The sequence below is a fragment of the Streptomyces sp. 2A115 genome, from assembly GCF_052245575.1.
Classification (GTDB): domain Bacteria; phylum Actinomycetota; class Actinomycetes; order Streptomycetales; family Streptomycetaceae; genus Streptomyces.
This window is the reverse complement of sequence record NZ_JBQQCG010000077.1, coordinates 1-57,003: the sequence shown is the minus strand read 5'-3', so window position 1 is coordinate 57,003 and position 57,003 is coordinate 1. Positions and strand designations below refer to the sequence as shown.

Annotated in this window: 40 protein-coding genes, 2 tRNA genes and 1 pseudogene; 35 read left to right on the top strand and 8 right to left on the bottom strand. The window is 70.7% G+C overall.

Annotation, left to right across the window (positions count from 1 at the left end):
* The first annotated feature begins 610 nt into the window (after positions 1–610).
* Positions 611–683, top strand: a tRNA-Ala gene (locus ACTWQR_RS43130).
* 35 nt (positions 684–718) lie between these two features.
* On the opposite strand, the gene ACTWQR_RS43125 is transcribed toward ACTWQR_RS43130, so the two are convergent.
* A complete protein-coding gene (locus tag ACTWQR_RS43125; protein ID WP_443232748.1) occupies positions 719–1,636 on the bottom strand; it encodes a helix-turn-helix transcriptional regulator in 918 nt (305 codons plus the stop codon).
* Between the two features lie 112 nt (positions 1,637–1,748).
* Here ACTWQR_RS43125 and ACTWQR_RS43120 point away from each other — a divergent pair, with 112 nt between their 5' ends.
* From ACTWQR_RS43120 to ACTWQR_RS43100, 5 genes and pseudogenes are all read left to right on the top strand, one after another.
* Positions 1,749–3,218 carry an MFS transporter gene (locus ACTWQR_RS43120; protein WP_443232747.1) on the top strand — a complete coding sequence of 490 codons (1,470 nt, stop codon included), beginning with the start codon at positions 1,749–1,751 and terminating at the stop codon, positions 3,216–3,218.
* A 69-nt stretch (positions 3,219–3,287) separates the two neighbouring features.
* On the top strand, positions 3,288–3,461 hold the full coding sequence (locus tag ACTWQR_RS43115) for a hypothetical protein (RefSeq protein ID WP_443232746.1): 174 nt from the start codon (positions 3,288–3,290) through the stop codon (positions 3,459–3,461).
* A gap of 3 nt (positions 3,462–3,464) precedes the next feature.
* Positions 3,465–3,698: a hypothetical protein gene (locus ACTWQR_RS43110; RefSeq protein ID WP_010986886.1), complete on the top strand. Its 234-nt coding sequence runs from the start codon at positions 3,465–3,467 to the stop codon at positions 3,696–3,698.
* Positions 3,699–4,101: 403 nt separating this feature from the next.
* Positions 4,102–4,174 (top strand) — tRNA-Ala (locus ACTWQR_RS43105).
* Positions 4,175–4,301: 127 nt separating this feature from the next.
* Positions 4,302–4,700, top strand: a pseudogene (locus tag ACTWQR_RS43100) (class I SAM-dependent methyltransferase); the annotation flags it as partial.
* Positions 4,701–4,746: 46 nt separating this feature from the next.
* Here the strand turns inward: ACTWQR_RS43100 and ACTWQR_RS43095 are convergent.
* On the bottom strand, positions 4,747–6,363 hold the full coding sequence (locus ACTWQR_RS43095) for an NADH-ubiquinone oxidoreductase-F iron-sulfur binding region domain-containing protein (RefSeq protein WP_443232745.1): 1,617 nt from the start codon (positions 6,361–6,363) through the stop codon (positions 4,747–4,749).
* Positions 6,363–7,703: a cytochrome b/b6 domain-containing protein gene (locus ACTWQR_RS43090; RefSeq protein ID WP_443232744.1), complete on the bottom strand. Its 1,341-nt coding sequence runs from the start codon at positions 7,701–7,703 to the stop codon at positions 6,363–6,365. The genes ACTWQR_RS43095 and ACTWQR_RS43090 overlap by 1 nt, the downstream gene beginning before the upstream one ends.
* Before the next feature lie 417 nt (positions 7,704–8,120).
* Here ACTWQR_RS43090 and leuS point away from each other — a divergent pair, with 417 nt between their 5' ends.
* The 9 genes from leuS (at position 8,121) to holA (ending at position 20,484) form a co-directional block, all read left to right on the top strand.
* Positions 8,121–11,018 (top strand): leucine--tRNA ligase, encoded by a 2,898-nt coding sequence (gene leuS, locus ACTWQR_RS43085; RefSeq protein WP_443232743.1) that lies wholly within the window; start codon positions 8,121–8,123, stop codon positions 11,016–11,018.
* A 210-nt stretch (positions 11,019–11,228) separates the two neighbouring features.
* Complete coding sequence (locus ACTWQR_RS43080; protein ID WP_443232742.1) at positions 11,229–12,011, top strand: hypothetical protein; 783 nt, start codon at positions 11,229–11,231, stop codon at positions 12,009–12,011.
* 108 nt (positions 12,012–12,119) lie between these two features.
* Positions 12,120–12,965: a DegV family protein gene (locus ACTWQR_RS43075; RefSeq protein ID WP_443232741.1), complete on the top strand. Its 846-nt coding sequence runs from the start codon at positions 12,120–12,122 to the stop codon at positions 12,963–12,965.
* Positions 12,966–13,160: 195 nt separating this feature from the next.
* A complete protein-coding gene (locus tag ACTWQR_RS43070; RefSeq protein WP_443232740.1) occupies positions 13,161–14,333 on the top strand; it encodes a helix-hairpin-helix domain-containing protein in 1,173 nt (390 codons plus the stop codon).
* Positions 14,334–14,479: 146 nt separating this feature from the next.
* Complete coding sequence (locus ACTWQR_RS43065) at positions 14,480–17,137, top strand: ComEC/Rec2 family competence protein (RefSeq protein WP_443232750.1); 2,658 nt, start codon at positions 14,480–14,482, stop codon at positions 17,135–17,137.
* A gap of 4 nt (positions 17,138–17,141) precedes the next feature.
* Complete coding sequence (locus tag ACTWQR_RS43060; protein WP_443232739.1) at positions 17,142–17,969, top strand: arylamine N-acetyltransferase family protein; 828 nt, start codon at positions 17,142–17,144, stop codon at positions 17,967–17,969.
* Positions 17,970–18,142: 173 nt separating this feature from the next.
* Positions 18,143–19,024, top strand: a complete 882-nt coding sequence (locus ACTWQR_RS43055; RefSeq protein ID WP_443232738.1) for a YceI family protein — start codon at positions 18,143–18,145, stop codon at positions 19,022–19,024.
* 74 nt (positions 19,025–19,098) lie between these two features.
* Positions 19,099–19,344 carry a hypothetical protein gene (locus ACTWQR_RS43050; RefSeq protein ID WP_443232737.1) on the top strand — a complete coding sequence of 82 codons (246 nt, stop codon included), beginning with the start codon at positions 19,099–19,101 and terminating at the stop codon, positions 19,342–19,344.
* Between the two features lie 144 nt (positions 19,345–19,488).
* A complete protein-coding gene (gene holA / locus ACTWQR_RS43045; protein WP_443232736.1) occupies positions 19,489–20,484 on the top strand; it encodes a DNA polymerase III subunit delta in 996 nt (331 codons plus the stop codon).
* 378 nt (positions 20,485–20,862) lie between these two features.
* Here the strand turns inward: holA and rpsT are convergent, their stop codons facing one another.
* The gene (gene rpsT / locus ACTWQR_RS43040) at positions 20,863–21,129 is read right to left on the bottom strand and encodes a 30S ribosomal protein S20 (RefSeq protein WP_443232735.1); all 267 of its coding nucleotides are present in this window, start codon (positions 21,127–21,129) and stop codon (positions 20,863–20,865) included.
* A 385-nt stretch (positions 21,130–21,514) separates the two neighbouring features.
* Here rpsT and lepA point away from each other — a divergent pair, with 385 nt between their 5' ends.
* Together lepA and ACTWQR_RS43030 are read left to right on the top strand one after the other, a co-directional pair.
* The gene (gene lepA / locus ACTWQR_RS43035) at positions 21,515–23,383 is read left to right on the top strand and encodes a translation elongation factor 4 (protein ID WP_443232734.1); all 1,869 of its coding nucleotides are present in this window, start codon (positions 21,515–21,517) and stop codon (positions 23,381–23,383) included.
* 318 nt (positions 23,384–23,701) lie between these two features.
* Complete coding sequence (locus ACTWQR_RS43030; protein ID WP_443232733.1) at positions 23,702–25,588, top strand: AMP-dependent synthetase/ligase; 1,887 nt, start codon at positions 23,702–23,704, stop codon at positions 25,586–25,588.
* A gap of 104 nt (positions 25,589–25,692) precedes the next feature.
* On the opposite strand, the gene ACTWQR_RS43025 is transcribed toward ACTWQR_RS43030, so the two are convergent.
* On the bottom strand, positions 25,693–26,265 hold the full coding sequence (locus tag ACTWQR_RS43025; protein WP_443232732.1) for a response regulator: 573 nt from the start codon (positions 26,263–26,265) through the stop codon (positions 25,693–25,695).
* A gap of 14 nt (positions 26,266–26,279) precedes the next feature.
* Entirely contained in the window at positions 26,280–30,425 is a 4,146-nt protein-coding gene (locus tag ACTWQR_RS43020; protein ID WP_443232731.1) for a HAMP domain-containing protein, read from the bottom strand.
* Between the two features lie 133 nt (positions 30,426–30,558).
* Here ACTWQR_RS43020 and ACTWQR_RS43015 point away from each other — a divergent pair, with 133 nt between their 5' ends.
* Positions 30,559–32,670 carry a SpoIIE family protein phosphatase gene (locus tag ACTWQR_RS43015; protein ID WP_443232730.1) on the top strand — a complete coding sequence of 704 codons (2,112 nt, stop codon included), beginning with the start codon at positions 30,559–30,561 and terminating at the stop codon, positions 32,668–32,670.
* Between the two features lie 131 nt (positions 32,671–32,801).
* A complete protein-coding gene (gene hemW / locus ACTWQR_RS43010) occupies positions 32,802–34,034 on the top strand; it encodes a radical SAM family heme chaperone HemW (RefSeq protein WP_443232729.1) in 1,233 nt (410 codons plus the stop codon).
* A 268-nt stretch (positions 34,035–34,302) separates the two neighbouring features.
* Here the strand turns inward: hemW and ACTWQR_RS43005 are convergent, their stop codons facing one another.
* Together ACTWQR_RS43005 and ACTWQR_RS43000 are read right to left on the bottom strand one after the other, a co-directional pair.
* Entirely contained in the window at positions 34,303–35,106 is an 804-nt protein-coding gene (locus tag ACTWQR_RS43005; protein WP_443232728.1) for a DUF3097 domain-containing protein, read from the bottom strand.
* Between the two features lie 34 nt (positions 35,107–35,140).
* Positions 35,141–35,947 carry an MBL fold metallo-hydrolase gene (locus tag ACTWQR_RS43000; RefSeq protein WP_443232749.1) on the bottom strand — a complete coding sequence of 269 codons (807 nt, stop codon included), beginning with the start codon at positions 35,945–35,947 and terminating at the stop codon, positions 35,141–35,143.
* Positions 35,948–36,184: 237 nt separating this feature from the next.
* Between ACTWQR_RS43000 and hrcA the strand changes: the two genes are divergently transcribed.
* The 16 genes from hrcA (at position 36,185) to ACTWQR_RS42920 (ending at position 56,970) form a co-directional block, all read left to right on the top strand.
* Complete coding sequence (gene hrcA / locus ACTWQR_RS42995; protein WP_443232727.1) at positions 36,185–37,201, top strand: heat-inducible transcriptional repressor HrcA; 1,017 nt, start codon at positions 36,185–36,187, stop codon at positions 37,199–37,201.
* Positions 37,202–38,338 carry a molecular chaperone DnaJ gene (dnaJ, locus tag ACTWQR_RS42990; protein WP_443232726.1) on the top strand — a complete coding sequence of 379 codons (1,137 nt, stop codon included), beginning with the start codon at positions 37,202–37,204 and terminating at the stop codon, positions 38,336–38,338.
* A gap of 177 nt (positions 38,339–38,515) precedes the next feature.
* Positions 38,516–39,601: a nitronate monooxygenase gene (locus ACTWQR_RS42985; RefSeq protein ID WP_443232725.1), complete on the top strand. Its 1,086-nt coding sequence runs from the start codon at positions 38,516–38,518 to the stop codon at positions 39,599–39,601.
* Positions 39,598–40,344 (top strand): 16S rRNA (uracil(1498)-N(3))-methyltransferase, encoded by a 747-nt coding sequence (locus tag ACTWQR_RS42980; protein WP_443232724.1) that lies wholly within the window; start codon positions 39,598–39,600, stop codon positions 40,342–40,344. Before ACTWQR_RS42985 ends, ACTWQR_RS42980 begins: the two co-directional genes overlap by 4 nt.
* Before the next feature lie 84 nt (positions 40,345–40,428).
* The gene (locus ACTWQR_RS42975) at positions 40,429–41,037 is read left to right on the top strand and encodes a hypothetical protein (RefSeq protein WP_443232723.1); all 609 of its coding nucleotides are present in this window, start codon (positions 40,429–40,431) and stop codon (positions 41,035–41,037) included.
* Between the two features lie 45 nt (positions 41,038–41,082).
* Positions 41,083–44,328: a S41 family peptidase gene (locus ACTWQR_RS42970; RefSeq protein ID WP_443232722.1), complete on the top strand. Its 3,246-nt coding sequence runs from the start codon at positions 41,083–41,085 to the stop codon at positions 44,326–44,328.
* Between the two features lie 240 nt (positions 44,329–44,568).
* Entirely contained in the window at positions 44,569–44,922 is a 354-nt protein-coding gene (locus ACTWQR_RS42965; protein WP_443232721.1) for a histidine triad nucleotide-binding protein, read from the top strand.
* A gap of 6 nt (positions 44,923–44,928) precedes the next feature.
* Positions 44,929–45,834: a ribonuclease Z gene (locus ACTWQR_RS42960; protein WP_443232720.1), complete on the top strand. Its 906-nt coding sequence runs from the start codon at positions 44,929–44,931 to the stop codon at positions 45,832–45,834.
* 20 nt (positions 45,835–45,854) lie between these two features.
* The gene (locus tag ACTWQR_RS42955; protein ID WP_443232719.1) at positions 45,855–46,847 is read left to right on the top strand and encodes an adenosine deaminase; all 993 of its coding nucleotides are present in this window, start codon (positions 45,855–45,857) and stop codon (positions 46,845–46,847) included.
* Between the two features lie 331 nt (positions 46,848–47,178).
* Positions 47,179–48,288, top strand: coding sequence for a carbohydrate kinase family protein (locus ACTWQR_RS42950; protein WP_443232718.1), 1,110 nt, complete (start codon positions 47,179–47,181; stop codon positions 48,286–48,288).
* A gap of 117 nt (positions 48,289–48,405) precedes the next feature.
* Positions 48,406–49,458 (top strand): PhoH family protein, encoded by a 1,053-nt coding sequence (locus tag ACTWQR_RS42945; protein ID WP_443232717.1) that lies wholly within the window; start codon positions 48,406–48,408, stop codon positions 49,456–49,458.
* Positions 49,459–49,470: 12 nt separating this feature from the next.
* Positions 49,471–49,968, top strand: a complete 498-nt coding sequence (ybeY, locus tag ACTWQR_RS42940) for an rRNA maturation RNase YbeY (protein ID WP_443232716.1) — start codon at positions 49,471–49,473, stop codon at positions 49,966–49,968.
* Positions 49,965–51,272: a hemolysin family protein gene (locus tag ACTWQR_RS42935; protein ID WP_443232715.1), complete on the top strand. Its 1,308-nt coding sequence runs from the start codon at positions 49,965–49,967 to the stop codon at positions 51,270–51,272. Before ybeY ends, ACTWQR_RS42935 begins: the two co-directional genes overlap by 4 nt.
* The gene (locus ACTWQR_RS42930; RefSeq protein WP_443232714.1) at positions 51,269–51,628 is read left to right on the top strand and encodes an MmcQ/YjbR family DNA-binding protein; all 360 of its coding nucleotides are present in this window, start codon (positions 51,269–51,271) and stop codon (positions 51,626–51,628) included. Before ACTWQR_RS42935 ends, ACTWQR_RS42930 begins: the two co-directional genes overlap by 4 nt.
* Positions 51,629–51,769: 141 nt before the next feature.
* Positions 51,770–52,351, top strand: a complete 582-nt coding sequence (locus ACTWQR_RS42925) for a hypothetical protein (protein ID WP_443232713.1) — start codon at positions 51,770–51,772, stop codon at positions 52,349–52,351.
* A gap of 8 nt (positions 52,352–52,359) precedes the next feature.
* Complete coding sequence (locus tag ACTWQR_RS42920) at positions 52,360–56,970, top strand: cation-translocating P-type ATPase (protein WP_443232712.1); 4,611 nt, start codon at positions 52,360–52,362, stop codon at positions 56,968–56,970.
* Positions 56,971–57,003: the final 33 nt, after the last annotated feature.

The window sequence follows — 57,003 nt, the reverse complement described above, 5'->3', positions numbered from 1 at the left end:
CCGCCGTCGTGGACACTCCTTCGAGGGGCGTGCAGGCAGAAGCCGTCCGTGACAGCGTCTTGCCCGCTACACTCCCACCGCTCCACGTTTTCCCAGGTCAAGCCACGAAGTACTGCTGGAGTACTAGGGCCTCCGGCGGGCGCGGGGTTCGGCGCGCCGTCGAACGGGGATCTCAGGTCCGCCGGAGGCGGTGGAGAGCGAACCTCGCCCGGGGCGCCGGGGGAGCACGGCTCTGCTGCCGCGTGTGGCAGTCCCGGGGATCGTCGGCGAGGCTGTCGGCGAGGCTCAGTCCGTCGCCGCGTTCAGGCGCGCCTTGTCGTGCACGACACGGGCCACCCACATGGCCCGTCGGTGACTCACCGTGCTGCTCGCGGAGGCCCTTCGTCCAGCTCCGAGCCGAGCTCTGGGGCGGCCCACCAGTTCGGCCGCAGAAGCCCTTCACCGAGGCGTCGGACGCTCTTCACCGAGGCTGTCAGCGCCCTTCGCCGGGCCCCGGAAGCGCTTCCAGGTCGACCCCCGATGCCTGCCGGGGCCGGATTTCACTTTCCGGCTGGTCGCAGGCTAAAGTTCTTCTAGTTCCGCCGCCGGGAAACCGGGCGGGATACCGCGAGGGGCTATAGCTCAGTTGGTAGAGCGCCTGCATGGCATGCAGGAGGTCAGGAGTTCAATTCTCCTTAGCTCCACAGATCACCTCCAGAGACCGATGATCCCGTTCCCATCAGGGGACGGGATTTTTCGTTGCTCCTGGGATCTCTGAGGCCCATGAGATCCCAGGGGTCCCCTGTTGCCGCCGTTGCCCTCGAAGGTCCCGCAGCAGGGTCACCCGCGCACATGTCTCCGCGTCGTCCGACCGGTACACCACGATCCGGCACTCCGGCGTCCCGTTGACCGACAGCGACACCGACGTCATCCGCAACTCGCCCACCGCCATGTGCCGGAACGTCTTCACTCGCGGTCCCAGCGGCGCCACATCACCGTTCCGCCACAGCCGGTCGAAGTACCCGCTGGCCTCCGACAGCCTGCGTATGAAGTCCTCCCAGACGGGCTCGCCGACATGCCTCCCGTACGAGGCCCGCAGCGTCGCCACCATCACCGGCAACTCGCTCTCCCGGAAAACCAGCGGACAGTCCGGCTCAGGCACCGTGAACAGCGTCCACAGCGCGTTGCGGACGGAGCCGTCGGCAGAGCGCGTCTCCGGCACGAAGAACACGTCCCGGTAGGCGGGGTTCGTCGCGAGGATGTCGTACCGCGCGTTGTAGACCACCGCCGGCTGCGGATCGAGGGCATCGATGATCTCCTGGATCTCCGGGCCCACGGCCAGCGTGGTGGACTCGGGACCGTGCGTGTAGGGCACTTCCGCCAGGTCGTACAGGTGCTCGCGCTCCGGCTGGTCCAGCCGGAGCGTCCGCGCCACGGCGTCCAGGACCTGCGGTGACGCATTGATCGGCCGACCCTGCTCCAGCCACGTGTACCAGGTGACACCGACTCCGGACAGCTGTGCGACCTCCTCGCGCCGCAGCCCGGGCGTGCGGCGGCGCAAACCCGGCGGCATCCCCACGTCCGCCGGTGTCACCCGCGCCCGCCTGCTGCGCAGGAAGGCCGCCAGCTCCGGTCGACGGCGCTGTGTTGTGGCCATCGTCGTCACACCCCCCATCGTCGACCCCGGGCCCGATCCCTGCCAGGTGCTGTCAGTACCAGCATCAGCGGGCTCTCGTCACCCGTACCCGCCCGCCGCCACGCTCGGTGCCATGACGACCACAACCCCGCCGGGCCCAGGCCCCGCACCGGGCCCAAGTCCTGCCACAAGTAAAGCCTCCGCCACTGACAATCGCTCCGGACGACTGCTCGCGATCGTCCTCGCCGCTCAGTTCATGGCCTTGCTCGACGTCTTCATCGTCAATGTCGCCCTACCCTCCATCGGCGCCGAACTCGACGCCTCCGGCGCCGGGTTGCAGCTGGTCGTCGCCGGATACGCCATCACGTACTCCGTGTTGCTGATCACCGGCGCGCGCCTGGGCGACCTGCTTGGACACCGCCGCGTCTATCTCGCCGGCCTCGCGCTGTTCACGTCGGCCTCACTGGCGTGCGGACTCGCCCAGGGCACCGGCGAGTTGATCGCCTTCCGGCTGGCCCAGGGCGCCGGCTCGGCGCTGATGATCCCGCAGGTACTCAGCCTGATCCAGCGGAACTTCACCGGCGAGTCACGAGCCAAGGCCCTCGGCCTGTACTCGGCTGTCCTGGCGACCGGTGCCGCGGCCGGACAGGTGGTGGGCGGCGTCCTGGTCAGCGCGGACCTGTTCGGCGCGGGCTGGCGCCCGGTGTTCCTGGTGAACGTGCCCGTGGGCGTCGTACTCCTGGCGCTCGGCACGCGCGTGCTGCCACGTGACGACGCGCAGGCCGCGGAGCGCTCGCACCGCCTTGACCTGCCCGGCCTGGTGCTCCTGGGCGCGGCTGTCTCGCTGTTCACGGTGCCGCTGGTGCTCGGCCAGGAGGAGGACTGGCCCCTGTGGTCCTGGCTGTCGCTCGCCGCGGCCGCGGTCATCTTCGCCCTGTTCCGCGTGTACGAGTCATGGCTCGCCCGGCGCGGCGGCACCCCGCTGATCGCTCCCCGGGTGCTGCGCCACCCCGGAATCGGCCTCGCGATCTTCCGGATCACGGTCGTGATGGCGGTCAACGGCGGCTTCCTGTTCGCCCTCACCCTGCACGTCCAGGGAGGCCTCGGCTACAGCGCGCTGCGCGCGGGGCTCACCTTCGCGCCGACCGCGGTGGTCTTCGGAGTGGTCGGGCTGACCTGGCGCACCTGGCCCGCTTCCTGGCAACGCGCCCTGATCCCCGCCGGATTCGCGCTCGCCGCGGTCTCGGCCGCCGGCGTGGGACTGGCGCTGCGGGACGGCCACGGGGCCGGCTTCTGGCTGTACGTCGCCTTTGCCGGCGTCGGCATCGGGCTCGCGCTCGGCTTCAGCCCGACGCTCACGCGGGCGCTCGCCACCGTGCGGCCCGAGGACGCGGCGGACGCCGGCGGACTGCTCGCCACGGTCACGCAGCTCGGCCAGCTGATCGGCGTCGCGGCGTTCGGCACAATCTTCTTGAACCGGCTTGAGTCACTTGGGGGCCCGGGGGCGTATACCTCTTCGGACGCGCTTCTCGTCTGCATGTTCGCGCTGGCCGCGACCGCTGCGACGGGCGCCGTGTCCGGACTGGTACGAAGGCGTCGCTGACCGTATTGGCCCGGCCGTGGCAGAATCAAACGGCCGGAAGGGGGCGCGGCCCGACGGGAGGGAGTGACGATGCCTGCGAGCATCCTCGGGGAGGTCGTCGACCTCTCCGAATCCGAGGTGCTACGGGACCGGATCACCCGCCTCGGCTGCCCTTCCTGCGGTTCGGCCCACGTCGCCCAAGTCCTCGGCGACAATGGCGGAATTTCCTACGTGTGCACGGCCTGCGGCCACAGCTGGAGCTGATCGATGGGTGCACACAGGCGGAAGTGCGATTGGTGCGGCAGTGGTACGCCGATCGTCCGCGACATGGAGCCGGTCAACCACGACTACCAGTACTGGTGCGAGGAATGCGCGCGGGCGCTGATCATAAAAGGCGACCCGATCGAGACGTACCGAGAACTGGAGGGTGAGCCGATCTACGGCCGGCTCCTCGACGAGCACTGCACGCTCAAAAGGTTCTATTCGTTCGCCACGGCCTGAATCCGGCCGGGGTTTCGCCACAGGGCGACCCCGGCGACGGCCAGAAACACGAAAGCGGCTCCTCCGTAGAGGGCCTGCAACGTCAACTCCATGCCACTCTGCCGTAGTTCGAGACGCCCGGGTCCGTGCGGTGCCCACCACAGCGCCTACGAGCAGAAGACCAGCTCCGTGCCCGCAGCGGTCGTTCTCGTGCTCCCCAGGAACGTCGTCGTACCGGCGAACGAGGCGGCCGCTCCGGAGCGCGAGCGGGCGAACGGCGGGTACCTGGTGGGCGGTTGGAGCCCCAGTCGTGCGTGGCGCGTACGGGGCGCCGCCCGCGCGTACCGGAAACGATTTGGTGGTGCACCGGGAGGACCGTGTAATGTTGGCGTCGCCGCCAGGGGGACCCGGTGGAACACCGCAAGGGGCTATAGCTCAGTTGGTAGAGCGCCTGCATGGCATGCAGGAGGTCAGGAGTTCAATTCTCCTTAGCTCCACATCACAACCGTTTTTGAGTTGGCTCAGGAGCGGTTCACGAGATCCCGTCTGATCGAGTCGATCAGGCGGGATCTTGCTGTTGTCGGAACTCTCACAAGAGCAGGCGATCACCGAGGAACTGCCGGGATGACCGAGCCCTCCGATCTCGCCGCGGTCCGGGAGTCGTACGACACCGTCGCAGTCGAGTACGCCAAACGGATCAAGACCCCGGCGGAGCTGGATCCGTTGTCACCCGCCATGCTGACCGCGTTCACCGAGGTCGTGCGGGAGGCTGATCGCGGGCCGGTCGCAGCTGTGGGCCGCGGCCCCGGCCGAGTGACGGCGAACCTGGCCGCACTGGGGGCGTCCGGATTCGGTGTCGACCTGTCGCCGAGGATGATCGAGCTGGCCCGGCAGGCCTGTCCGGGTCTGAGCTTCACCGCGGAGTCGACCACCGCGCCGGGAATCGGGGACGACGCACTCGGCGGCATCCTGGCCTGCTGCTCCACCCATCACACACCGCCGGAAATGTTGCCGGTCGTGTTCGACGCAACCTGCGGCGAACGGCGGCCCGGTCTCCGGGCCGCCGGCGTCAGCGTCCGCTGCCCAGTGCGCGGCGGCCTCGGCCCTCGCGTACGGCGGGGAGGTTCTGACGGGGGGCGGCTCCCCGCGTGTCCTCCTCGATGCGCAGGGCGAGCGCCGGGCAGCGGCGTACGGCGCGCAAAGCCTTCGCCTCCGCGTACCGGGGCACATTCGCCTGCGCGACGGTCGGGAAGCCGTCGGCGCCCAGCTCGAAGACCTCCGGGAGGATGTCCGCGCACAGACCGTGCCCGCGGCACAGCGTCCAGTCGACGTAGATCTTCTGGCGGCTGGGGCCCGACTCCTGCTCCGGCTGGCCACCCGGGATCCCCGTGGGCAGCTGGCCGCCCTCGAAGAGCGGCAGAACGCCTTCTACGGGCCTGCCGCAGCCGTTGCCGAGGACGTGCGCGGCCAGGTCGTCCGTGAACGCCTTGATGGTCGACTCCAGGAACATCGCGGAGCCGTCCGGGTGCGAGCACGCGCCGCGCCGCTTCACGGCGTTGGCGACCTGCTTCAGCGCCTCCAGGGCGGCCGGGCCGCCGCCGTTGAGGATGTCCTCCATGCCGCGCGCCGCGGCGGGCAGCCCGAGGTAACAGGGACCGCACTGTCCCGCGCTCTCCTCGGCCAGCCACTGGGCCACCCGCAGAGACTCGCCCAGCGGGCAGGTCGCCGTGCTGATCGGCAGGATCGCGCCCGCGCCGAGCGCTCCGCCCACCGCGTCCAGGGAGTTGCGCGAGACGATCGCCTCGTTGACCGTCGCCGCGTCCAGCCACTTGCCGTGGTACCCGCCGGTCAGCACGCCCTGCGGCATCGGCGGGGCGCCGGCGAGCTGCAGGATGTAGCGCAGCGGTACACCGGTGGGCGCCTCGATCACCATGGGGCGGGCGACCGCTCCGGAGACCGTGAGCATGACGGTGCCGGGCTCGTCGTACAGGCCGGTGTTGCCGTAGCGCTCGGCGCCGATGCGTGCGGCGATCGCCAGCTGCGCGAACGTCTCGGCGTTGGACAGCAGTGTGGGCGCGCCGCCGACACCGTTCTGCGACGCGCTGGTCTTGCGGCCAGGGGGGATCGCCGGACCGCCGTCGATGGAGCGGACCAGCGAGGCCGCCGCTCCGGTCACCATCCGGACCGGATTGCGCTGCACGCGCGCGCGGATGGTCGCCCCGCGCCGGTTGGTCAGGCCACGCTCGGAAAGCGCTGCCTCCATCGACCGCTGCGTGGATTCACGTGTCACTCCGACGACCAGGGTGCGGGCACCGAGGGCCTCGGCGACCAGCAGGGCGCCGTCCAGGATCAGATGCGGGGCACGGTTGATCATCACCGTGTCCTTGCGGCAGGCCGGCTCGTCCTCGCTGCCGTTGACGACGACCACGGGCCGTACGCCGCGACGGATGGCCGCCTCGGCGACCGAGCGCAGCTTCTTGTGGAACGGGAAACCCGCGCCGCCGCGGCCCTTCAGGTTGATCCGCTCGGAGAGCTGCGCGAGCTGCTCTCCGCCCATGGGCTCGAGCGGCCCGTGCACCTTCAGGTGCATGGGCAGGTCGAGTCTCTCGACGAGGTCGAAACCGGAGGTGAGTTGGGGAAGACCCACCACTCGGACTTCGGGGACGTCGGGAAGGGCCTCGTTCACTAAAAGCCTCCGGAAGGCGCGTTCCAGGGTTCGCCGTTGCTGGGTGCCTCGAAGGAACCGGGCAGCGTTTCAGTGGCGGGACCGCTGTCGTACGTGTCATTCGGGTTGTACGTACCGAGGGGGTCGTTCGTCTCACCGGTGTCGTACACATCACTTGTGCCGTACATCGGGACGGCACCGGTGTCGTACGCACCCGCGCCGTACGTGCCGTACGTGGGGATGGACCCGGTGTCGTACGTCGGGGTATCGGCGGGGCGCGGCGGGGCCTCGTACAGCGGCGGGGACGGGGTGGGCCAGCGGGCCCCGCTGTTGCCGTCCATCCGCGGAATGGCCTCCGTGGCCTGCATGTCCATCGGGAGGTCCATGCGCTGGGTCGGGTCGGGCAGGGGGTCCTGCGCGCGCGGGGTGCTGGAAACGGCCCGGTAGGCGGCCGCGAAGCCGCCGGTGTCGGTGAGGGAACCGGTGTCCGTGAAGGACGCGGAGTCCTGGAGGGCCGAGCGCTGCGGGGACTCGTACAGCGGCGCCGACGGGGACGACGTCCGCTGCTGGGGCACCAGCGGGTCGGGGAAGCCGGGCCGGCCGCCGCCACTGCCCTGCCGCGGGGCGTCCGCGGTGGCACGGCGTGCCTCGGGATCCTCGCGCGGCGGCCTGTTACCGGCATCGAGCAGGCCCAGGACCCGCTTGGCGACCTTCCGCTTGAACGGCAGCGGTGCAGCCCGCAGGCCCAGCGCGCCGATGACGGCGACCAGGCCCAGGCTGTAGAGAATCACGAAGATCGGGGCCGCCTCGCGGCCCGCGAAGAGGCCGTGGACCAGGGCGGAGCACCAGGCGGGGTAGGCCAGCATGTGCACCGCGCGCCAGCGGGCGGCGACCTGTACCGGGGACGCGAACGCGCTGCGCAGTGCGCCGGTGAGGGCCGTGAAGACCATCAGAAGGGCGGCCAGGGAGCCGAAGCCGATGAGCCCGTTGGAGCCGGTGACGCCGAGGCCGAAGGGGATCACGGCCCCGATCAGCGTCGTGTGGTCGAGCGCCAGCTTGACCGTGATGTGCAGCATCAGGAAGCCGACCGAGCTCACCGCTGTCGCCCTGTGCACGGCCTGGGCGATCAGCCGCTGGCGCGCGTTGAGGAAGATCTGGTCGGAGGCGATGAGGCCCCAGAGCACCGAGCAGGTGAGGGAGACGAGCGACAGCACGCCCGCACCGAAGTTGAGGAACTCGCGGAATCCGTCACCTCCTACCAGGACGACCAGGGGTATGAGCAGCAAAGCGGCAGCCGTCACTCCACCCCGGACCGAGCGGCCCGGTTGGGGGAGTGAGCTGTTGTTGCGGCGAGAGTTCATGGGGGCAACTCCGAACAGTTCGGGAAAGCGGTCCCGCTGCCGCACTCTAGGTCGAGCCATACCGATGGGTACGAGGTTTGAGTTATTGCGTTGTTATCAAGGGGCGACGAGGGAGTTGTGATGTCCCTTAGTGGCCCTTACGCGAAGTAACTTTTGACTTTTGTTCAGCTTTTGCCGACCTGGCGCGGGCGTGACACTCAGTGCCGGAGCGTAGCCCAAAGCGCGTCGCGGCCCGCTCGGTCGCTGCGGTACCCTGACGCCATGCGTGCCGTACGCCTTCTGCTTAGCGAGCCGCGCTGATCAGTCCCGATCACTGACGAATCGTGGTTGGAATCGGCGCGGCGTCCCCTCCTGTGCGAGGGGATTTTTCATTTCCGAACCCGCTGGCAGATGACGATCTATGGAGCTTTGAGGATCATGAGCGAGACGACTACCGCTGCCGCCTTCGAGGTGGCCGCGCCGCACCGCTACACGGCCGCGATGGCCGCCGAGATCGAGGCACGCTGGCAGGACTTCTGGGACGCCGAGGGTACGTACGAGGCGCCGAACCCGCGCGGTGACCTGGCGGGCGATCCCGCGCTGGTCGCCAAGCCCAAGAAGTTCATCATGGACATGTTCCCGTACCCCTCCGGCGCGGGCCTGCACGTCGGCCATCCCCTGGGCTACATCGCCACCGATGTGTTCGCCCGGTACCAGCGCATGACCGGCCACAACGTCCTGCACACCCTGGGGTTCGACGCCTTCGGCCTGCCCGCCGAGCAGTACGCCGTGCAGACCGGCACGCACCCGCGTGCGTCCACCGAGGCCAACATGGAGAACATGAAGGTCCAGCTGCGCCGGCTGGGCCTGGGCCACGACAACCGCCGGTCGTTCGCGACGATCGACCCGGGGTACTACAAGTGGACCCAGTGGATCTTCCTGCGGATCTTCAACTCCTGGTACGACGACGAGGCGAAGAAGGCCCGCCCGATCGCCGAGCTGGTCGCCCAGTTCGAGAGCGGCGAGCGAGCCGTACCGGGCGCTGTCGGCCACGCGCGCGTGTGGGGTGCCCTGACCGCCGCCGAGCGCGCCGACGTCCTGAGTGAGTTCCGGCTGGCCTACGCCTCCGACGCGCCCGTCAACTGGTGCCCCGGGCTGGGCACCGTCCTGGCGAACGAGGAAGTGACCGCGGACGGCCGCTCCGAGCGCGGCAACTTCCCCGTCTTCAAGGCCAAGCTGCGTCAGTGGAACATGCGCATCACCGCGTACGCCGACCGGCTGCTGGACGACCTGGACGCGCTGGACTGGCCCGAGGCCATCAAACTGCAGCAGCGCAACTGGATCGGCCGCTCCGAAGGCGCCCGCGTCGACTTCCCCGTGGACGGCGAGGCCATCACGGTCTTCACCACCCGCCAGGACACCCTGTTCGGCGCGACCTACATGGTGCTGGCGCCCGAGCACCCGCTGGTCGAGAAGTTCACCCCGGCCGCCTGGCCCGAGGGCACGCACGACGTGTGGACCGGCGGCCACGCCACCCCCGGCGAGGCTGTCGCCGCTTACCGCGCCCAGGCCGCCTCGAAGTCCGACGTCGAGCGGCAGGCCGAGGCCAAGGACAAGACCGGCGTCTTCACCGGTGTGTACGCGACCAACCCCGTCTCCGGCGAGCGGATCCCCGTCTTCATCGCCGACTATGTACTGATGGGCTACGGCACCGGCGCGATCATGGCCGTTCCGGCGCACGACACACGCGACTTCGCGTTCGCGCGCGCCTTCGAGCTGCCGATGCGCTGCGTCGTCGAGCCCTCCGACGACCGGGGAACGGACCCCACTACGTGGGAGGACGCGTTCGCCTCGTACGACGCGAAGCTGGTCAACTCCTCGGGTGACGAGGTCTCGCTGGACGGCCTGGGTGTCGTCGAGGCCAAGGCGCGCATCACCGAGTGGCTGGAGCGCGAGGGCGTCGGCGCGGGCACCGTCAACTTCCGGCTGCGCGACTGGCTGTTCAGCCGCCAGCGCTACTGGGGCGAGCCCTTCCCGATCGTCTACGACGAGGACGGCGTCGCCCACGCGCTGCCCGAGTCGATGCTGCCCCTGGAGCTGCCGGAGGTCGAGGACTACTCGCCGCGCACCTTCGACCCGAACGACGCGAACACGTCCCCGGAGACCCCGCTGTCCCGCAACGCGGACTGGGTCAACGTCACCCTGGACCTGGGCGACGGCCGTGGTCCGCAGAAGTACCGCCGCGAGACCAACACCATGCCCAACTGGGCCGGTTCCTGCTGGTACGAGCTGCGCTACCTGGACCCGCACAACTCCGAGAAGCTGGTCGACCCGGAGGTCGAGCAGTACTGGATGGGCCCGCGCGAGGGGCAGCCGCACGGTGGCGTCGACCTGTACGTGGGCGGCGCCGAGCACGCCGTGCTGCACCTGCTGTACGCGCGCTTCTGGTCGAAGGTCCTGTTCGACCTGGGCCACGTCTCCTCGGCCGAGCCGTTCCACAAGCTGTACAACCAGGGCATGATCCAGGCCTACGTGTACCGCGACAGCCGCGGCATCGCCGTACCGGCCGCCGAGGTGGAGGAGCGCGAGGGCGCGTACTACTACCAGGGCGAGAAGGTCTCCCGGCTGCTGGGCAAGATGGGCAAGTCCCTGAAGAACGCGGTCACTCCGGACGAGATCAGTGCCGAATACGGGGCGGACACGCTGCGCCTGTACGAGATGGCGATGGGTCCCCTGGATGTGTCACGGCCGTGGGACACGCGCGCGGTGGTGGGCCAGTTCCGGCTGCTGCAGCGGCTGTGGCGCAACGTCGTCGACGAGGCGACCGGTTCCCTGACGGTGGTCGACGCCGAGGACGCCGACACCGACGTGGACACGCTGCGCGCCCTGCACAAGGCGATCGACGGCGTACGCCAGGACCTGGACGGCCTGCGCTTCAACACCGCCATCGCCAAGGTCACCGAGCTGAACAACTACCTGACAAAGACGGGAGGCCCGGTCCCGCGCACGGTCGCCGAGTCCCTGGTGCTGCTGATCGCGCCGCTGGCCCCGCACATCGCCGAAGAGCTGTGGCGCAAGCTGGGTCACACCGACTCGGTCGTCCACCAGGACTTCCCGGTCGCCGACCCCGCGTACGTCGTGGACGAGACCGTGACCTGCGTCGTCCAGGTCAAGGGCAAGGTCAAGGCGCGACTGGAGGTCTCCCCGTCGATCTCGGACGAGGAACTGGAGAAGGTGGCGCTGGGCGACGAGAAGGTGGTCGCCGCGCTGGACGGGGCGGGGATCCGCAAGGTGATCGTGCGGGCGCCGAAGCTGGTGAACATCGTTCCGGCGTAGGCGCTCTACGGGCCGGCCGATGCGTTGGCCGGCCCGGGCGGATCGGTGCGAGGGGTCGGCTCGGACGGGTTGGTGCGGGGTCGGCCTCGGGCGGCTCGGGGTAGTCCCCTACGGGCAGGTTGGGGGTTCCGCTGGAACCCTCGGCCTGCCTTGTCCGTTTACCGTGGAGGAGCCGGCAGGCCCTGTACGCAGCAGCACGAGAGGATCGTCATGGAAGCCGTGGGCGCAATCGTGGCGTTGATCTTCGTGCTGTTCGTGGTTCTGGGCGCGTATGCCACGGTGAAGGTGGTCGGCGCCGCCAAGCGCGGAGTGGACCGCACCGTCGAACAGGCCCGCCGCTCGGTGGAGGACTCCACACTCAGGGCGAAGAGCATGGCCCAGCCGGGGCCGCAGGGACAGCTCGCCCAACTGCGGCTCTCCCTGCGTACGTCGATGCGGGCCACCCAGGACGCACTGCACGCGGGCGTGGCCGAGGACGAGTCGTTGAAGGAGTCCCTGGCACTCTTCGAGCGGCTCAGCGCGCACGGCCACGAACTGGACGGCGAGCTGAAGCGGCTGGAGCGCGAGCCGGACCGTGCCCGCCTCACCGAACGACTGCCGGCACTGCGGGAGCGCACGGAGCAGATTACGAAATCGGCCGACGCACTGCGCTGGGCGGCCCGCGACCGCGCCCAGCGTTTCGTGGACGATGATCTGGAATCACTGAGCACACAGATCGACATGGAAGCGGGCGCACTGCGGCACTGGACGACGGAGCCGTCTCCCGCGCAGACGTCAGGGTCAGCTCCCACACGCACGTCGGAGCCGTCTTCTCCCGCACAGACCCCACCGCCGTGGCCGGAGGCCCCGACCCCCGCCGCCGACCAACAGACCTGGCCGGAGAGCTCGGAGGCACGCACCGCCGAGGAGCCCACCCGCCCTGCGATCAACCCGCCGGGACCGCGGCCCACCTACCCGTGGGAGAAGAAGCCCCGCCCCGAGAGCACGACTTGATCCCGCCGACCCCGCCGATCCGGCCGACCCTGCGAATCCGGCCGGTCCGGTTGCAGGTGGGAGGGGCCGGGCTGCCGTCCACGTCCCCCGACAGGTAACCTCCAGCTCATGTCCCGCCATGTCGCGATCGTCACCGATTCAACGGCCTACCTGCCGCCGCGGACGATGGAGCGCCACGGCATCACCGCGGTGCCCCTCACCGTCGTCCTTGGTGACCGCGCGTTCGAAGAGGGCACCGAGATCTCGGCCCGTTCGCTGGCCCAGGCGCTGCAGAAGCGACGGCCCGTCACCACCTCCCGGCCCAGCCCCGAGGTCTTCGCCGAGACCTACCGAAGGGTCGCCGAGTCCGGTGCCACCGGCATCGTCTCGCTGCATCTGTCCGCCGAGTTCTCGGGCACGTACGACGCGGCGGTCCTCGCCGCGCGTGAGGCTCCCCTGCCCGTGCGGGTGGTGGACACCGGGATGGTCGCCATGGCCCTCGGCTTCTGCGCGCTGGCCGCGGCGGAGTCGGCAGAGGCGGGCGGCACGGTCGACGAGGCGGTCACCGCGGCCGAGAAACGGGCCGCGGGCACGTACGCGTACTTCTACGTCGACACGCTCGACTACCTGCGCAGGGGCGGCCGGATCGGAGCGGCACAGGCGCTGTTCGGGTCGGCGCTGGCCGTGAAGCCGCTGCTGCAACTGGACGGCGGGCGGATCGAACTCCTGGAAAAGGTACGTACTGCCACCAAGGCGATCGCCCGTCTCGAGGAGATCGTGGCCGATCGGGCCGGGAGCGCACAGGTCGACATCGCGGTCCATCATCTTGCCGCGCCTGAGCGGGCGTCGGCGCTCGCGGAGCGGTTGCGGTCGCGGGTGCCGGGGCTGGCGGATCTGCATGTGAGTGAGGTCGGGGCGGTCATCGGGGCGCATACCGGGCCCGGGTTGCTCGGGGCGGTCGTTTCTCCTCGGTGAAGTGCGATCTGGCTCGGGTCGGCCTCGGGTTTGCCTCACCTCGGGTCCGCCTCACCTCGGGTCCGCCTCGGATCTGGCTGTGATGGGGATTGGATCTGGCTCGTTCGGGTGACGGAGTTATCCACAACTGGGCGGTAGTCCCCGGGAATTGAGCAAGATCATCGCGAGTGGGCGGTGGTGCCCGATCCTCGTCGCATGGCACTTCGATCACCTTCACGGACAGCGACTGCTACCAGCGGGCCCGGGCGCGGCCCGGTCTCCGACGGACGTACGCGACACCGCCGTCACCACCCCTACCGGCACTACCGGCCATATCGGGGCAGGGCCCGACGCCGAGAGGCTTCGGCGGAGGCTCTGCGCCTGCGCGCGGAGGCTCTCTTCGCCGAACGGACGAGAGTCCGCGGGGAGTTGCGGCACGGGCCGCCTGTGCTGCCGGATGAGCCGGGGTGGAGTCGTGTCGGCACCAGTGTGGTTGGGGGCCCTGAAACCGACGTGGCCGGAGACGGCGACGGATACGGGAACAGGGACGGATACGGGGACAGGGACAGGGACAGACACGGGGACAGGGGCGGATACGGAGACAGGGCCAGCGACGCGAACGGGGATGGCGACGGAGACGGGGCGCGGCCTCGCGCCGCGTGGCGGGAGCGGGCCGGGCTTGCCGTTCGGGAGCGGATGCCCTTGTGGCTGCAGTCCAGGTGCGGGCTGGAGCGCAGGAACGTGGTCGCGCTCGCGGTAGTGCTCGTTGTCGCGGCCGTTTTCGCGGTGCAGCACTTCTGGTCGGGGCGGACCACCCAGCCGGTACGGGCGCCGGAGGTGGTGCGGGCCGCGATTCCCGACCTGGAGGAGGGCGAGGGCGGCCAGGAGGCGGAGCCGGGGTCCTCGGCCGCGGCAGGGGACCCTGTGGGTGCGGCCGGTGCCGCGATCGTGGTGGACGTCAGCGGCAAGGTGCGCGAGCCCGGTATCCATCGCTTGCCGGCCGGTTCCCGGGTCGCCGACGCGCTGCGGGCGGCCGGTGGGGTGCGTCCGGGCACGGACACCAATGGCCTCAACCGCGCGCGGCTCCTCGTGGACGGCGAGCAGGTGGTGGTCGGATCGCCTCCGGTCGAGGTGGGTCCGGGCATGGCGGGAGGCGTCGGTGCCGTGGGCGCAGGCGGAGCCGCCGCGGGGGCGGCCGCTCCGGTCCCGCTCAACACGGCCACCCTGGAACAGCTGGACACGTTGCCTGGCGTCGGGCCCGTCCTCGCCCAGCACATCATCGACTACCGCACGCAGCACGGCGGCTTCCGCTCGGTCGATGAGCTCCGCGAGGTGAACGGGATCGGTGATCGCCGTTTTGCCGATCTGCAGAATCTCGTACGGCCATGACGGGCGCGGAGATTCACGGTGCGGCGGGGCCCGGGGCGCCGCAGACCTCCCCGGTGCCCGTCGCACCCCAAGACCAACTCGTCGTCCGCGACGGTCGGTCGGCCACCCGCAACCGCCCGTCGGTCACCCGCAATCGTCGGCCGGCCGTGCACGTTGCCTCCGGCAATCCGCTCGGTGCCGCGCATCCTCGTCAAGAGGGGCCGACGGATCTGCGGCTGGTGCCGCCGGCGTTGGCAGCGTGGGCGACCGCGGCGCTGACGTTGGACGCGCCGCCGGAGTGGGTGACGGGTGTCGCGGTCGTCTGCGTGGTCGTGGCCGGTGCGTTGCTGGTCACCCGACGAAGAGGTATGCGGGGGGAGCAGGATCGTCGGCCTGGGCCCGGGCCGAACGGTGGGCCGGAGCCTGAGCCTCGACCTCGGCCCGAGCCGAACGGTGGGCCGGACCCCGAGCCTCGCCCTCGGCCCGAGCCGAACCGTGGGTCGCAGCCGCAGCCGCAGCCGCAGTCGCAGCCGCAGCGTGGCGGCCGGTGGCGAGGCCTCTGGCATTCGTGGCCGAGGGCCTCCGTCGCCGGGGTGCTCCTCTGCGTCGCGGGAGCCGCTGCCTCCGGTGGATTGCACGGTGCGGACCTGCGCCGTGGCCCCGTCCCGGAGTTGGCGCGTCAGTACGCCGAGGTGACCGCCGAGGTGGAGGTCACCTCGGACCCACGGCTCACCCGTCCCCGGATCAGGGGAGACCACGCGGCCCCGACCGCCATCCTGCTCAACGCCGAGGTCCGACGCATCGAGAAGCCGGACGGGACGGTGGCGGAGACGCGAACACCGGTCCTGCTGATCGTGGACGCGAGTCCGCGGGCGACTCGGGAGCGAGAGGGCTCCCCCTGGCTCTCCCTCCTCCCCTCCACAAGGGTGCGTGTGGCGGCGCGTGTCGTGCCGGCGCTCGGGGGCGGTGACCGGATCGCGGCGGTGCTGCGCGTGCATGGCGGTGGGCCGCCGAGGGTGGTCGGGGAGCCGTCGGGCACGCAGCGGTTCGCCGGGGAGTTGCGGGCCGGGCTGCGGGCGGCGACCGACGGGCTGGAGGCGGACCCGCGGGCACTGCTGCCGGGGCTGGTGGTCGGGGACACCTCACGGATCACACCGGAGCTGGACGAGGCGTTCAAGGCGACCGATCTCACACACATCCTTGCCGTAAGCGGAACGAACTTCACAATTCTGCTCGCCCTGCTCATCGGCCCGCCCGGCCGGGCCCAGCAAGCCGAGCGTCGCGGGCTCGCGCCCCGGATCGGCATTCCGTTGCGGGCGACGGCCCTCGTCGGCGGCGCGCTCACGCTCGGCTTCGTGATCGTGTGCCGACCGGACCCGAGTGTGCTGCGGGCCGCGGCCTGCGGGGCGATCGCGCTGCTGGCCATCGCCACGGGCCGCCGCAGATCACTGATCCCGGCGCTGGCCACGGCGGTGCTGGTGCTGGTGCTGTACGACCCCTGGTTGGCCCGGAGCTACGGCTTCCTGCTCTCCGTGCTCGCGACCGGCGCCCTTCTCACGCTCGCTCCGAGGTGGAGTGCGGCCCTTCAGAGGCGCGGGATACCGCCCCGGCCGGCCGAGGCTTTGGCGGCCGCGGGCGCCGCCCAGGCGGTGTGCGCACCGGTCGTCGCCGTCCTCTCGGCCCGGGTGAGCCTGGTGGCGGTGCCGTGCAACCTGCTGGTGGAGTTCGCGGTCGCGCCGGCCACGGTGCTGGGCTTCGCGACGCTGGCGACGGCCTCGTGGGCGATGCCCGTCGCCAAGGCGCTGGCGTGGTGTGCGAGTTGGCCCGCCGGATGGATCGCGGACATCGCCCGCGCGGGTGCGGCCCTGCCCGGCGGGGGAGTGGACTGGCCCGGCAGCTGGGCGGGCGCGTTGCTGCTCGCCTGCGCGATCGCCGTTGTCGTGCTCGTCGGCCGAAGGCTGCTGAGACACCCCTGGCTGAGTGGAGCCTGCGGAGTGCTGCTTGTGCTCGTGATGGTGCAGCCGCCGCCTCTGACCCGGGTGCTCACGGGGTGGCCGCCGCCGGGCTGGCGGTTCGCGATGTGTGACGTGGGACAGGGCGACGCGACGGTGCTCGCGGCGAGCGACGGCACCGGCGTGGTGGTCGACGCGGGACCGGACCCGGTACTGGTGGACCGGTGTCTGCGCGCGCTCGGCATCACGCGGATCCCGCTCGTCGTTCTGACCCACTTCCACGCGGACCATGTGGCGGGGCTGCCGGGCGTGCTGCGCGGGCGTTCGGTGGGCGCGATCGAGACGACGGGCTTCGAAGAGCCGCTGGACCAGGCGGAGTTCGTCCACAGACAGGCCGCGTCCCAGGGAGTTCCGGTGAGGCGGGCGGTGGCGGGGGAGCGGCGTCGTACGGGCGCGCTCGACTGGCAGGTGCTGTGGCCGCCGCCGCGCCCGGCCCCGGGACCCGAGGGCCCGAACGACGCGAGCGTCACACTGCTCGTACGGTCGGCCGGGCTGACGCTGCTGATGCTCGGCGACCTGGAACCACCTGCCCAACGAGCGCTGTTGAGATCACCGGCCGGGGCCGGCCTCGGGGGCGTGGACGTCCTCAAGGTCGCCCATCACGGGTCGGCCTACCAGGACCCGGACCTCATACGCAGGGTGGCGCCGCGCCTCGCGGTGATCAGTTGTGGCGCCGACAACATGTACGGGCATCCGGCGCCGAGCACGCTGGCGGCGTTGCGGGCCGGGGGCGCGGAGGTGCTGCGTACGGACGAGGACGGGGCGGTCGCGGTCGCCGGAGGAGGTGATCGGTTGCTGGTGGCGAGAGACTGAGGGCATGAAACCCGCACAGGCCGACGCCTACCTCCGCCGAATCGGCGCCGCCCACCCCGCCTGGCCCACCATCGACGTGCTCCGCGAACTCCAGCTGAGGCATCTGCTGACCGTGCCCTTCGAGAACCTGTCGATCCACCTCGGTGAGGAGATCGTGCTCGAGGAGGAGCGGCTACTGGACAAGGTGGTGGGCGCCCGGCGGGGCGGCTTCTGCTACGAACTGAACGGGGCGTTCGGAGCGTTGCTCGGGGCGCTGGGCTTCGATGTGACGGTGCTCGCGGCTCGGGTGTACGGGGAGGAGGAGCGGCTGGGGATTCCGTACGACCATCTCGCGCTGCGGGTGCGGACGGTGGACGGAGGCGACTGGCTGGTCGACGTCGGGTTCGGGGCGTTCAGCCATTACCCGCTGGCCTTCGAGGAGCGGGGCGAGCAGGTGGACCCGGGCGGCACGTTCCGGGTGATCGTGGCCGGGGCGGATCCGGCCGGTGTGCAGGGGAGCGCGGGGCTGTTCGGGGACCTCGAAGTCGTGCGGGACGGCAAATCCCAGTACCGGCTGGAGACCCGGCCGCGGGTGCTCGGGGATTTCGTGGCCGGGGCCTGGTGGCACAGCACCTCGCCGGCTTCGCACTTCACACAGTCGCTGGTCTGTTCGCGGGTCACGGAGGACGGCGGGCGGATCACGCTCAGCGGTCGCAGGCTCACGGTCACGAGCCCCGACGGCGAGAAGGAAGGGTCGGATCTGGCCACGGACGAGGAGGTGTTGGAGGCCTATCGGGAGCGGTTCGGGATCGTGCTGGAGCGCGTCCCGGTTGTCCGGAAAGGGGATGAATGAGGGAAAAGCGTAAACGGAACGGCCAATTCGGTCTACTCATGCGTAGTCCCAGCACATGTGCTGGATTCCCGCTATGTGGTCGAGTCTTGCCTCGAAAGTCGCATCAGTGGTCGAATGCCTCCTCGACAACAGGTGATTTCACGTCGTTCAGGTCGCGCGAGGGTGTGTCGCAAATGCTCAGCAGTTGGCTGGGAATCCGTACGAACCGGGCACAGCGGGCGGGTGGTCTTGCCGCGGTGCCGATGCCGACCGGAGCCGGAGTGCTGAGCTGCCGGGTCCTTGACCCGGTGAAGCAGCCGGTGCCGCATGCGGAGTTCGCGGTCACGGATGCCATGGGGCGCAAAGTGGTCAGTGGGGGGATGGATCCGTTCGGGTCCTTCATCACGACTGTTCCCGCAGGTGAGTACCGGCTCGCGGTGTCGGCCGAGGGGTACGCCCCGTACCGGACGGACGCCACGGTGGCCGAGAACACACTGGCCTCGCTGGGTGATGTGACCCTGCACGTCGCCCGGCCGCACGTGCTGCCGCAGTCGGGGGACTGGGAGATCGAGCCGACGCACTCCTCGATCGGGTTCACCGCGCGGCACATCGGGCTGGCCCGGGTGCATGGCCGGTTCAACACCTTCGCCGGGGTGATACGGATGGCCGACCGCGTCGACCAGTCGGCCATGCACGTGGTGATCGACGCGTCCTCCATCGACACCAACGTGAAGATGCGGGACGACCATCTGCGGTCCGCGGACTTCCTGGACGTCGACCGGTTTCCGACGCTGGAGTTCTACAGCGACCGGTTCGCGCACCGGGGTGGCAACAAGTGGGCGATCACCGGGGCGCTGACGCTGCACGGGGTGACGCGAACGGTGACGCTCGACACGGAGTACTTCGGGGTCGGCAACGGTATGGAGGGCGAGGTGCGGGCGGCCTGCCGGGCCACCACCGAACTGCGCCGCGACGACTTCACGGTGAGCTGGCAGACGATGCTCGCGCGGGGCATCGCCGTGGTCGGACCGAGCATCCGGGTCTCCCTGGACGTGCAGATCGTGCCCAAGGGCTGACGCGGCCGGCCCAGGGGTTCGGCGGTCGGCCACCCTCGGCGCGAGGTCCTCCCCGCATACCGGAAGATGTCCACGTGAGCGATGTGAGACATGTGCTGGTGCTGCCCGATCGCGATGCCGCTCAGGAAGCGGCGGAGGCGCTCGGAGAGCGGTTCCGGATCGATGAGGAGCCGCAGCTCGTGCGGGACGCCCTGGCCGGTGAGGACGACGCCGAGGACGCCCAGTGGCTGGTGGTCCTGCGGGACGAGGGCGGGCGGCTCGATGCCGGGGAACTGGACGAGTTCGCGGGCGAGTGGGACGGGTGGCGCGAGGAGCCGTAAGCCGCGAGCCATCCACTGACCGCGGGCTGCGGACCGCGGGCTGCGGACCGACCGCAAGCCTGACCGCGGGCTGACCGCTGGTCCGCCGAGGGCGGGCTCCGGGGCGGAGTCCGTTGTCAGTGGTGCGTGGGATGCTTGACCGCGATGGCCAGGAACTCTGCACACGACAACCCGCTCGCTCCTGTCACGATCGCCGTGGGGCAGGAGGATCTGCTGCTCGACCGTGCCGTGCAGCAAGTGGTGGCCGCCGCGCGGGCCGCCGACGCGGACACTGACGTACGGGACCTCACGTCGGACCAGTTGCAGCCGGGCACGCTCGACGAGCTGACGAGTCCGTCGCTCTTCGCCGAGCGGAAGGTCGTCGTCGTGCGCAACGCGCAGGATCTGTCGGCCGAAACGATCAAGGACGTGAAGGCGTATCTCGGCGCTCCCGCCGAGGAGATCACGCTCGTGCTCCTGCACGCGGGGGCGGCCAAGGGCAAAGGGCTGCTCGATGCCGCGCGCAAGGTGGGGGCGCGGGAGGTTGCCTGCCCCAAGATGACGAAGCCGGCGGATCGGTTGGCGTTCGTGCGGAGTGAGTTCCGTGCGCTCGGGCGGTCGGCCACGCCGGAGGCGTGCCAGGCTCTTGTCGACTCGATCGGGAGCGATCTGCGGGAGTTGGCGTCCGCCGTGACTCAGCTTGTCGCGGACGTGGAGGGGACGATCGACGAAGCCGTCGTCGGGCGGTACTACACCGGGCGGGCCGAGGCCTCCAGCTTCACGGTGGCCGACCGGGCCGTGGAGGGGCGGGCGGCGGAGGCGCTCGAAGCGTTGCGGTGGTCCTTGTCGACGGGCGTCGCCCCTGTGCTGATCACCAGTGCGCTGGCCCAGGGTGTCCGGGCCATCGGCAAGCTCTCCTCCGCGCGCGGGGGGCGGCCCGCCGACCTTGCCCGTGAGCTGGGGATGCCGCCCTGGAAGATCGACCGGGTGCGTCAGCAGATGAGGGGTTGGACTCCTGACGGTGTCGCGGTCGCCCTTCGCGCGGTCGCGGAGGCCGACGCAGGCGTCAAGGGCGGCGGCGACGATCCCGAGTACGCCTTGGAGAAGGCGGTCGTCACGATCGCCCGCGCGGCTCGCTCCGCGGGAAGAGCGGTGGGGTAGTTCGTAGGGTGCGGGCCGGTTGTGGCTGGTCGCGCAGTTCCCCGCGCCCCTTCGGGGCCCGCCCCACGTTTCCCGCCCGTCGCCCGTCGCCCGTCGCCCGTCGCCCGTCGCCCGTCGCCCGCCGCCCGCCGCCCCGGCCGCCCCTGAGGGCGCGGGCGGCGGCGCGCACGCCGAAGGCCCCGGTCGCTGTCCTGGGGAGGACGAGCAACCGGGGCCCCGGTTCAGCCGATCAAGCTGAGGACTCGTACCCGCGTGGCGAACGCAGGCCGCGTACGAGTCGGGATGCCGGTCGGGAGCGGAAGAGAGAGGGCCCGCTCAGGTCCTTCCGGCGTTCAAATCAAGTGGGCGCTCGGCGGAGCCGAGTTACCCGGCAGAGGTTCAGCCCTTGAGGGAAGCGACCTGGGAAGCAAGCGCCGACTTCTTGTTGGCGGCCTGGTTCTTGTGGATGACGCCCTTCGAGACGGCCTTGTCGAGCTTGCGCGAGGCTTCGCGCGCAGCGACCGTGGCCTTCTCGACGTCACCCGCGGCAGCAGCCTCACGGGCCCTGCGGATCGCGGTCTTCAGCGAAGACTTGACGGCCTTGTTGCGCAGCCGAGCCTTCTCGTTGGTCTTGATCCGCTTGATCTGGGACTTGATGTTCGCCACGAATGAGCCTTTTCAGGTTCAGGCACGCGAGGGCAAGCCCCACGCGCCGGTGATTGATCTTCGAGTAGCCCGCCGGTCGCCCGGCGAAGCCGATACCCCACCGGTCACCCGACGGAGCGTGTGTGCCTCGTGCAAAGAGGGCATGAGACACAGCTGCCCAGACTACCAGCGGCCCCCCGAGCGCCCAAAACAGGCCCAGCCGCCCAGCGACCGCGGCCCAACCAGGCCCAGTCGCCCAGGGACTGAGCCCTGATTCAGACCCAGCCGTCCAGGGAGCGATCGCGGACGCGGCCCGTACCGGTCGCACGCCCGCGCCCGTGGGACCATGGAACCTACGTATCGATCCGACCCGAGGCGACAGGCGCCTCAAGAGACAGGACCCTGCGTGCCCGCGATCCCTAACAATGTGCCCGAGCCGAGCCGTACCGCCCCGGCTCAGATCCGCAACTTCTGCATCATCGCGCACATCGACCACGGCAAGTCCACGCTCGCCGACCGCATGCTCCAGCTGACCGGAGTGGTCGATCAGCGGCAGATGCGCGCTCAGTACCTCGACCGCATGGACATCGAGCGCGAGCGCGGCATCACGATCAAGTCCCAGGCGGTCCGTCTGCCCTGGGCTCCGACCGAGGACAAGGGCAACACCCACATCCTCAACATGATCGACACCCCGGGGCACGTGGACTTCACGTACGAGGTGTCCCGCTCGCTCGCGGCCTGCGAGGGCACGGTCCTCCTCGTCGACGCGGCCCAGGGCATCGAGGCCCAGACCCTCGCCAACCTCTACCTGGCGATGGAGAACGACCTCAAGATCATCCCCGTACTGAACAAGATCGACCTGCCGGCCGCCCAGCCGGAGAAGTTCTCCGAGGAGCTCGCCAACCTCATCGGCTGCCAGCCCGAGGACGTGCTGAAGGTCTCGGCGAAGACCGGCATCGGTGTGGACGCGCTTCTGGACCGGGTCGTCCGCGACGTCCCGGCCCCGGTCGGCGTCAAGGACGCCCCCGCCCGCGCGATGATCTTCGACTCGGTCTACGACTCCTATCGGGGCGTGGTCACGTACGTCCGCGTCATCGACGGGCAGCTCAACAAGCGCGAGCGCATCAAGATGATGTCGACCGGCGCCACCCACGAGCTCCTTGAGATCGGCGTCTCGTCCCCCGAGATGACCTCGGCCGACGGCATCGGCGTCGGCGAGGTGGGCTACATCATCACCGGCGTGAAGGACGTCCGTCAGTCCAAGGTCGGCGACACCATCACCAGCAAGGACAAGGGCGCCACCGAGGCCCTCGGCGGGTACAAGGACCCCAAGCCGATGGTGTTCTCCGGCCTCTATCCGCTGGACGGCTCGGACTACCCCGACCTCCGCGAGGCGCTGGACAAGCTCCAGCTCAACGACGCCGCCCTGGTCTACGAGCCGGAGACCTCCGCGGCCCTCGGCTTCGGCTTCCGTGTCGGCTTCCTCGGCCTGCTGCACCTCGACGTCATCCGTGAGCGCCTGGAGCGCGAGTTCAACCTGGAACTCATCGCCACCGCGCCCAACGTGGTCTACCGCGTGATCATGGAGGACGGGAAGGAGCACACGGTCACCAACCCGAGCGAGTTCCCCGAGGGCAAGATCGACAAGGTCTTCGAGCCGGTCGTCCGGGCCACGATCCTCGCCCCCAGCGAGTTCATCGGCTCGATCATGGAGCTCTGCCAGACCCGCCGCGGCACCCTCCTCGGCATGGACTACCTCTCCGAGGACCGCGTCGAGATCCGCTACACGCTCCCCCTCGCCGAGATCGTCTTCGACTTCTTCGACAACCTGAAGTCCAAGACCCGCGGTTACGCCTCCCTGGACTACGAGCCCACCGGCGAGCAGGACGCCCAGCTGGTGAAGGTCGACATCCTGCTGCACGGCGACCGCGTCGACGCCTTCTCCGCCGTCACGCACAAGGACGCCGCGTACGCGTATGGCGTACGGCTCGTGGCCAAGTTGCGCGAGCTGATCCCGCGCCAGGCCTTCGAGATCCCCATCCAGGCCGCCATCGGCTCCCGGGTCATCGCTCGCGAGACCATCCGCGCCATCCGCAAGGACGTCCTCGCCAAGTGCTACGGCGGTGACATCTCCCGTAAGCGGAAGCTGCTGGAGAAGCAGAAGGAGGGCAAGAAGCGGATGAAGATGGTGGGTTCCGTGGAGGTTCCACAGGAGGCCTTCATCGCCGTGCTGTCCAGCGACGAGAACGCGGGCTCGGGCAAGGGCAAGAAGTAGCTGTCGGCAACCATCCGGTCAGCCCCGGAATCCAGGGCCCGTCGCGCTTTCGCGTGGCGGGCCCGTCGCGTCCACGGACCGCCTCATTCCGCCTACGCTCTGTACGAAGTGAAAGGCCGCCGCCTCTTACGCACCGGGCGGTCGGGCTCTACTCTGATCTCCACTCGGTGGTTACTGGCGAGTTAAACAAGAACCACACCGAGCCCATCGCAATGCCGCACGAGCCAACCGCAACGCCGTACCGAGCCAACCGCAATGAGTCAGCCCCACGCACTATTGAGCCAGCCACACGCACTGTCGCGGGCCCCGGAGGATGTCGTGAGCGACACACAGACCCTGATCGAGAACCGTCCGTCGTCCGTGGCGGCCGTCTTCCTGGAGCGCGTGGCGGCCACGCCGGACGGGGAGGCCTACCGCTACCCGGTGCCCGCCGCGTCGGGCGAGGGCCCGGACGACTGGAAGTCGCTGAGTTGGGCGCAGGCCGCCGAGCGGGTCTACTCGATCGCGGCAGGTCTGATCGAACTGGGTGTGCAGCCGGAGCAGCGCGTCGCGCTCTCCTCCTCCACCCGGGTCGAGTGGATCCTCGCCGACCTCGGCATCATGTGCGCGGGCGCGGCGACGACGACCGTGTACCCGCAGACGAACGCCGAGGAGTCGGCCTTCATCCTGTCCGACTCCGAGAGCAAGGTCCTGATCGCGGAGGACGCGGCGCAGCTCGCCAAGGCGCGCGAGAAGCGGGCCGAGCTTCCCGAGCTGACCCACGTCGTGGTGATCGACCCCGCCGGCGTGGAGCCTTCCGAGGCGGACGGCGAGTGGGTTCTCACCCTCGCCGAGCTGGAGACCCGGGGCGCCGCCTACCTGGAGAAGAACCCCGACCTGATCAAGGAGAAGGTCGGCGCGATCACCTCCGACCAGCTCGCCACGCTGATCTACACCTCCGGCACCACCGGCCGCCCCAAGGGTGTGCGCCTGCCGCACGACAACTGGTCGTACATGGCGAAGGCCACCGCGGCGACCGGCCTGATCAGCGCTGACGACGTGCAGTACCTGTGGCTGCCGCTCGCGCACGTCTTCGGCAAGGTGCTCACGTCCGGCCAGATCGAGGTCGGGCACGTCACCGCCGTCGACGGCCGCGTGGACAAGATCATCGAGAATCTGCCGGTCGTGCAGCCCACGTACATGGCGGCCGTGCCGCGCATCTTCGAGAAGGTCTACAACGGGGTCGCGGCCAAGGCGCGGGCCGGCGGCGGCGCCAAGTACAAGATCTTCAAGTGGGCGGCCGAGGTGTCCCGCGAGTACGCGAAGACCACGCAGGACAACTTCCGCCGCACCGGCACCGCCTCCGCGCCCTTCGGGCTCTCCGCCAAGCACAAGGTCGCCGACGCGCTCGTCTTCGCCAAGATCCGCGAGGCCTTCGGCGGCAACCTGCGGGCCTGCGTCTCCGGCAGCGCGGCGCTCGCCCCCGACATCGGCTACTTCTTCGCCGGAGCCGGCATCCACATCCTGGAGGGGTACGGCCTCACGGAGTCGTCCGCGGCCTCCTTCGTCAACCCGGGTGAGGCGTACCGCACGGGCACGGTCGGCAAGCCGCTGCCCGGCACGGAGGTGCGTATCGCGGACGACGGCGAGATCATGCTGCGCGGCCCCGGCATCATGGAGGGCTACCACGGGCTGCCCGAGAAGACCGCCGAGGTCCTCGAGTCCGACGGCTGGTTCCACACCGGGGACATCGGCGAGCTGTCCCCCGACGGCTACCTGCGCATCACCGACCGCAAGAAGGACCTGATCAAGACCTCGGGCGGCAAGTACATCGCGCCCGCCGAGGTCGAGGGCCAGTTCAAGGCCGTGTGCCCGTACGTCTCCAACATCCTGGTGCACGGCGCCGACCGGAACTTCTGCACCGCGCTCATCGCGCTCGACGAGCCGTCCATCCTCGGCTGGGCCGAGGAGAACGGGATGTCGGGCAAGTCGTACGCCGAGGTCGTCGCCGCCCCCGCCACGGTCGAGCTCATCGACGGCTACGTGAAGACGCTCAACGAGGGTCTCCAGCGCTGGCAGACCATCAAGCAGTTCAGGCTCCTCCCGCGCGACCTCGACATCGAGCACGGCGAACTGACGCCCAGCCTCAAGCTGAAGCGGCCGGTCGTCGAGCAGGAGTACAAGCACCTGATCGATGAGATGTACGCGGGGGCGCGCGAAGCGTAGGCGCTCCGCTGGGTTAGGCGGGGAACTACGGGCTGTTGTTTGGCTGCGGGTCTGTTGGGGCTGGTCGCGCAGTTCCCCGCGCCCCTTGCGGAGAACCGCGCCCCTTACGGGGCGCGGTTCTCCGCCACCAAGGCTCGGAGGTCTCGGACCTGTGCGCGCAGGTTCGCCAAGTCCGGGGAGACTTCGGTCAGTTGCTTCTCCAGCGCGTCAAGGCGCGCGTTCACCAGCGCACCATGTCCCTGCTGCTGCGCCAGCATCCGCTCCAGCTGCTGGTTCTTGCGATGCAGATCGAGGAAGACGGTCACTTTGGCGCGCAGCACCCAGGGGTCGAAGGGCTTGGTGAGATAGTCGGCGGCCCCGGTCGCGTACCCGCGGAAGGCGTAGCCCGCGTCGGAGTCCGTGCCCGTCAGGAAGATGATCGGTACGTCCTTGGTCTGATCGAGCCGTTTGATGTTCGCGGCGGTCTCGAACCCGTCCATGCCCGGCATTCGGATGTCGAGCAGGACGACCGCGAAGCGTTGCCGCAGCAGCGCCTTCATCGCCTCCTCGCCCGAACGGGCGCGTACGAGCGGCTCGTTGAGGGACCCCAGGACGGCCTCCAGCGCGACCAGGTTGTCCTCCATGTCGTCCACGAGGAGGATGCTGGCACGCTCTTCGGTCGATACCTCAGTACTCATGGTGATTGATTGCCTCACTCGGTCGTCGGCGGTACAGCGGACTCCTGTGCTGAGTCGAGTCCCGGAACAGCGGATCCGACGGAGCCTTCCGGCTCGTCGGTGTCCGTACTCTCGGGGTCCAGGAGCCCACAGACGACGGTCAGCAGTTGATCGACGTCCACCGGCTTGGGTACGTAGTCGTTCGCACCGCGCGCGATGGACTTCTCGCGGTCGCCCGGCATCGCCTTGGCGGTGAGGGCGACGATGGGAAGGCCGGTCCAGCGCGGGGTGCGGCGGATGGCGGCGATGGTCTCGTAGCCGTCCATCTCCGGCATCATGATGTCCATCAGGACGAGTTCGACGTCGGGATTGCGCTCCAGCGTCTCGATGCCCTCGCGCCCGTTCTCCGCGTACAGGACGGGCATCCCGACCCGGCCCAGTACGTGGGTGAGCGCGAACACGTTGCGGATGTCGTCGTCCACGATCAACACCCGGCGCCCGGGCAGCACTTGGCCCGCCCGCCCGGACTGCCACGCCTCCAGCTTGGTGGGCGCGGGCCAGCTGTCGTCCTGGTCGTGGACGGTGAACGGTTCGGAGGACGGCAGGTCGGGCACCGGCAGCGGCCGTCCCTCCGCCCCGGTCGCCGAGTGCCCGGGGCTGATGACCGGGACGTACAGCGTGAACGTGGAGCCGCTGCCAGGCACGCTCTCGGCGATGATGCGGCCGCCCAGCAGGCCCGCGATCTCCCGGCTGATGGACAGGCCGAGGCCCGTACCGCCGTATTTGCGGTTCGTCGTGCCGTCGGCCTGCTGGAACGCCTCGAAGATCACCGGGAGTTTCTCGGCGGCGATGCCGATGCCGGTGTCGGCGACCGCGAAGGCGATCACGTCGTCGCTGTTCTCCCGGGTGTAGACGTGGTCGGGGTCCTTGACGCGGTTGACCCGCAGCTCGACCCGGCCCGCCGCGGTGAACTTGATCGCGTTGGAGAGCAGGTTGCGCAGGATCTGCTGGAGCCGCTGCTCGTCCGAGTACATCTCGCGCGGTACGTCCTCGCCGACCGACACCTCGAAGGCGAGCCCCCGGTCCAGCGTGAGCGGCCGGAACGTGGCGTGCACGTAGTCGAGCACCTTGATCAGCGGCAGCTTCTTCGGGCGTACGTCCATCCGGCCGGCCTCGATCTTCGACAGGTCGAGGATGTCGTTGATGAGTTGGAGAAGGTCCGACCCCGATCGGTGGATGGTGGTCGCGAACTGCACCTCCTGATCGGAGAGATGGCCGTCCGGGTTGTCGGAGAGCAGCCGGGCCAGGATCAGCAGCGAGTTCAGCGGCGTACGCAGCTCGTGCGACATGTTCGCCAGGAACTCCGACTTGTACTGCGACGACGTCGCCAACAGCGCCGCCTTCTCCTCCAGTTCGGCGTTCGAGCGCTGCAACTCGGCTTGCTGGCGCTGGAGTTCGTCGGATCGTTCCTGGAGCTGGGTGGCCAGCTGCTGGGACTGGCCGAGCAGTGACTCCGTACGGGAGTTGGCGATGATGGTGTTGATCGCGACGGCGATGGTGTTCACGAACTGGTCGAAGAACGCGAGGTGTACGTCGGAGAAGCGGGAGAAGGACGCCAGCTCGATCACGCCGAGGAGTTTGTCCTCGAAGAGGATCGGGATGATGACGACGCTGGACGGGGCCGCCTCCCCCAGACCGCTGTTGATCTTGATGTAGTCCGGTGGGGCCTCCTCGACGAGGATCCGCTTCTTCTCGCGGGCGGCCTGCCGCACGAGGCCGTGGACCGGCATGGCGCCCGTGTCGACGGTCGCGCCCTGGGCCGATCCGTACCCGGCGATGAAGGCGAGTCCCTTGGCGGGCACGGCCGTGTGCGTCGAGGCGCCGTCCTCCTCCGGTTCGGCCAGGAAGAACGCGCCGTACTGCGCGTTCACCAGCGGAGTCAGCTCGCGCAGGAGCAGGTCGGCGACCTCCATCAGGTCGCGGTGGCCCTGCATGAGCGCGGCGAGGCGGGCCAGGTTCGACTCCAGCCAGTCCTTCGCGCGCGTGGTCTCGCGGAGGTTGGACACCATCAGGTTGATGTTGTCCTTCAGCTCGGTGACCTCGCCGCGCGTCTCCACCGAGATGGAGCGGGACATGTCGCCCTGGGCCACCGCGGACGCCACCTCGGCGATCGCGCGGACCTGGGTGGTGAGGTTGGAGGCGAGCTCGTTCACGTTCGTCGTCAGGCGCTTCCAGGTGCCGTACACGCCCTCCACCCGTGCCTGGCCGCCCAGTTGACCCTCGGAACCCACCTCGCGGGCCACGCGCGTGACCTCGGAGGAGAAGGACGACAGCGTGTCGACCATCGTGTTGATGGTGGTCTTCAGCTCCAGGATCTCGCCGCGCGCGTCCACGTCGATCTTCTTGGAGAGGTCGCCCTGGGCCACGGCGGTGGCGACCTGCGCGATGTTCCGCACCTGTGAAGTCAGGTTGTCCGCCATGTAGTTGACGTTGTCGGTGAGGTCCTTCCAGACCCCGGAGACACCCAGCACCTGGGCGCGGCCGCCCAGTCGGCCGTCCGTGCCGACCTCGCGGGCGACGCGGGTCACCTCGTCGGCGAAGGCGCGCAGCTGGTCCACCATCGTGTTGACGGTGTCCTTCAGCTCCAGGATCTCGCCGCGGGCGTCAACGGTGATCTTCTTGGACAGATCGCCGTTCGCGACCGCCGTCGTCACCTGTGCGATGTTCCGGACCTGTGAAGTCAGGTTCAGCGCCATGAAGTTGACGTTGTCGGTGAGGTCCTTCCAGACGCCCGACACGCCGCGTACCTGGGCCTGACCGCCGAGGTTTCCTTCGGTGCCGACCTCGCGGGCCACGCGCGTGACCTCGTCCGCGAACGCCGACAGCTGGTCCACCATCGTGTTGATGGTCGACTTCAGCTCCAGGATCTCGCCCTTCGCCTCGACCGTGATCTTCTTGCCGAGGTCGCCCTGGGCGACGGCCGTGGAGACGAGGGCGATGTTGCGGACCTGTGAAGTCAGGTTGTCCGCCATGAAGTTGACGTTGTCGGTGAGGTCCTTCCAGACGCCCGACACGCCGCGTACCTGGGCACGACCGCCCAGGTTTCCCTCGGTGCCGACCTCACGGGCCACGCGGGTCACCTCGTCCGCGAACGCCGACAGCTGGTCGACCATCGTGTTGATGGTCGACTTGAGTTCGAGGATCTCGCCCTGGGCGTCGACCGTGATCTTCTGGCTCAGGTCGCCGTTGGCGACGGCCGTGGTGACCTGGGCGATGTTGCGGACCTGGCTGGTCAGGTTCGACGCCATGAAGTTGACGTTGTCGGTGAGGTCTTTCCAGACCCCGGACACGCCGCGCACCTGTGCACGGCCGCCCAACTGGCCCTCCGTGCCGACCTCGCGGGCCACCCGGGTCACCTCGTCGGCGAAGGCGGAGAGCTGGTCGACCATCGTGTTCACGGTCAGTTTGAGTTCGAGCAGCTCGCCGGTCGCCTCGACCGTCACCGTGCGGGTCAGGTCGCCGCGCGCCACCGCCGTGGTCACCAGGGCGATGTCGCGGACCTGGGCGGTCAGCCGGGACGCCATCGTGTTGACCGCCTCGGTCACGTCCCGCCAACTCCCGGAGAGGCCTGTCACCTTGGCGCGACCGCCCAGCCGCCCCTCGGTGCCGACCTCGCGGGCCACCCGCGTCACTTCACCCGTGAAGAGCGACAGCTGGTCGACCATCTTGTTGACGGCACGCCCCAACCGGCGCAAATCGCCCCGGAGCTGACGGTTGCCGTCGTGCAGGTCCACCCGCTGGGTCAGATCGCCGCCGGCCACCGCGTCGAGGACGCGTGTCGCGTTGGCGGCCGGCGCCACCAGGGCGTCGAGCAGCTGGTTGACGTCGTTGACCCTGTTCGCCCAGTGGCCCTGGCCGGGGCTGGCGGAGATCCGCTCGTCCAGCCGGCCGTGGCGAACGAGGTCCCGACGGACGCGCTGCACCTCCGAGTTGAAGTGCAGGCTGCGGTCCATGATCTGGTTGAACACCGTGCCGAGCTCGGCGGCCAGGCCATGGCCCGACTCCGGCACCTTCGAGAAGTCACCGTCCCGGGCGGCGATCAGGGCAGCGAGCAGAGGACGCAGATCTGATGCCCGAATCTGTCCGTCTTCGAGCACATGCGTAGCACTGTCATCACTCATGGCGGCCCACTTCGGTAACTCGGCGCTTATGGGCCCAGCCAGTCTGTCACTCTGTCCGCATCCGCTGAGGTGTAATCGTCCGATCTGCTCAGGGAGCCGCACAGTGGGGGCAATACCGACGCAACGGGAGTCCATGGCCCGTGCTCCTGGGGCGTCCGGGCCCCCGCACGCGGTGGCGCGTACGTCATTGCCGGGCAACCCTCTCGCTTCGGCCGCCGCCCGCCGGTTCGTCCGCGCCGCGCTCGCCGAGTGGATCGAACTCGCCCTGCCCGGCGCCGAGTTGGTCACCGACGTCCTCGTCGGTGACGCCATGGTGGTCGTCAGCGAACTCGTCACCAACGCGGTCGTGCACGCCGGCACGGACGTGGAACTGCTGTGCCGGCTCGACAGCTGCACGGAGAACATCCCGTCGGCCTGCCCGGCCCACTCGGCAGCCGCCCCGGTGCCCTCAGGGGCTGCCCCGGCCGACTTCGGAACCGCCTCGGCCGACGACAGGTCGGCCGCATTGGACGACAGGTCCGGTGGGCCCGGTGGATCCAACGGGCCTGATGGTTCCGGCGGGTCCGCTGGGTCCGGTGGGTCCAATGGGCCAGATGGTTCCGGCGGGTCTGCTGGATCCAGTGGGTCCGGCGGGTCCAGTGGTTCCGGCGGCCTCGTCATAGAGGTCTCCGACCATCACCCCGCACGCGTCGTACGCGACGACGGCGCCGAGCCCCCGCACGACACCGTCGAGTACGGCCGCGGTCTGCGGCTCGTCTGCGCGCTTTCCGACGCCTGGGGCATCACCTACCGCACCGGCACCAAGACCGTCTGGGCCCGGCTGCCCGTCGAAGGGGTCGCGGTAGCCGAGGAGCCGGAGGCGTACGACGGAGAGCACGCCCTGCGGCGCGGACAGCGGGCGGCCGAGATCCTCGCTCCCGCGCCCAGGCCCAGCGCGCAGGACCAGGACTGGCGCAGCCGCGGCGCCCTCTCCTTCCTCGCCGAGGCCTCCGACCTGCTCGCCGGGCAGCTCGACGAGGACCTGGTGGCCGCGCTCACCGGACAGCTGCTCGTGCCGCGGCTCGCCGACTGGTGCGCGGTGTGGCTGGAGGACGAGGCGCCGGGCCGCTCCGACGGAGGCGTCTTCGGCGGCCCGCGGCTCGCCCGTGTCTGGCACGGCAGCGAGAACCGCATCGAGGAACTGCGCCGGCTCCTCGAGAAGGACCCGCCCGAGCTGTCCGAATCGGCACGCTCCGGACCCGTCCCCGTGCCCTGGCCCGCCGAGGCACTCGGTCCGCGCGCGGCCAACGGGGCGGCACTCGCGTACCGGCTGATCGCGGGCGGCAGGCCGCTCGGCACCCTCGTCATCGGGCGGGCCGGTCTTGACCGCTACCCCGACGAGATCACGGGGCTCGTCGAGGACCTCAGCCGCCGGGTCGCGCTCGCCATCGGAGCGGCCCGGCAGTACGCGCGTCAGGCCACCATCAGCCGCGTACTGCAGCGCGGACTGCTGCCCGGAGCGGTCGCCGAGATCCCCGGGGTGCGCAGCGCCCTCGTGTACGAGCCGTGCGACAAGGGCGGACCGAGCGGCGACTTCTACGACCTGTTCCCCGCCGGGGACGGACGCTGGTGCTTCGCCCTCGGCGACGTACAGGGCAAGGGCCCCGAGGCCGCCGTGGTCATCGGGCTCGCCCGGCCCTGGCTGCGGCTGCTCGCCCGCGAGGGGTACGAGGTGCCCGACGTCCTGGACCGCCTCAACCAGCTGCTCCTCGACGACGCCACCGAGGCCTCGGACGCGGCGGCCCGGGCCCTGGTCGCCGCGGGCGGCCAGGGGCTCGCCGACGAGGGACCCCAGAACCGCTTCCTCTCCCTCCTCTACGGCGAGCTGGTGCCCGTCGAGGGCGGTGTGCACTGCACGGTCGCCTCCGCCGGGCATCCGCTCCCACTCCTCCTGGAGCCCTGCGGGAAGGTCGGCGAGGTGGCCCAGCCGCAGACCCTCCTGGGCGTCTTCGAGGACGCGACCTACACCTGCGGAACCTTCGATCTGCGCCCCGGCGACAGCCTCCTCTGCGTAACGGACGGCGTGACGGAGCGCCGCAGCGGGCACCGCCAGTTCGACGACGACGAGGGCCTCGCCGCCGCCCTCGCCGGCTGCGCGGGCCTCAGCGCCGAGCTGATCGCCGAGCGCATCCGACGGCTGGTGCACGAGTTCGGCGGGCGGCCGCCGGATGACGATCTCGCGCTGCTGGTGCTGCAGGCGGAGTAGGGAGCGGCGGGTGTGCCGACCGGGGGCCCCGGGTGGGCTGAGCGGGGGCTCCGGACGTGCTGAGCAGAGGGTTCGGCCAGTCCGCTGAGCAGCGGGTCGGGCAATCCTCGGGGTGCTGGACAATGGAACGCATGCCTTCCGCACTCCCCGACGGCGAGCCCGTCCCCGACGACGGGGCGCTGCCCGCGCACGCCCTGGCCGGCGCGGCCGATCGTCCGCTCGGGTTCTATCTCCACGTCCCGTACTGCGCGACACGCTGCGGCTACTGCGACTTCAACACGTACACGGCGACGGAGCTGCGGGGCTCGGGGGGCGTGCTCGCCTCCCGCGACAACTACGCCGCGACCCTGATCGACGAGATCCGGCTGGCCCGCAAGGTCCTGGGCGACGACCCGCGCCCCGTCCGCACGGTCTTCGTCGGCGGCGGAACGCCCACGCTGCTGCCCGCCGACGATCTCGTACGGATGCTGGGGGCGATCCGGGACGAGTTCGGGCTCGCGGACGACGCGGAGGTCACGACCGAGGCGAATCCGGAGTCCGTGGACCCGGCGTATCTGGCCACTCTCCGGGCCGGCGGCTTCAACCGGGTCTCCTTCGGGATGCAGAGCGCGCGCCGGCACGTCCTGAAGGTGCTGGACCGCACACACACCCCGGGTCGGCCCGAGGCCTGCGTCGCCGAGGCCCGCGCGGCCGGTTTCGACCACGTCAACCTCGACCTGATCTACGGTACGCCTGGGGAGTCGGACGAGGACTGGCGGGCCTCGCTCGACGCCGCGATCGGCGCCGGGCCCGACCACGTCTCGGCGTACGCGCTGATCGTCGAGGAGGGCACGCAGCTCGCCCGGCGGATCCGGCGCGGCGAGGTCCCGATGACGGACGACGACGTTCACGCGGACCGGTATCTGATCGCGGAGGACCGCCTTTCCGCGGCGGGTTTCTCCTGGTACGAGGTCTCAAACTGGGCCACGTCCGCCGCCGGGCGCTGCCTCCACAACGAGCTGTACTGGCGCGGTGCCGACTGGTGGGGCGCCGGGCCCGGGGCCCACAGCCACGTGGGGGGTGTGCGGTGGTGGAACGTCAAGCATCCGGGGGCGTACGCGGCGGCGCTGTCCTCCGGACGGTCGCCCGGGGCGGGACGCGAGCTCCTGTCGGAGGAGGACCGGCGGGTGGAGCGCATCCTCTTGGAGCTGCGGCTCCTGGAGGGGGTTCCGCTGTCCCTGCTGCACGCGGACGGCCTCGCGGCCTCCCGGCGTGCCCTGTCCGAGGGGCTCCTTCAGCCCGGGCCGTACGAGGACGGGCGCGGCGTCCTCACCCTGCGGGGGCGGCTGCTTGCGGACGGGGTGGTGCGGGATCTGGTGGACTGAGGGTTTTTCGCCCCCGCCGCCCCTACCCGTCCCATCCCTGGGGCTCCGCCCCCCAGACCCCGCCAGGGGGCCAGCCCCCTGGACCCCCGCTCCTCAAACGCCGGAGGGGCTGAATCACTAGCCCGTCGTGGGGATCCCCCCGCTCGAGCGAAGCCGAGAGTGGGGGAGTTTGGGGACGAGGCCGTACAGGCCGAAAGGGGGGTCTGGGGGCGCAGCCCCCAGGGATGGGACGGGTAGGGGCGGCGAGGGCGAAAACCACCGTCCACCCTCACTCCGCCATCGTGACGAAGTCGATCAACTCCTCCACCCGCCCCAGAAGCTCCGGCTCCAGGTCCCGGTAAGAGCGCACGGAGCCAAGGATCCGCTCCCACGCCGCCCCCGTGTTCTCCGGCCAGCCCAGAGCCCGGCAGACGCCCGTCTTCCAGTCCTGGCCGCGCGGAACGCGGGGCCACGCCGGAATGCCCACGGACGCCGGCTTCACCGCCTCCCAGACGTCGATGTACGGATGGCCCACGACAAGCGCGTACTCGCTCGTCACCGAGGCCGCGATGCGGGACTCCTTCGTGCCTGGGACGAGATGGTCGACGAGGACTCCCAACCGCGCGTCCGCCCCCGGACCGAAGTCGTCGACGATGGCGGGCAGGTCGTCGATGCCCTCCAGGTACTCGACGACGACCCCCTCGATACGGAGGTCGTCACCCCAGACCCGCTCCACCAGCTCGGCGTCGTGGCGGCCTTCGACATAGATCCGGCCGGCTCTGGCGACCCGGGCGCGAGCCCCGGGCACGGCGACCGATCCGGATGCCGTACGAGTGGGGCGTACCGGAGCGGCGGACGGGCGCACCAGAGTCACCACACGCCCCTCAAGGAGGAAGCCGCGGGGCTCCAGCGGGAACACCCGGTGCTTGCCGAAGCGGTCCTCCAGGGTGACCGTGCCCGCCTCGCAGCGGATCACGGCGCCGCAGAAGCCGGTTCCGGGTTCCTCGACGACGAGGCCCGGCTCCGCCGCGACCTCGGGCACGGGCTTGGGTTTCTTCCACGGAGGGGTCAGGTCCGGTGAGTACTGGCGCATTCGGATGACGATAGGAGAAGGGCCCGGCCAGGTACTACCGCGGCCCTTGCGACACGCCGAAACGCCGTGCCAGCGCGTCCCGTTGGGCCCGGACGAACGCCGCGTTCACCGCGGCCCCGTGCCCGGGCACGTACACCGCGTCCTCGCCGCCCAGCTCGAGCAGCCGGTCCAGGGCCGCGGGCCAGTGCGACGGTACGGCGTCGGGCCCGGCCTGGGGCTCGCCGGACTCCTCGACCAGGTCACCGCAGAAGACGATCTCGGGCGAGCCCACTCCCGGGGTTCCCGGGGTTCCCGGGACTCCGGGGACTCCCGGGACATCGGGGACTCCGGGGACGCCAGGAACGAGGACCGCCAGGTCGTGGCTCGTGTGCCCGGGGCCGACGTTCGCCAGCAGGACCTGCAGACCGCCGCCCAGGTCGAGCGTCCACTCGCCGGAGACGAGGTGCCGAGGCCGGACGAGCAGATCCGCGGCCTCCGCCGCCTCGCGCGCATCGGCGCCGTTGCGAACGGCGTCCGCGCGCAGCTCCTCCCGCTCGTGGACGAGCACCCGCTCGAGCCCCACCGCACCGAAGACCTCGACCCCCGCGAACGCCGCCGCACCGAAGACATGGTCGAAGTGCGGGTGCGTGAGCGCGAGGTGGGTGACCCGCCCGCCCCCGAGCAACCGCCGCGCCTCGGTACGCAGCCGCGCGCCCTCCCGCACGCTCGACCCCGCGTCGATCATGAGCGCCGCGTCCTCGCCCACCACCAGCCCGGTCGTGCAGTCCCACACCGGAAGCCGGCACCGCCCCACGCGGGGGGCCAGTTCCTCCCATCCGGACTCCGCCCACGTCACGTTCAGCATGCCCCCGGCTCTTCCCAAGTCACCTTCATACAACGACGCTATCCCCAGGTTCCGGACAGAGGTTCCCGACAGAGCGGGACAGCCCCGTACACGTCGGCACGACATGGCAGGCCCGCCCTTGCCGGGGTCGTACCTACCGGCCGTACACTTGCTGCGGGGGTGCTGGCACTCGCACGCGCTGAGTGCCAAGCGGAGACCAGGGAAGCACCGGAAAACCAGCTGGAGGTGTGCGCGATGCTCAGTGAACGCAGGCTCGAGGTGCTGCGCGCCATCGTCCAGGACTACGTGGGCACGGAGGAGCCGGTCGGCTCCAAGGCGCTCACGGAGCGGCACCGGCTCGGTGTCTCCCCGGCGACGGTTCGTAATGACATGGCTGTGCTGGAGGACGAGGGCTATATCGCCCAGCCGCACACCAGCGCCGGACGCATCCCCACGGACAAGGGCTACCGGCTCTTCGTCGACAAGCTCGCGGGCGTCAAGCCGATGACCGCGCCGGAGCGGCGGGCGATCCAGAACTTCCTCGACGGCGCCGTCGACCTCGACGACGTGGTGGGGCGGACCGTCCGGCTTCTCGCGCAGCTGACCAGGCAGGTCGCCGTCGTGCAGTACCCGTCGCTCACCCGCTCGACCGTGCGTCACGTGGAGCTGCTGTCGCTGGCCCCGGCCCGCGTCATGCTCGTACTGATCACGGACACCGGCCGGGTCGAGCAGCGCATGGTGGACTGCCCGGCCCCCTTCGGGGAGGCGTCTTTGGCGGATCTACGCGCGCGGCTCAACAGCCGGGTCGCGGGCCGCCGTTTCGCGGACGTCCCGCAGCTGGTGCAGGACCTGCCCGATGCCTTCGAGGCGGAGGACAGGGGTACGGTCGCGACGGTGCTCTCCACTCTCCTGGAGACACTCGTCGAGGAGACCGAGGAGCGGCTGATGATCGGCGGAACCGCCAATCTCACCCGCTTCGGACATGACTTTCCCCTCACCATCCGTCCGGTCCTGGAGGCACTCGAGGAGCAGGTCGTGCTCCTCAAACTCCTAGGTGAGGTCAACGATTCGGGCATGGCTGTACGGATCGGTCACGAGAACGCCCATGAGGGACTCAACTCCACGTCGGTGGTCTCGGTCGGCTACGGTTCGGGCGGCGAGGCAGTAGCAAAACTAGGCGTGGTCGGACCGACCCGCATGGATTACCCGGGAACGATGGGAGCGGTACGAGCGGTGGCACGGTACGTAGGACAGATCCTGGCGGAGTCGTAAGTGGCCACGGACTACTACGCCGTACTCGGCGTGCGCCGCGATGCGTCCCAGGACGAGATCAAGAAGGCGTTCCGGAGGCTCGCTCGCGAGCTGCATCCGGACGTGAATCCCGATCCGAAGACGCAGGAGCGCTTCAAGGAGATCAACGCCGCCTACGAGGTGTTGTCGGACCCGCAGAAGAAGCAGGTCTACGACCTCGGCGGCGACCCGCTGTCCCAGGCGGGCGGCCAAGGCGCGGGCGGCTTCGGCGCCGGCGGGTTCGGGAACTTCTCGGACATCATGGACGCGTTCTTCGGTACGGCGTCGCAGCGTGGCCCGCGGTCGCGTACGCGCCGCGGCCAGGACGCGATGATCCGGCTGGAGATCGAGCTCGACGAGGCCGCCTTCGGTACGACGAAGGACATCCAGGTCGACACGGCTGTCGTCTGCACCACCTGTAGCGGCGAGGGCGCCGCGCCGGGTACGTCCGCGCAGACCTGCGACATGTGCCGCGGTCGCGGCGAGGTGTCCCAGGTGACGCGGTCCTTCCTGGGCCAGGTCATGACGTCCCGGCCGTGCCCGCAGTGCCAGGGCTTCGGGACCGTCGTCCCGACGCCGTGCCCGGAGTGCGCCGGCGACGGTCGCGTACGGTCGCGGCGGACCCTGACCGTGAAGATCCCGGCCGGTGTCGACAACGGCACGCGGATCCAGCTCGCCGGTGAGGGCGAGGTCGGACCCGGTGGCGGTCCCGCCGGCGACCTCTACGTCGAGATCCACGAACTCCCGCACGCCGTCTTCCAACGGCGCGGCGACGACCTGCACGTCACGGTCACGATTCCGATGACCGCGGCGGCGCTCGGTACGAAGGTTCCGCTGGAGACGCTCGACGGGCTCGAAGAGGTCGACATCCGTCCGGGCACCCAGTCCGGGCAGTCGATCCCGAAGCACGGGCGCGGTGTCACGCACCTGCGGGGCGGCGGACGCGGTGACCTCATCGTCCACGTCGAGGTCATGACTCCGAGCAAGCTCGACGCCGAGCAGGAGAGGTTGCTGCGCGAACTGGCCGTTCTGCGGGGTGAGGAACGGCCCACAGGGCAGTTTCAACCGGGGCAGCAGGGGCTTTTCTCGCGGTTGAAGGACGCGTTCAACGGGCGCTGAGGCGCCCCGCTGTCCTGACCTTGGTCCGGGCCGGGCTCCTGGGGGCTGCGCCCCCAGAACCCCGCTTTCAGCCTGAACGGCCTCGTCCTCAATCGCCGGACGGGCTGGGTGGGCCCGGGCTGTGCCAGGTCTCAGGCCGGATTCGGACTTGTTCGGGGGACGTGACAACATGCCGTCATGTCCACCGCGCTGACCGATCTTTTCCCCCTCCCGATCGTGCAGGCCCCCATGGCGGGCGGCGTCTCCGTGCCGCAGCTCGCCGCGGCCGTGTCCGAGGCAGGGGGGCTCGGTTTCCTCGCCGCCGGCTACAAAACGGCCGACGGCATGTACCAGGAGATCAAGCAGCTGCGCGGGGCCACGAGCCGTCCGTTCGGCGTGAACCTCTTCATGCCGCAGCCGGAGTACGCGGACCCCGCCGCCGTCGAGGTCTACGCCAACCAGCTCGCCGGTGAAGCCGCCTGGTACGAGACCGAGCTCGGCGACCCGGACAGCGGACGTGACGACGGGTACGACGCCAAGCTCGCCGTCCTCCTCGACAACCCGGTGCCGGTCGTCTCCTTCCACTTCGGCTGCCCCACGCGCGAGGTCCTGGAAACCCTCAGGCGGGCCGGCATGGTCACCCTGGTCACGGCGACCACCGCCGAGGAGGCGCAGGCCGTGCAGTGGGCGGGCGCCGACGCGGTGATCGTGCAGGGCGTCGAGGCCGGCGGCCACCAGGGCACCCACCGGGACAACCCGGAGGCCGACGGCTCCGGCATCGGACTGCTCTCACTGATCGCACAGGTCCGCGAGACCGTGCAGATCCCGATCGTCGCGGCCGGCGGCATCATGCGCGGCAGCCAGATCGCCGCCGCGCTCGCCGCGGGCGCGAGCGCGGCCCAGCTCGGCACGGCGTTCCTCGCCACGCCCGAGTCCGGCGCCAACGCGCTGCACAAGCAGGCGCTGACCAACCCCCTTTTCGTCCGCACGGAGTTGACGCGCGCGTTCTCCGGCCGCCCGGCGCGGGGCCTGATGAACCGCTTCATGCGCGAGCACGGGCCGTACGCACCCGCCGCGTACCCCCAGATCCACCACCTCACCTCGAGTCTGCGCAAGGCGGCCGCCAAGGCGGGCGACGCGCAGGGCATGGCGCTGTGGGCGGGGCAGGGGCACCGGCTCGCGCGCGAACTGCCGGCCGGGCAGCTGGTCGAGGTGCTGGCGGCCGAACTCGCCGCGGCCAGGACAGCGTTGTCGGGTCAGCTCGGCGGAGGTACGGGCCGATGACCGCGCCGGTGTTCGTGGTGGACGCGGTCCCGGGCGGGCCCCAGTTCGTCCTCGACGGCCCCGAAGGGCGGCACGCCGTGTCCGTGAAGCGGCTGCGGGCCGGCGAGGACGTGGTGCTCACCGACGGGCGCGGGCGCTGGACGGAGGGCGTCGTGAGGGCGGCCGAGGGCAAGGACCGGCTCGTCGTCATGGACCTCCACACCATCCGGGAGGAGCCCGAGCCGTCGCCCCGTATCACCGTCGTCCAGGCCCTCCCCAAGGGCGACCGCGGCGAACTCGCCGTCGAGACCATGACCGAGACCGGCGTGGACGAGATCGTCCCGTGGGCCGCGTCCCGCTGCATCACGCAGTGGAAGGGCGACCGGGGGCTCAAGGCGCTCGGCAAGTGGCGGGCGACAGCGCGCGAGGCGGGCAAGCAGTCGCGCCGGGTGCGGTTCCCGCAGGTCTCGGACGCGATGACGACCAAGCAGGTTGCCGCGCTTCTCGCCAAAGCGGATCTGGCGGCTGTGCTGCACGAGGACCGCGAGTACGCCAGCGTGCCGCTGGCGACCGCCGAACTCCCCTCCTCCGGGGAGATCGTGCTGGTCGTGGGCCCCGAAGGAGGCGTGTCTCCGCAGGAGCTGGAGGCCTTCATGGCGGCGGGTGCCGGGGCCTACCGGCTGGGGCGCACTGTGCTGCGGACGTCGACGGCCGGGACGGCGGCGACCGCGCTGCTGCTGGGGCGTACGAGCCGCTGGTCCTAGGGTCGGGCTTTTGCCCCCGCCCACACGCCATCCTGGCCACATGCGGCCTATCGCCCCCGGTCCTCCGGTGGCACGCTGCTGCCCATGGGGGCATTGAGGCGTATACGGCGTCGTCCGGGCGGCGGACGGCGGGGACCCGCGCTGGCCGGGCTCGCGGTGGTGGCCGTGTTCGGGGCGGCCGCGTGTGAACCCGGGGACGGGATAAACACCGCGGCGGTGGCGATCACCACCGACCAGGCGGGGACCAGGGAACTGGAGAAGCAGGGCGTCGACGTGCGGTGGCTCAGCTGCACGGCCTCCTACGGGGACAAGGAGACCGCCCGCAACTCGAACTCGAACTCGAACTCGAACTCGCCGAGCGTACGCAGCGTGGCGAACGTCGACTGCGTGGGGGAGGACAAGGAAGGGCGGGACATCACCGTCAAGGGAAAAGTGACCCAAGAGGTCAACGGGACCTGTGTGCGGGGCGACCTCACCGCCAAGGTGGGCGGCAAGGAGTGGTTCCGCGTGGACGTGCTCGGGAACTGCAGGGCCGGTACGCCGACCACCACGTCGCCGTGGACCCCGCCCGTGGACAACAGGACGACCCCGCCGCGGCACGAACAGCCCGAGCAGCCCGGGCCGACCGTCACGGTCACCAGGACCGTCACCGAGTACCCGCAGCCCACATGCTCGTGCTTCCAAGGCAAGTGATCGAAAGGCCTGGCCGCCGGGAAGGTCGCTGCATAGGGTGATCGGGTGACACAGCCTGCATCCGCCGCATCCTCCGCGTATTTCCGGTACCCCCATCTGCACGGTGAGTTGATCACCTTCACCGCCGAGGACGACGTCTGGGTCGCGCCGCTCGACGGCGGTCGCGCCTGGCGCGTCAGCGCCGACAACGTCCCGGTGAACCATCCGCGCATCTCCCCGGACGGGACGACCGTCGCCTGGACCTCCACGCGCGACGGGGCCCCCGAGGTCCATGTCGCCTCCGTCGACGGCGGCCGCACCAAGCGCCTTACGCACTGGGGGAGTTGGAAGACCCAGGTGCGCGGCTGGACCCCGGACGGACAGGTCCTCGCACTCAGCACCCAGGGCCAGGCGAGCCTGCGCCGCAGCTGGGCCAGGGCCGTCCCGCTCGACGGCGGTCCGGCGACCACCCTTCCGTACGGGCCCGTAGGCGATGTCGCCCATGGCCCCGGCGTGGTTCTGCTCTCCGCTCCCATGGGACGTGAGGCCGCCTGGTGGAAGCGGTACCGGGGCGGCACGGCGGGCAAGCTGTGGATCGACCGCGAGAGGGACGGTGACGGGGCCGGGGCCGGCGAGTTCGTACGGCTGCACGCGGACCTGGACGGGAACCTGGAGTACCCGTCGTGGGTGGGGGAGCGGGTCGTCTTCCTCTCCGATCACGAGGGTGTGGGGGCCGTCTACTCCTCCCTCGCCGATGGGTCGGATCTTCGGCGGCACAGCGGAGTTGACGGGTTCTACGCCCGGCACGCGTCCACCGACGGCACCCGTGTCGTCTACGCGTCCGCCGGTGAGCTGTGGATCCTCGACGACCTCGACGGGGCCGAGCCGCGGCGGCTCGACATCCGGCTCGGTGGGCAGCGCGTCGACCTGCAGCCGCATCCCGTGAACGCGGCCCGCTGGTTCGGTGCCTCCGCTCCCGACCACACCGGACGCGGCAGCGCGGTCTCCGTGCGCGGGGCCGTCCACTGGGTCACCCACCGCTCGGGCCCCGCCCGCGCGCTCGCCGCCGAACAGGGCGTACGGGCCCGGCTGCCCCGCACCTTCCGCGTGGACGGCGAGGAGCACGTGGTGTGGGTGACGGACGCGGAGGGCGAGGACGCGCTGGAGTTCGCGCCCGCGACGGGTGTCGCGCCGGGAGCCACGCCGCGCAGGATCGCCGGCGGGCAGCTCGGGCGGGTGCTCGGGCTCGCGATGGCGCCCGACGGCAGCCGTGCCGCGGTCGCCTCGCACGACGGGCGGGTACTGCTCGTCGAGCGGGAGACCGGCGAGGTACGGGAGGTGGACAGCAGCGACGACGGCGAGGCCTCCGGGCTCGTCTTCTCGCCGGACTCGGCCTGGCTCGCCTGGTCGCACCCCGGCCCGCGGCCGCTGCGCCAGCTCAAGCTCGCCAACACCGCCGACCTGTCGGTGACCGAGGCGACGCCGCTGCGGTTCCGGGACTACGCGCCCGCGTTCACCCTCGACGGCAAGCACCTCGCCTTCCTGTCGGCGCGGTCCTTCGACCCCGTCTACGACGAGCATGTCTTCGACCTGGCGTTCGTGGGCGGTTCGCGGCCGCATCTCATCACCCTCGCCGCGACCACGCCGTCCCCCTTCGGGCCGCAGCGGCACGGACGGCCCTTCGAGGCGCCCGACAAGGACGAGACGCCCGACAGCGAGGGCTCGCCGGCCACCCGGATCGACCTCGACGGGCTCGGCGACCGCATCGTGCCGTTCCCCGTCGAGGCCGCCCGCTACACCGGGCTGAAGGCCGCCAAGGACGGGGTGCTGTGGCTGCGGCACCCGGTGCGCGGCGTACTCGGCGCCTCCCGCGCCACCCCGGACGACCCGGACCCGAAGACCGACCTGGAGCGCTACGACCTCGCCCAGCAGCGCATCGAGCACCTCGCCTCGGACGCGGACAGCTTCATGGTCACCGGCGACGGCAAGCGGGTCCTGCTGTGGACCGACGGCAAACTCAAGGTCGTACCGAGCGACCGGCGCGCCTCGAACGACGAGGAGAGCGACACCAACATCACCGTCGACCTGTCGCGGATCCGCCAGACCGTCGACCCGGCCGCCGAGTGGCGGCAGATGTACGACGAGACCGGCCGCCTCATGCGGGACAACTTCTGGCGGGCCGACCTGGGCGGGACCGACTGGGACGGGGTCCTGGACAAGTACCGGCCGGTACTTGACCGGGTCGCCACTCACGACGACCTCGTGGACCTCCTCTGGGAGGTGCAGGGCGAACTCGGCACCTCGCACGCGTACGTCATGCCGCGCGGCGGGTACGGCAGCGGGGAGCGGCAGGGACTGCTCGGCGCCGACATCTCCCGTCACGAGGACGGCCCTCAGGGAACGGCACAGTGGCGGATCGACCGCATCCTGCCCTCGGAGACCTCCGACCCCGACGCACACGCGCCGCTCGCCGCACCCGGCGTCGCCGTGCGCGCCGGGGACGCGATCGTGGCCGTCTCCGGGCGGCCCGTCGACCCGGTGACCGGGCCCGGACCGCTGCTCGTCGGCACGGCGGGCAAGCCCGTCGAGCTGACCATCTCCCCGGCGGGCGGCGGCGATCCGCGGCACGCGGTGGTCGTGCCGCTGTCCGACGAGGAACCGCTCCGCTACCACGCCTGGGTGGTCGACCGGCGTGCGTACGTCCACGAGAAGTCCGGCGGGCGGCTCGGGTATCTGCACGTGCCCGACATGCAGGCGCCCGGCTGGGCCCAGATCCACCGCGACCTGCGCGTCGAGGTCGCCCGCGAGGGCCTCGTCGTGGACGTCCGCGAGAACCGCGGCGGCCACACCTCCCAGCTGGTCATCGAGAAACTCGCCCGGCGCATCGTCGGCTGGGACCTCGCCCGCGGCATGCGGCCCACCAGCTACCCGGAGGACGCGCCGCGCGGGCCCGTCGTCGCCGTCGCCAACGAGTTCTCCGGCTCGGACGGCGACATCGTCAACGCGGCCATCAAGGCGCTCGGTATCGGCCCCGTCGTCGGCACGCGCACCTGGGGCGGCGTCATCGGCATCGACAGCCGCTACCGCCTCGTCGACGGCACGCTCGTCACCCAGCCCAAGTACGCGTTCTGGCTCGAGGGTTACGAGTGGGGCGTGGAGAACCACGGCGTCGACCCGGACGTCGAGGTGGTCCAGGCCCCGCACGACTACGCGGCCGGTCGCGACGTACAGCTCGACGAGGCGATCCGCATCGCGCTGGCCGCGCTCGCGGAGAACCCGGCGAAGACGCCTCCGCTGGTGCCGGAGTTGTAAGGCGCCGGTGTTGTTGCAGGGCACCCGGTGCCGGGGTGGGCGTTCTGGGGGCTGCCGCCCCCAGGCCCCCGCTGTCGGCCTGCGGCCTCGTCCTCAAACGCCGGACGGGCTGAAGGATGGACGGGCTGAGCTGAAGGGTGGACGGGCTGAGGGGGCGGGCCGAAGGCCGGACCGGCTGAAGACTGCCCGACGCTCGATACCATGCCGAGGTAACGATCATCCAGCGTGAGGAGGCCGCGCATGGCAGGGGAACCGCAGGACGACTGCCTGTTCTGCAAGATCGTCCGAGGGAAGATCCCGGCGACCGTCGTCCGCGAGACCGATACGACCGTCGCCTTCCGGGACATCAACCCTCAGGCGCCCATCCACGTCCTGGTGATCCCGAAGGTCCACCACCCGGACGCCGCCTCCCTCGCCGCCGCCGAACCGGCGATCCTCGCCGACATGGTGCGTGAGGCCGGCGAGGTCGCGGCCGAGGAGAAGCTCGACAGCTACCGCATCGTCTTCAACACCGGAAGTGGCGCCGGCCAGACCGTCTTCCACGTGCACGCCCACGTCCTGGGCGGCCGCGGCATGCAGTGGCCGCCGGGGTAAGTGACCTTGTCCGTACGTGAATTGGTGGTGCTCGGCACCGCCAGCCAGGTTCCGACCCGGCACCGCAACCACAACGGCTACCTGCTGCGCTGGGACGGCGAGGGCATCCTCTTCGACCCCGGCGAGGGCACGCAGCGGCAGATGCTGCGCGCCGGGGTCGCCGCGCACGACCTCCACCGGATCTGCGTCACGCACTTCCACGGCGACCACTCGCTCGGCCTCGCCGGGGTGATCCAGCGGATCAACCTCGACCGGGTGCCGCACGAGATCACCGCGCACTACCCGCACTCCGGGAAACGGTTCTTCGACCGGCTGCGGTACGCGACGGCGTACCGCGAGACCGTCGAGCTCACGGAGGTCCCGGTCGACGCCGACGGGGTGCTGGCGGCTTCCAAGTCGTACACGCTCGAGGCCCGTCGGCTCTCCCACCCCGTCGAGTCGTACGGCTACCGGCTCGTCGAACCCGACGGGCGGCGCATGCTGCCGGAGCTCCTCGCCGCGCGTGGGATCAAGGGGCCGGACGTGGGGCGGATCCAGCGGGAGGGGGCGCTGGGGGACGTCGTGCTCGACGACGTGAGCGAGGTGCGGCGCGGGCAGCGGTTCGCGTTCGTCATGGACACCCGGCTGTGCGACGGCGTGTACGCGCTCGCGGAGGGGTGCGACATGCTCGTCATCGAGTCGACGTTCCTGGACGCGGACATCCAACTCGCCGTCGACCACGGGCACTTGACGGCTGGTCAGGCGGGGATGGTGGCGCGGGACGCGGGCGCACGGCATCTCGTGCTCACCCACTTCAGCCAACGGTACTCCGAGCCCGGGGAGTTCGAGCGGCAGGCCCGGGCCGCCGGGTTCGACGGAGAGCTGACGGTGGCGCACGATCTGCTGCGGGTGCCCGTTCCGAAACGGGTGTGAGCTGACCGTACGATGCTTTGATGTCCCTCCCGAAAGCTGAACTGCACCTCCATATCGAAGGCACCCTGGAGCCTGAGCTGGCCTTCGCGCTGGCCGCTCGCAATGGTGTGTCGCTGCCGTACGCGGACACGGACGAGCTTCGCAAGGCGTATCGCTTCGAGGACCTTCAGTCATTTCTGAACCTCTACTACGAGCTCATGGCCGTGCTGCGGACCGAGGACGACTTCGCGGATCTCGTCGACGCGTATCTCGCACGGGCCGCCGCGCAGGGTGTGCGGCACGCGGAGATCTTCTTCGATCCGCAGGCGCACATCTCCCGGGGTGTCGGGATCGGGACGGTCGTCGAAGGGCTCGGGCGGGCGCTCGACCGGAGCGAGGCCGTGCACGGTGTGTCGACCCAACTGATCATGTGTTTCCTTCGGGACGAGTCCGCCGAGTCCGCGATGGAGACCCTGCAAGCCGCGAAGCCGTATCTCGACCGGATCGTGGGGGTCGGGATCGACTCCGCCGAGGTCGGGCATCCGCCGCGCAAGTTCCGTGAGGTGTACGAAGCCGCTGCCGCGTTGGGGTTGCGGCGGGTCGCTCACGCGGGCGAGGAGGGGCCGCCCGCGTACATAGTCGAGGCGCTCGACGTGCTGGGCGTCGAGCGGATCGATCACGGGCTTCGGTGCATGGAGGATCCCGGGCTGGTCGAGCGGCTGGTGCGGGATCGGGTGCCGCTGACGTTGTGTCCGTTGTCCAACGTGCGGTTGCGGGCCGTTGGCTTTCTGGAGGAGCATCCGTTGGCGGCGATGCTCGATGCGGGGCTGTTGTGCACGGTCAACTCTGATGATCCCGCGTACTTCGGTGGGTATGTCGGGGACAACTTCGATGCCGTGCGGCGGGCTCTGGGGTTGTCCCAGGAGCGGTTGCGGGAGTTGGCTCGGAACTCGTTCCTCGCGGCGTTTCTTGAGGGGGACGAGGAGCGGCGGGGGCGGTATATCGATGAGGTGGAGGCGTACGAGTTCGGGTGAGGGTGGGCTTCTTTCGCCCCCGCCGCCCCTACCCGTCCCATCACTGGGGGCTGCGCCCACAGACCCCCCTTTCGGCCTGAACGGCCTCGTCCTCAAACTCCCCCACTCTCGGCTTCGCTCGAGCGGGGGACCCCCACGACGGGCTGAGAATCAGCCCCTCCGGCGTTTGAGGAGCGGGGGTTCGGGGGCCGGCCCCCGAAACGGGGTCTGGGGCGGAGCCCCAGGGATGGGACGGGCAGGGGCGGCGGGGGCGACTACAGCCCGTTACGCGCCCCGGCGTGAGCGTTTGGTGCACACTGGCCTGGATCCGCACCACTCATGGGAGCGCACCGTGACCACGTCCCGCGGCGAAGGGCCGTACACCCAGGCCCAGGTCGACCCGCTCGTCGGGCTGCGCGGCCCCGACGACCCGTTCTGGGACGTCTATCTCACCGGCACCGTGTTCCTCGACATCATCTTCACCGGCCTGGACTCGGCACCGGTGCGCGGGACGGAGTCCTGGGCGCGCGGGATGGGTTCGAGCCCGGGCGGCGTCGCGAACATGGCGACAGCCCTGGCGCGGCTGGGGCTGAAGACGATCCTGGCGGCGGCCTTCGGGGACGACCACTACGGGGAGTACTGCTGGGACGCCCTGGAACAGGGAGAGCACATCGACCTGTCCACGTCACGCACCGTGCCCGGCTGGCATTCCCCGGTGACGGTGTCGATGGCGTACGAGGGCGAGCGCACCATGGTCAGCCACGGTCACGAGCCGCCTCCGGACGAGCCGGCCCCGGACTGCCCCCCACGCGCGCGTGCGGCCGTCGCGTCGCTGACGCCCGGCACGCGCGCGCCGTGGATCGCCGAGGCCGCGCGGAAGGGGGCCCGGATCTTCGCCGACGTGGGATGGGACGACACCGGGCGCTGGGACCTCGCCGCGCTCCCCGACCTGGCGCACTGCGAGGCGTTCCTGCCGAACGCCGAGGAGGCCATGCGGTACACGGGCACGTCGTGCCCCCGGGCGGCGGCCCGCGCGCTCACCGAGCACGTACCGCTCGCCGTCGTCACTCTCGGTGCCGAGGGCGCGTACGCCGTGGACGCGCGCACCGGCGAGACCGCCGAGGTTCCGGCCATCGAGGTCGAGGCGCTGGACCCGACCGGCGCCGGGGACGTCTTCGTCGCCGGGTTCGTCACGGGCACGCTGGCCGGCTGGCCGCTCGCCGACCGCCTCGCCTTCGGGGGCCTCACCGCCGCGCTCTCCGTGCAGGAGTTCGGGGGGTCGCTGTCCGCCCCGGGCTGGTCCGAGATCGCGGCCTGGTGGCGGCGGGTGCAGTCGTACGACGACCAGGATCCGGCGGCGCTCGGCCGGTACGCCTTCCTGGAGCACCTGCTTCCGAAGACGACCCGGGCGTGGCCCCTGCGGCGGGCGGTACCGACGATCGGGTTCCGCAGGTCTGCCTGATCGTGCGAAAAGCCCTACGGCGTTGTCGGTGGCCCGTCGTACTCTTGGAAGCACAAGGCTGCCCCAGTGGCAAGCGCGCCTCACCGAGGAGGATGAGCAGGCCTACAGAGCCGGCCCATGACTCAGACACCCACAGCTCAGACCCCCGCGCAGGGGCAGGCACGAGCACAGTTCACCGTCCCGGCCAAGCACCCCATGGTGACCGTCCTGGGTTCCGGAGACGCCCTCCTGCGTGTGATCGAGAAGGCCTTCCCGGCGGCCGACATCCACGTCCGGGGCAACGAGATCAGCGCGGTCGGCGAGGCGACGGAAGTCGCCCTCGTCCAGCGCCTGTTCGCAGAGATGATGCTGGTGCTCCGCACCGGGCAGCCGATGACGGAGGACGCGGTGGAACGCTCGATCGCCATGCTCAAGGCGAGCGAGAACGGGGAGGGGGCGCCGGAGACACCGGCCGAGGTGCTCACGCAGAACATCCTGTCCTCGCGCGGCCGCACGATCCGCCCCAAGACCCTCAACCAGAAGCGGTACGTCGACGCCATCGACAAGCACACCATCGTCTTCGGCATCGGGCCCGCCGGTACGGGCAAGACCTACCTCGCGATGGCGAAGGCCGTGCAGGCGCTGCAGTCGAAGCAGGTCAACCGCATCATCCTGACCCGCCCGGCGGTGGAGGCGGGGGAGCGGCTGGGGTTCCTCCCGGGAACTCTCTACGAGAAGATCGACCCGTACCTGCGGCCGCTCTACGACGCGCTGCACGACATGCTCGACCCGGATTCCATCCCGCGGCTGATGGCGGCGGGGACGATCGAGGTCGCGCCACTCGCATACATGCGCGGCAGAACTCTCAATGACGCCTTCATCATCCTGGACGAAGCGCAGAACACGAGCGCCGAGCAGATGAAGATGTTCCTGACGAGGCTCGGCTTCGACTCGAAGGTCGTCGTCACGGGTGACGTCACCCAGGTCGACCTGCCGACCGGCACGAAGTCCGGTCTGCGCCAGGTCCAGGACATCCTGGAGGGCCTCGACGACGTCCACTTCTCGCGGCTCACATCCCACGACGTCGTACGACACAAGCTGGTCGGCCGTATCGTCGACGCGTACGAGAAGTACGACAACGAGAACGGTACGGAGAACGGCACCCACAAGGGCCGTAACAAACGGAAGTAGACCAGCGCGACCATGTCGATCGACGTCAACAACGAGTCCGGAACCGAGGTCGACGAGCAGGCGATCCTCGACATCGCCCGCTACGCGCTCGCGCGGATGCGCATCCACCCGCTCTCCGAGCTCTCGGTGATCGTCGTGGACGCCGACGCCATGGAGCAGTTGCACATCCAGTGGATGGACCTGCCCGGTCCGACGGACGTCATGTCCTTCCCGATGGACGAGCTGCGGCCGCCGTCGAAGGACGACGCCGAGCCGCCGCAGGGGCTGCTCGGTGACATCGTCCTCTGCCCGGAGGTCGCCGAGCGTCAGGGCAAGGAAGCCGAGACGCAGCACTCCATGGACGAGGAGCTCCATCTCCTCACCGTCCATGGAGTGCTGCACCTGCTGGGCTACGACCACGAGGAGCCGAACGAGAAGGCCGAGATGTTCGGCCTGCAGGCGGCCATCGTGGACGGCTGGCGTGCGGAGAAGGGCCTGACCGGCCCGTCCCCGGCCCCGACCGTCTCATGAGTCCGCAACTCGTCCTCGGCGCCATAGCGCTCGTCGTCGTCGCGTGGCTGGCCGCCTGCGCCGAGGCGGGTCTCGCGCGCGTCTCCAGCTTCCGCGCCGAGGAGGCCGTACGGTCCGGCCGGCGCGGCAGCACCAAGCTCGCGCAGGTCGCCGCCGACCCCACCCGCTATCTGAACGTGGCGCTGCTCGTGCGCGTCGCCTGCGAGATGGCGGCGGCAGCGCTCGTCACGTACGCCTGCCTGAAGGAGTTCGACGAGACCTGGGAGGCCCTCGCGGTCGCCATCGGCGTCATGGTCCTCGTCTCGTATGTGGCGGTCGGTGTCTCGCCGCGCACCATCGGGCGCCAGCACCCGCTGAACACGGCGACGGCGGCGGCGTACGTGCTGCTGCCCCTCGCACGGATCATGGGCCCCATCCCGCCTCTCCTGATCCTCATCGGTAACGCGCTCACGCCCGGCAAGGGCTTCCGGCGCGGCCCCTTCGCCTCCGAGGCCGAGCTGCGGGCGCTGGTCGACCTCGCCGAGAAGGAGTCGCTCATCGAGGACGAGGAGCGCCGCATGGTGCACTCCGTCTTCGAGCTGGGCGACACCCTCGTCCGCGAGGTCATGGTCCCGCGTACGGACCTGGTGGTCATCGAGCGCTACAAGACGATCCGCCAGGCGCTGACCCTGGCCCTGCGGTCCGGGTTCTCGCGCGTCCCCGTCACCGGGGAGAGCGAGGACGACATCGTCGGGATGGTGTACCTGAAGGACCTGGCCCGCAAGACGCACATCAGCCGGGACGCCGAGAACGAGCTGGTGTCCACCGCGATGCGCCCGGCGGCCTTCGTCCCCGACACCAAGAACGCCGGCGATCTCCTGCGCGAGATGCAGCAGGACCGCAACCACGTCGCCGTCGTCATCGACGAGTACGGCGGCACGGCCGGCATCGTCACCATCGAGGACATCCTCGAGGAGATCGTCGGCGAGATCACCGACGAGTACGACCGCGAACTGCCCCCGGTGGAGGACCTCGGCGACGACCGCTACCGGGTGACCGCGCGGCTCGACATCGGGGACCTCGGGGAGCTGTACGGCTTCGAGGCGTACGACGACGAGGATGTGGAGACGGTCGGCGGGCTGCTGGCCAAGGCGCTGGGCCGTGTGCCGATCGCCGGGGCCTCGTCCGTGGTCTCCCTCCCCGACGAACGCGAACTGCGCCTCACCGCCGAGGCCGCGGCGGGCCGCCGGAACAAGATCGTGACGGTGCTGGTGGAGCCGATGGGCCCGATGGAGCCCGTGGTGGAGGAGGAGAAACCGGAGTGACTCCCGAGGAAATGCGTACCTTCTGCCTGTCCTTCAACGCGGCGGTCGAGGACTTCCCGTTCTCGCCCGAGACCTCCGTCTTCAAGGTCCTCGGGAAGCTCTTCGCGCTGACCGCGCTGGATGCCGCCCCTCTCAAGGTGAACCTCAAGTGCGACCCGGACGACGCGGTCCGCCTCCGCAAGGACCACCCGGGCCTGATCGTCCCCGGCTGGCACATGAACAAACGGCACTGGAACACGGTGACGGTGGACGGAGACCTTCCGGACAGCCTGGTCCGTGAGCTCATCGAGGACTCGTACGATCTCGTCGTCGCCGGTCTGCCGAGGGCTGAGCGGCTTCGGCTCGACCGGCCCTGAGTCCGCCCTGAGCCCGCCTTGAGCCCGCTCTGAGCTCAGACTCTCCCTCCTCCGAACGGGATGACGACCCGAATTCGGGGAACCCGGCCGCGAGACAGACGAAGTCGCGGGAGGAGAGAAGCCGCGGGAGGCGAGGAGAGCATGGCTCAGCAGGCTCAGACTCAGCAGAGGCCGTCGTCGACTCAGCAGAAGCGGACGTCGGACCTTCCGGAGCCGCTGCGGTTCGCGGGCGCGGCGCTGCGGAAGGTGCCCGGCTCCGGGACGGTGAGCAGGGCGGCTGAGGGAGCGCTGGACAAGGTCGGGGCAGTGTCGCCGCGCGGTCGGCGACTTGCGGTGTACACCGGTGCCGGGGTGCTCGGTGTCGCTGGTGTCGTGGAGTGGCCCATCGCTGTCACGGGCGCGGCCGTGGCTTGGCTCACGCAGCCGCGGCCCGAGGAGTCCCAGGAGTCCCAGGAGTCCGGAGGATCCAAGGAGTCGAAGGGATCCGCGGGCTCCGGACGCAAGACGTCGTCCTCTGGTCAGCGGAAGGCAGCCACCGGACAGGGGAAGACGTCAACCGGTCGGAAGAAGGCAACCCCCGGCCGGAGCAAGACCTCGTCGAGCAAGGGCTCGTCGAGCAAGGGCTCGTCGAGCAAGAGCTCGCAGACCAAGGCCGCGCCGAGCAAGGCCTCCGCCGGTAACGGTGGTGGCTCGGCGGCCAGGCGTGGCCGGACCACCGGCTGAGGCGCGCGATGGTTCTCGGGCTGCTGACACGTCCGCCGACTGCCGCTGTCAGGCTCGTGTCGGCCGGGCCCAGGCTGCTCGCGCGAGAGGCCGCGCCCGCGGTGGGCCTGGCCGCGCGGGCGGTGGCGGGCACGGCCCGGGCCGGCGTACGGAGCGCGGACACCGCGGGACGGGTCGCACGGGTCGCCCGCAACGGGCTGCTGCCCGGCGGCAACCGCCCCTGGCGGTCCGGTACGCGGGCCCACCTCGCGCTGCGGCCCGACGCTCCGGACCGGGTGCGGCGCCACGGCGGGACGGAGCGCGCGGCACGCCAAGTGGCCGAGGCGCTGGCGAAGCGGCCGGACGTGGCGTTCGCGTACTGGGACCACGGGCTGGCCCGGCTGGTGGTGGCCGCGAGCGAGGACGCGGTCACCGACCGGGTGGTGGAGAAGGCGACCGCTCTCGCGAAGCGGCACGGGCTCACGCAGACCGATGAGGCGGTGGAGGAGTTCGCGCATCCCGGCGACCCGGCCGGGGTACGGACCGCCGCGGTGGCGCTCGCGGTCGACGGGGCGGGCATCGCGGCGGCGCTGATCGGTTATGCCCTGCGCCTGCCGCCGTCGCCCCGGCTGGTGACGGCGGTGGTGACACTGCTGCGCGAGAACCCGCGCTTCCGTGCCTGGCTGCGTGCCCGGCTCGGCCGCTCCCGCATGGACCTGGTACTCGCCGCAGCGAACGCCGCCGCCCACGGCGCGGGCCGGACCCCGACCTCCCTGGTGCTCGACGGGGCGCTGCGGGTCTGCCAGTTGGCGGAGACGGTGGCGCGGGTGGCCGCCTTCGACAGGGTCCACGACCAGGTGTGCGGGCCGGAGCGCGTGAGCGTGCCCGCGGGCCAATGCCCGCGCCCGCCTCTGCGGCATTCCCCTGCCCAGGAGTACGCCGCCCACGCCTCCACCGGCAGCCTCCTGGGCGCGGCGTTGACGCTGCTGGTCAAGCACGACGGCACGGAGGCGGCGGAAGCGGTGCTCGCGGGCTCGCCCAAGGCCGCGCGGTACGGGCCCGCCGCCTTCAACGCCGTACTCTCCGCCGCGCTGGCCCGGACGGGGGTGCTGGTGCGTGACACGGAGCGGCTGCGGCAGATCGAGATGGCCGACACGATCGTCCTGCATCCGAGCGCGCTGCGTACTCCGGGCGGTCGCGCGGACCCGTGGGCCGAGTCCGTACTGGACGCGGCGCGTCTCGCCGGACTGCGCGTAGTGGTGGTGGACGACGATCCCGCGCTGGGCGACTTCACGAGTCTCGCCGACCAAGTCGTGGGCGGCGGGCGGCCGTTGGGCGAGGTGGTGGACGCGCTGCGCGAGCGGGGCGGCACCGTTGTTACGGTCGCCCGGCCCCGGTCGGCAGACGAAAGCGGGCAGGGTGACAACAGTGGTGAGGGTGATAACAGCGGGCAGGGTGATAACAGCGGTGAGGGTGATAACAGCGGGCAGGGTGATAACAGCGGTGAGGGTGACGAGGGTGGTGAGTGTGACTACAGCGGTCAGCGTGTCGACAGTGACGTACTGACCGGGCTGCTCGGCGGCGACGTGGCTGTCGCCCTCACGGACGGGGACGGCGCGGTGGTGTGGGGCGCGGACGTCCTGGCCCCGCACGGTCTCGCCGATGTATGGCGGTTGCTGACGGCGGTGCCGGCGGCCCGCGCGGTCGGCCGCAGGTCGCAGACCCTGGCCCGGTCCGGGGCCGCGCTGTCCGGGCTGCTCGTGGCGGTCGGCGAGTCCGGCGGGAGGAACCGTGCGCCGGTGCCCGGGCTGCGGCACGCACCGGTCGACGCCGCCGCGGTGGCGGCCCTGCTGACCGGCGCGCGAGCGGCCCTCGGTGTGGCGGTGACCCGCGCCCCGCACCCCCGGCCGCGGGTGGCCTGGCACGCGCTGGAACCGGCGGACGTCCGAACCAGGCTGGAGAGCGAACCGGACGCGGACACGACGCCGGTCGAGCAGGCAACCGCCCAGGTGCACAAGGCGGTTGACCCCATCGGTAAGTTGCCCGTGCTGGCCCCGGCCCGCTGGTCGTTCCAGCTCGCCCAGGCCGTACGAGGCGAGCTGCACGACCCGCTCACCCCGGTCCTGGCGGTCGGCTCGGCCGCCTCGGCGATCCTGGGCTCCGTCATGGACGCCCTGCTGGTCGTCGGCGCCCTCGACCTGAACGCGCTGGTCGGCGGCGTACAGCGGCTGCGTGCCGAGCGGGCGCTGTCCGGGCTGCTCGCGGAACAGAAACAGAAGGCGCGCGTCACGGAATGGCATGCCACGGAGAGGCACGCAGCGGACTTGGAGGACGCCGCCGCGGACGCAAGACCGCCGGGTGCACGCCCCGAGGCGTCCCGCGAGCCATACCCCGAGTCGCACCCCGAAGCCCACACCGTGGACGCCACCAAGCTCACCCCGGGCGACGTGATCGAGCTCAAGGCGGACGACGTCGTGCCCGCCGACGCCCGCCTCCTGTGGGAGGACGGCCTGGAGGTGGACGAGTCCGCGCTCACCGGCGAGTCCCTCCCGGTGGACAAGCAGACGGATCCGACGCCGCGCGCCCCCGTGGCCGACCGCCGCTGCATGGTCTTCGAGGGCACGACCGTGGTGGCCGGCGAGGCCCAGGCCGTCGTGGTGGACACCGGAGACCACACCGAGGCGGCCCGGGCCGTACACCTCGCCGCCCGCAAGCCGCCGTCCGCCGGGGTACAGGCCAGGCTGCAGGAACTCACCCGCAAGGCAATGCCGTTGACCATGGCGGGCGGGGCGACGGTGACAGGTCTCGCGCTGCTGCGCGGCACGCCGATCCGCGAGGCGGTGAGCGGCGGCGTGGCGGTGGCCGTGGCCGCCGTCCCCGAAGGCCTGCCGCTGGTGGCGACGGTGGCGCAGCTGGCGGCCGCCCGGCGGCTCAGCCAACGCGGCGTCCTCGTCCGCGCCCCGCGCACCCTCGAGGCCCTCGGCCGCATGGACACCGTCTGCTTCGACAAGACCGGCACCCTCACCGAGAACCGGCTGCGCCTGGTACGGATCGCCGACAGCGACGGCACGGTCCACAAGCCGGACGAGCCGGAGTCCGGGAACACGCTGCGCGTCGCGGCACGCGCCTGCCCCCGCCTGAACGGCGACTCCGGCCGGCCGCCGGCGCACGCCACCGACGAGGCCGTCCTGGACGCGGCAGGACTTGACCCGGACTGGGAGCAGACCGAGGGCCGCCCGTTCGAGGCCGCCCGCGGATACGCCGCCGCCGTGGGCCGGGCCGCCGACGGCGCACGCGTGCTCGTGGTCAAGGGCGCCCCGGAGACCGTCCTCCCCGCCTGCTCCGGCCTCCCGCCCCACGCGTCCGACGCGGAACGGTCGCTGGCCCGCGACGGACTGCGCGTCCTGGCGGTGGCCGGACGCTCGCTGGACGAGACCGAGAAGGAGTCGGACGTACTGGAACAGCCCTTGAAAGGGCTGGAGTTCACCGGTCTGCTCGCGCTGGCGGACGTACCGCGGGAGACGTCCACGGCCCTCGTGCGCGGGCTGCGGGAGGCGGGCGTACGACCCGTCATGCTGACCGGCGACCACCCGCAGACCGCCCGCGCGATCGCCGCCGAACTGGGCTGGCCGGCGGACACGACCGTGGTCACCGGCGACGAACTGGCGTCCGCGGACCGGTCTGTGCGGTCCCGGATGTTGCGCGACGTGGGTGTCGTCGCCCGGGTCGCGCCCGAACAGAAGCTTCAGGTCGTCGAGTCACTCCGGGACGCGGGCCGGGTGGTCGGGATGGTCGGGGACGGAGCCAACGACGCCGCGGCCATCCGCGCCGCCGACATCGGCGTGGGCATCAGCGCCCGCGGCTCGGCGGCCGCGCGCAACGCGGCCGACCTCGTCCTCACCGGCGACGACCTGACGGTCCTCATCGAGGCGGTCACCGAAGGCCGCGCCCTGTGGCACAGCGTCGCCGACGCCATCGCCATCCTGATCGGCGGCAACGCCGGAGAGGTCGGTTTCGGCATCCTCGGCACCCTCCTCTCGGGCGCCGCCCCGCTCTCCACCCGCCAGATGCTGCTCGTGAACCTGTTCACGGACCTGTTCCCGGCGATGGCGGTGGCGGTGACGCCGAAGGAGGAGCCCGAGGAAGCCGAATCGCCGGAGCGGGAGGGGCCGGAGAGTGCCGAATCCCCGCGGCGAGAGGAGCGGAACGGGCCGGAGAGCGCCGGACCGCTCGGTACGACACTGCTCGGCGCCCCGCTGATCCGCCAGATCCGCCACCGTGCCCTGACCACCTGCCTGGGCGCGACGGTGGCTTGGCTGATCGGCCGCTTCACCCCCGGCACGGCCCGCCGCTCCACGACGATGGCCCTGTGCGGTGTGGTCGGCACCCAGCTCGCCCAGACGCTGGCCGACCGCCGCCACAGCCCCCTGGTCCGCGTCACGTCCTTCGGCTCCGCCGCCGCCCTCGTCGCCCTCGTCCAGACCCCCGGCTCCAGCCAGCTCTTCGGCTGCACACCGCTCGGCCCGGTCGCCTGGGCCGGCGTCGCCGCGGCCATCGCCCTCGCGGTGACGGGCCAACGAGCGCTGCCGCAGGTGGAGAAGACCGTCCTGCGACTATGGCCCCGCGAGCAGGCCGGCTGAGGTATGGCGTGCGGGGCGGGGGAGGGGGGGAAA

What these genes read in the sequence shown, in the direction of transcription:
- ACTWQR_RS43025 (WP_443232732.1), bottom strand. Translation starts at nt 26,265, where the DNA reads ATGAGTACTGAGGTATCGACCGAAGAGCGTGCCAGCATCCTCCTCGTG.
- ACTWQR_RS43055 (WP_443232738.1), top strand. Translation starts at nt 18,143, where the DNA reads ATGCTCAGCAGTTGGCTGGGAATCCGTACGAACCGGGCACAGCGGGCG.
- ACTWQR_RS42975 (WP_443232723.1), top strand. Translation starts at nt 40,429, where the DNA reads ATGGGGGCATTGAGGCGTATACGGCGTCGTCCGGGCGGCGGACGGCGG.
- hrcA (WP_443232727.1), top strand. Translation starts at nt 36,185, where the DNA reads ATGCTCAGTGAACGCAGGCTCGAGGTGCTGCGCGCCATCGTCCAGGAC.
- ACTWQR_RS43090 (WP_443232744.1), bottom strand. Translation starts at nt 7,703, where the DNA reads ATGAACTCTCGCCGCAACAACAGCTCACTCCCCCAACCGGGCCGCTCG.
- leuS (WP_443232743.1), top strand. Translation starts at nt 8,121, where the DNA reads ATGAGCGAGACGACTACCGCTGCCGCCTTCGAGGTGGCCGCGCCGCAC.
- ACTWQR_RS43060 (WP_443232739.1), top strand. Translation starts at nt 17,142, where the DNA reads ATGAAACCCGCACAGGCCGACGCCTACCTCCGCCGAATCGGCGCCGCC.
- ACTWQR_RS43075 (WP_443232741.1), top strand. Translation starts at nt 12,120, where the DNA reads ATGTCCCGCCATGTCGCGATCGTCACCGATTCAACGGCCTACCTGCCG.
- ACTWQR_RS43020 (WP_443232731.1), bottom strand. Translation starts at nt 30,425, where the DNA reads ATGAGTGATGACAGTGCTACGCATGTGCTCGAAGACGGACAGATTCGG.
- ACTWQR_RS43015 (WP_443232730.1), top strand. Translation starts at nt 30,559, where the DNA reads ATGGCCCGTGCTCCTGGGGCGTCCGGGCCCCCGCACGCGGTGGCGCGT.
- ACTWQR_RS43070 (WP_443232740.1), top strand. Translation starts at nt 13,161, where the DNA reads ATGGCACTTCGATCACCTTCACGGACAGCGACTGCTACCAGCGGGCCC.
- ybeY (WP_443232716.1), top strand. Translation starts at nt 49,471, where the DNA reads ATGTCGATCGACGTCAACAACGAGTCCGGAACCGAGGTCGACGAGCAG.
- ACTWQR_RS43120 (WP_443232747.1), top strand. Translation starts at nt 1,749, where the DNA reads ATGACGACCACAACCCCGCCGGGCCCAGGCCCCGCACCGGGCCCAAGT.
- ACTWQR_RS42980 (WP_443232724.1), top strand. Translation starts at nt 39,598, where the DNA reads ATGACCGCGCCGGTGTTCGTGGTGGACGCGGTCCCGGGCGGGCCCCAG.
- ACTWQR_RS43005 (WP_443232728.1), bottom strand. Translation starts at nt 35,106, where the DNA reads ATGCGCCAGTACTCACCGGACCTGACCCCTCCGTGGAAGAAACCCAAG.
- ACTWQR_RS42935 (WP_443232715.1), top strand. Translation starts at nt 49,965, where the DNA reads ATGAGTCCGCAACTCGTCCTCGGCGCCATAGCGCTCGTCGTCGTCGCG.
- holA (WP_443232736.1), top strand. Translation starts at nt 19,489, where the DNA reads ATGGCCAGGAACTCTGCACACGACAACCCGCTCGCTCCTGTCACGATC.
- hemW (WP_443232729.1), top strand. Translation starts at nt 32,802, where the DNA reads ATGCCTTCCGCACTCCCCGACGGCGAGCCCGTCCCCGACGACGGGGCG.
- ACTWQR_RS42965 (WP_443232721.1), top strand. Translation starts at nt 44,569, where the DNA reads ATGGCAGGGGAACCGCAGGACGACTGCCTGTTCTGCAAGATCGTCCGA.
- ACTWQR_RS42920 (WP_443232712.1), top strand. Translation starts at nt 52,360, where the DNA reads ATGGTTCTCGGGCTGCTGACACGTCCGCCGACTGCCGCTGTCAGGCTC.
- ACTWQR_RS42985 (WP_443232725.1), top strand. Translation starts at nt 38,516, where the DNA reads ATGTCCACCGCGCTGACCGATCTTTTCCCCCTCCCGATCGTGCAGGCC.
- ACTWQR_RS43110 (WP_010986886.1), top strand. Translation starts at nt 3,465, where the DNA reads ATGGGTGCACACAGGCGGAAGTGCGATTGGTGCGGCAGTGGTACGCCG.
- ACTWQR_RS42925 (WP_443232713.1), top strand. Translation starts at nt 51,770, where the DNA reads ATGGCTCAGCAGGCTCAGACTCAGCAGAGGCCGTCGTCGACTCAGCAG.
- ACTWQR_RS43125 (WP_443232748.1), bottom strand. Translation starts at nt 1,636, where the DNA reads ATGGCCACAACACAGCGCCGTCGACCGGAGCTGGCGGCCTTCCTGCGC.
- ACTWQR_RS43115 (WP_443232746.1), top strand. Translation starts at nt 3,288, where the DNA reads ATGCCTGCGAGCATCCTCGGGGAGGTCGTCGACCTCTCCGAATCCGAG.
- ACTWQR_RS43080 (WP_443232742.1), top strand. Translation starts at nt 11,229, where the DNA reads ATGGAAGCCGTGGGCGCAATCGTGGCGTTGATCTTCGTGCTGTTCGTG.
- ACTWQR_RS42945 (WP_443232717.1), top strand. Translation starts at nt 48,406, where the DNA reads ATGACTCAGACACCCACAGCTCAGACCCCCGCGCAGGGGCAGGCACGA.
- ACTWQR_RS42955 (WP_443232719.1), top strand. Translation starts at nt 45,855, where the DNA reads ATGTCCCTCCCGAAAGCTGAACTGCACCTCCATATCGAAGGCACCCTG.